General features: G+C 44.5%; 46 protein-coding genes and 1 tRNA gene. 41 read left to right on the plus strand and 6 right to left on the minus strand.

Annotated features, from left to right (window positions below; all coding sequences use genetic code 11):
* The first annotated feature begins 155 nt into the window (after positions 1-155).
* The 4 genes from A3G19_RS05870 to argS all read left to right on the plus strand — a co-directional run bounded on the left by A3G19_RS05870 (position 156) and on the right by argS (position 4,052).
* Positions 156-1,541, plus strand: a complete 1,386-nt coding sequence (locus tag A3G19_RS05870) for a hypothetical protein (RefSeq protein WP_294871169.1) — start codon at positions 156-158, stop codon at positions 1,539-1,541.
* Positions 1,538-2,158: a guanylate kinase gene (gene gmk / locus A3G19_RS05875; RefSeq protein ID WP_294871172.1), complete on the plus strand. Its 621-nt coding sequence runs from the start codon at positions 1,538-1,540 to the stop codon at positions 2,156-2,158. Before A3G19_RS05870 ends, gmk begins: the two co-directional genes overlap by 4 nt.
* Positions 2,159-2,231: 73 nt before the next feature.
* Positions 2,232-2,468 (plus strand): twin-arginine translocase TatA/TatE family subunit, encoded by a 237-nt coding sequence (locus A3G19_RS05880; protein WP_015652649.1) that lies wholly within the window; start codon positions 2,232-2,234, stop codon positions 2,466-2,468.
* Positions 2,469-2,471: 3 nt separating this feature from the next.
* Positions 2,472-4,052, plus strand: a complete 1,581-nt coding sequence (argS, locus tag A3G19_RS05885) for an arginine--tRNA ligase (protein ID WP_015652650.1) — start codon at positions 2,472-2,474, stop codon at positions 4,050-4,052.
* 8 nt (positions 4,053-4,060) lie between these two features.
* Here the strand turns inward: argS and A3G19_RS05890 are convergent, their stop codons facing one another.
* Entirely contained in the window at positions 4,061-4,807 is a 747-nt protein-coding gene (locus A3G19_RS05890) for a flagellin (RefSeq protein ID WP_015652651.1), read from the minus strand.
* A gap of 137 nt (positions 4,808-4,944) precedes the next feature.
* Here A3G19_RS05890 and aguB point away from each other — a divergent pair, with 137 nt between their 5' ends.
* Positions 4,945-5,799: an N-carbamoylputrescine amidase gene (aguB, locus tag A3G19_RS05895; RefSeq protein ID WP_363921830.1), complete on the plus strand. Its 855-nt coding sequence runs from the start codon at positions 4,945-4,947 to the stop codon at positions 5,797-5,799.
* Positions 5,800-5,853: 54 nt separating this feature from the next.
* Positions 5,854-6,642: a J domain-containing protein gene (locus A3G19_RS05900; RefSeq protein ID WP_015652653.1), complete on the plus strand. Its 789-nt coding sequence runs from the start codon at positions 5,854-5,856 to the stop codon at positions 6,640-6,642.
* Here A3G19_RS05900 and A3G19_RS05905 read toward each other — a convergent pair.
* Positions 6,625-7,530 carry a DUF234 domain-containing protein gene (locus A3G19_RS05905; RefSeq protein WP_015652654.1) on the minus strand — a complete coding sequence of 302 codons (906 nt, stop codon included), beginning with the start codon at positions 7,528-7,530 and terminating at the stop codon, positions 6,625-6,627. The genes A3G19_RS05900 and A3G19_RS05905 overlap by 18 nt on opposite strands.
* 61 nt (positions 7,531-7,591) lie before the next feature.
* Positions 7,592-7,921, minus strand: a complete 330-nt coding sequence (locus A3G19_RS05910; RefSeq protein WP_015652655.1) for a hypothetical protein — start codon at positions 7,919-7,921, stop codon at positions 7,592-7,594.
* A 91-nt stretch (positions 7,922-8,012) separates the two neighbouring features.
* Between A3G19_RS05910 and A3G19_RS05915 the strand changes: the two genes are divergently transcribed.
* The 27 genes from A3G19_RS05915 to A3G19_RS06045 all read left to right on the plus strand — a co-directional run bounded on the left by A3G19_RS05915 (position 8,013) and on the right by A3G19_RS06045 (position 39,174).
* On the plus strand, positions 8,013-9,029 hold the full coding sequence (locus tag A3G19_RS05915; protein ID WP_015652656.1) for an aldo/keto reductase: 1,017 nt from the start codon (positions 8,013-8,015) through the stop codon (positions 9,027-9,029).
* Positions 9,001-9,501, plus strand: coding sequence for a hypothetical protein (locus A3G19_RS05920; RefSeq protein WP_015652657.1), 501 nt, complete (start codon positions 9,001-9,003; stop codon positions 9,499-9,501). The genes A3G19_RS05915 and A3G19_RS05920 overlap by 29 nt, the downstream gene beginning before the upstream one ends.
* Positions 9,502-9,537: 36 nt before the next feature.
* On the plus strand, positions 9,538-10,770 hold the full coding sequence (locus tag A3G19_RS05925; RefSeq protein WP_294871178.1) for a hypothetical protein: 1,233 nt from the start codon (positions 9,538-9,540) through the stop codon (positions 10,768-10,770).
* Positions 10,771-10,798: 28 nt separating this feature from the next.
* Positions 10,799-11,944: an aminotransferase class I/II-fold pyridoxal phosphate-dependent enzyme gene (locus A3G19_RS05930; protein WP_294871179.1), complete on the plus strand. Its 1,146-nt coding sequence runs from the start codon at positions 10,799-10,801 to the stop codon at positions 11,942-11,944.
* A gap of 41 nt (positions 11,945-11,985) precedes the next feature.
* Complete coding sequence (locus tag A3G19_RS05935) at positions 11,986-12,192, plus strand: hypothetical protein (protein WP_015652661.1); 207 nt, start codon at positions 11,986-11,988, stop codon at positions 12,190-12,192.
* The gene (locus tag A3G19_RS05940; protein WP_294871181.1) at positions 12,182-12,445 is read left to right on the plus strand and encodes a type II toxin-antitoxin system RelE/ParE family toxin; all 264 of its coding nucleotides are present in this window, start codon (positions 12,182-12,184) and stop codon (positions 12,443-12,445) included. Before A3G19_RS05935 ends, A3G19_RS05940 begins: the two co-directional genes overlap by 11 nt.
* A 90-nt stretch (positions 12,446-12,535) precedes the next feature.
* On the plus strand, positions 12,536-13,384 hold the full coding sequence (gene nfo / locus A3G19_RS05945) for a deoxyribonuclease IV (protein WP_294871185.1): 849 nt from the start codon (positions 12,536-12,538) through the stop codon (positions 13,382-13,384).
* Positions 13,381-14,559: an outer membrane protein transport protein gene (locus A3G19_RS05950; protein WP_294871188.1), complete on the plus strand. Its 1,179-nt coding sequence runs from the start codon at positions 13,381-13,383 to the stop codon at positions 14,557-14,559. Before nfo ends, A3G19_RS05950 begins: the two co-directional genes overlap by 4 nt.
* Positions 14,556-16,100 (plus strand): long-chain-fatty-acid--CoA ligase, encoded by a 1,545-nt coding sequence (locus A3G19_RS05955; RefSeq protein WP_294871191.1) that lies wholly within the window; start codon positions 14,556-14,558, stop codon positions 16,098-16,100. Before A3G19_RS05950 ends, A3G19_RS05955 begins: the two co-directional genes overlap by 4 nt.
* Positions 16,097-17,833: an ATP-binding protein gene (locus A3G19_RS05960; RefSeq protein WP_015652666.1), complete on the plus strand. Its 1,737-nt coding sequence runs from the start codon at positions 16,097-16,099 to the stop codon at positions 17,831-17,833. The genes A3G19_RS05955 and A3G19_RS05960 overlap by 4 nt, the downstream gene beginning before the upstream one ends.
* 115 nt (positions 17,834-17,948) lie before the next feature.
* Complete coding sequence (locus tag A3G19_RS05965) at positions 17,949-19,043, plus strand: methyl-accepting chemotaxis protein (RefSeq protein ID WP_294871194.1); 1,095 nt, start codon at positions 17,949-17,951, stop codon at positions 19,041-19,043.
* 313 nt (positions 19,044-19,356) lie between these two features.
* A complete protein-coding gene (locus A3G19_RS05970) occupies positions 19,357-19,746 on the plus strand; it encodes an NAD(P)H-quinone oxidoreductase subunit 3 (RefSeq protein WP_015652668.1) in 390 nt (129 codons plus the stop codon).
* Positions 19,728-20,237, plus strand: a complete 510-nt coding sequence (locus A3G19_RS05975) for an NADH-quinone oxidoreductase subunit B (RefSeq protein WP_015652669.1) — start codon at positions 19,728-19,730, stop codon at positions 20,235-20,237. The genes A3G19_RS05970 and A3G19_RS05975 overlap by 19 nt, the downstream gene beginning before the upstream one ends.
* Positions 20,237-21,043: an NADH-quinone oxidoreductase subunit C gene (locus A3G19_RS05980; RefSeq protein ID WP_015652670.1), complete on the plus strand. Its 807-nt coding sequence runs from the start codon at positions 20,237-20,239 to the stop codon at positions 21,041-21,043. Before A3G19_RS05975 ends, A3G19_RS05980 begins: the two co-directional genes overlap by 1 nt.
* Before the next feature lie 9 nt (positions 21,044-21,052).
* The gene (gene nuoD / locus A3G19_RS05985; RefSeq protein ID WP_294871197.1) at positions 21,053-22,279 is read left to right on the plus strand and encodes an NADH dehydrogenase (quinone) subunit D; all 1,227 of its coding nucleotides are present in this window, start codon (positions 21,053-21,055) and stop codon (positions 22,277-22,279) included.
* Positions 22,280-22,291: 12 nt separating this feature from the next.
* Positions 22,292-22,516: an NADH-ubiquinone oxidoreductase subunit E family protein gene (locus tag A3G19_RS05990; RefSeq protein ID WP_015652672.1), complete on the plus strand. Its 225-nt coding sequence runs from the start codon at positions 22,292-22,294 to the stop codon at positions 22,514-22,516.
* Positions 22,517-22,525: 9 nt separating this feature from the next.
* A complete protein-coding gene (locus A3G19_RS05995) occupies positions 22,526-24,562 on the plus strand; it encodes an FAD-dependent oxidoreductase (RefSeq protein WP_294871200.1) in 2,037 nt (678 codons plus the stop codon).
* A 10-nt stretch (positions 24,563-24,572) separates the two neighbouring features.
* Entirely contained in the window at positions 24,573-26,828 is a 2,256-nt protein-coding gene (locus A3G19_RS06000) for a 2Fe-2S iron-sulfur cluster-binding protein (protein ID WP_015652674.1), read from the plus strand.
* Positions 26,825-29,311: an NADH-quinone oxidoreductase subunit G gene (locus A3G19_RS06005; protein ID WP_015652675.1), complete on the plus strand. Its 2,487-nt coding sequence runs from the start codon at positions 26,825-26,827 to the stop codon at positions 29,309-29,311. Before A3G19_RS06000 ends, A3G19_RS06005 begins: the two co-directional genes overlap by 4 nt.
* 3 nt (positions 29,312-29,314) lie before the next feature.
* Positions 29,315-30,304: an NADH-quinone oxidoreductase subunit NuoH gene (gene nuoH, locus A3G19_RS06010; RefSeq protein ID WP_015652676.1), complete on the plus strand. Its 990-nt coding sequence runs from the start codon at positions 29,315-29,317 to the stop codon at positions 30,302-30,304.
* Positions 30,305-30,316: 12 nt separating this feature from the next.
* Positions 30,317-30,940, plus strand: a complete 624-nt coding sequence (gene nuoI / locus A3G19_RS06015; RefSeq protein ID WP_015652677.1) for an NADH-quinone oxidoreductase subunit NuoI — start codon at positions 30,317-30,319, stop codon at positions 30,938-30,940.
* A gap of 11 nt (positions 30,941-30,951) precedes the next feature.
* On the plus strand, positions 30,952-31,536 hold the full coding sequence (locus A3G19_RS06020) for an NADH-quinone oxidoreductase subunit J (RefSeq protein ID WP_015652678.1): 585 nt from the start codon (positions 30,952-30,954) through the stop codon (positions 31,534-31,536).
* Positions 31,536-31,841 (plus strand): NADH-quinone oxidoreductase subunit NuoK, encoded by a 306-nt coding sequence (nuoK, locus tag A3G19_RS06025; protein WP_015652679.1) that lies wholly within the window; start codon positions 31,536-31,538, stop codon positions 31,839-31,841. Before A3G19_RS06020 ends, nuoK begins: the two co-directional genes overlap by 1 nt.
* Before the next feature lie 3 nt (positions 31,842-31,844).
* Positions 31,845-33,731, plus strand: coding sequence for an NADH-quinone oxidoreductase subunit L (gene nuoL, locus A3G19_RS06030; RefSeq protein ID WP_015652680.1), 1,887 nt, complete (start codon positions 31,845-31,847; stop codon positions 33,729-33,731).
* 9 nt (positions 33,732-33,740) lie between these two features.
* On the plus strand, positions 33,741-35,288 hold the full coding sequence (locus A3G19_RS06035; protein WP_015652681.1) for an NADH-quinone oxidoreductase subunit M: 1,548 nt from the start codon (positions 33,741-33,743) through the stop codon (positions 35,286-35,288).
* On the plus strand, positions 35,288-36,793 hold the full coding sequence (nuoN, locus tag A3G19_RS06040) for an NADH-quinone oxidoreductase subunit NuoN (protein ID WP_015652682.1): 1,506 nt from the start codon (positions 35,288-35,290) through the stop codon (positions 36,791-36,793). The genes A3G19_RS06035 and nuoN overlap by 1 nt, the downstream gene beginning before the upstream one ends.
* A 23-nt stretch (positions 36,794-36,816) precedes the next feature.
* Positions 36,817-39,174, plus strand: a complete 2,358-nt coding sequence (locus A3G19_RS06045; RefSeq protein WP_294871203.1) for a flagellar protein — start codon at positions 36,817-36,819, stop codon at positions 39,172-39,174.
* On the opposite strand, the gene miaA is transcribed toward A3G19_RS06045, so the two are convergent.
* Complete coding sequence (gene miaA, locus A3G19_RS06050) at positions 39,166-40,059, minus strand: tRNA (adenosine(37)-N6)-dimethylallyltransferase MiaA (protein ID WP_041192488.1); 894 nt, start codon at positions 40,057-40,059, stop codon at positions 39,166-39,168. The two genes, A3G19_RS06045 and miaA, sit on opposite strands and share 9 nt — an antisense overlap.
* A 186-nt stretch (positions 40,060-40,245) precedes the next feature.
* Between miaA and mqnP the strand changes: the two genes are divergently transcribed.
* The 4 genes from mqnP (at position 40,246) to A3G19_RS06070 (ending at position 42,269) form a co-directional block, all read left to right on the plus strand.
* Positions 40,246-41,109, plus strand: coding sequence for a menaquinone biosynthesis prenyltransferase MqnP (gene mqnP / locus A3G19_RS06055; RefSeq protein WP_041192366.1), 864 nt, complete (start codon positions 40,246-40,248; stop codon positions 41,107-41,109).
* Positions 41,106-41,624 carry a hypothetical protein gene (locus A3G19_RS06060; RefSeq protein ID WP_015652686.1) on the plus strand — a complete coding sequence of 173 codons (519 nt, stop codon included), beginning with the start codon at positions 41,106-41,108 and terminating at the stop codon, positions 41,622-41,624. Before mqnP ends, A3G19_RS06060 begins: the two co-directional genes overlap by 4 nt.
* Positions 41,621-42,136 carry a hypothetical protein gene (locus A3G19_RS06065; RefSeq protein WP_015652687.1) on the plus strand — a complete coding sequence of 172 codons (516 nt, stop codon included), beginning with the start codon at positions 41,621-41,623 and terminating at the stop codon, positions 42,134-42,136. Before A3G19_RS06060 ends, A3G19_RS06065 begins: the two co-directional genes overlap by 4 nt.
* A 56-nt stretch (positions 42,137-42,192) precedes the next feature.
* Positions 42,193-42,269: transfer RNA gene (locus tag A3G19_RS06070), tRNA-Arg, on the plus strand.
* Between the two features lie 167 nt (positions 42,270-42,436).
* Here A3G19_RS06070 and rsfS read toward each other — a convergent pair.
* Positions 42,437-42,766, minus strand: coding sequence for a ribosome silencing factor (gene rsfS, locus A3G19_RS06075; protein ID WP_015652688.1), 330 nt, complete (start codon positions 42,764-42,766; stop codon positions 42,437-42,439).
* Positions 42,763-43,296, minus strand: a complete 534-nt coding sequence (gene nadD, locus A3G19_RS06080; RefSeq protein WP_294871205.1) for a nicotinate (nicotinamide) nucleotide adenylyltransferase — start codon at positions 43,294-43,296, stop codon at positions 42,763-42,765. The genes rsfS and nadD overlap by 4 nt, the downstream gene beginning before the upstream one ends.
* 78 nt (positions 43,297-43,374) lie before the next feature.
* On the opposite strand from nadD, the gene gap reads away from it, so the two are divergent.
* The 4 genes from gap to fabI all read left to right on the plus strand — a co-directional run.
* Positions 43,375-44,379: a type I glyceraldehyde-3-phosphate dehydrogenase gene (gap, locus tag A3G19_RS06085; RefSeq protein ID WP_015652690.1), complete on the plus strand. Its 1,005-nt coding sequence runs from the start codon at positions 43,375-43,377 to the stop codon at positions 44,377-44,379.
* Positions 44,380-44,415: 36 nt separating this feature from the next.
* Positions 44,416-45,606, plus strand: coding sequence for a phosphoglycerate kinase (locus tag A3G19_RS06090; protein WP_015652691.1), 1,191 nt, complete (start codon positions 44,416-44,418; stop codon positions 45,604-45,606).
* Positions 45,607-45,722: 116 nt separating this feature from the next.
* Positions 45,723-46,445 (plus strand): triose-phosphate isomerase, encoded by a 723-nt coding sequence (locus A3G19_RS06095; RefSeq protein WP_294871206.1) that lies wholly within the window; start codon positions 45,723-45,725, stop codon positions 46,443-46,445.
* Positions 46,445-47,234 (plus strand): enoyl-ACP reductase FabI (fabI, locus tag A3G19_RS06100; protein WP_294871208.1); only part of this gene is annotated, 790 nt, incomplete at its 3' end. The genes A3G19_RS06095 and fabI, both read left to right, overlap by 1 nt.

The raw sequence follows: 47,234 nt of genomic DNA on the forward strand, positions 1-47,234 counted from the left end.
TGTGTGATGATCGGGGAGCTGATAAACTCTTTCTTCACCAAAAAGGGGGAGAAAGAGAGAAAGTAGGGTAAGAAGTTTTATCATTTAATTTTTTTTTAGTTACAATGATACCACGAAGCTTTTGATAGAACAAGGGCATTTAAAGAGGGGTAGCAATGAAAATCTTGCTTTTTAACGATAATCCGGTCGTTCGAAAACTGGTAGCTCTCAGCGCACAAAAAACCAAAGATGATTTGATTGTTATTTGGTCCGTGGATGAGATTCAAGAGAGCGATTACGATTTGTTGATTATCGATGATGCACTTTACAGTGACGAACTGTTTCAATCTCTGAAAGAGTTGGTTTCGTTTAAAGCTACTTTACTCATGGCAACCCGTGGAAAAGCGGTTCCGGCAGGATTTGACAATGTCATCAATAAGCCGTTTCTCCCTACAGACTTGGTTGATATGTTTATCAAAATCGATAAAAAAACCATGTCGGTTTCCATTGCTCCTGAGCGTGTCAGAAGTGAAGAACCTCTTGCTAAAACTGAAGTTCCATTTGCCATTCATCTCGATGAAGCATTGCCGGATATGAAAGAAGCGGGTGAGATGGATTCGTTTGATTTCGGTGATTTGGATGATGAGATCGATCTGGGAGAGACACTAAATATTAGTGATGAAATAGATTCTTTGGAAGATTTTGATGATACCGTCCTCCCAACCGCAATTTTGGATAAGGAAGAGGTTCAAGAGGTTCAAAATCTTTTAGATGATACCGAAAGTGATGATTGGAATGTGGAAGAGGAAATTATTATCAAAGGGATTGATGAACCTGATATCCATGAAGATGATCTTTTGAATTTAGCCGATGAACCGGTAGTAGAGAGTGCAGAAGAACTGAGCGATGAATTTTTGTTAGAAGAAGAGCCGTTTGGAGAGATAGAATCTTTTGAGGCTAAAACCGAAGAAGCTGTCGGTTCAGCGGAAGAAGAATCTGAACTCGGTGATTTGGATTTTGACCTCGATAATGAGATGCTTTTACCGAATTTGGACGATGAGATGCTTTTGGACGACGACGAATTAGGCGATTTGGAAACTCAGATCCAAGATGCGGTGAACGATCTAGAATCGGAAACTCTCGATAAAGAGTTAGATTTGGATGATTTTAAACTCGATTTTGACGATACCTTATCCGAAGAAATGGATTTGGATGAGAAAGAGATGATTGATCCCGATGATCTTGAAGGATTTGATGAGTTGGATATGCTTGATGAACGCGAACTAAAACTTGCCATCGGAGAAGAGGTGGAAGAAGAGTCTGAAGCAGATGATACGGAAGATGACTCTTTTGCGGATGTTGAATTATTGAGTGAAGATTTCGAAGAGCCGGTAGTGTATGAAGCAGAAAATGCGGAGGCATCGCAGCCGCATACACCCTCTCATGCCGAAGGGGTAGAAGCATTGCAAGCATTGCTAAAAGCACTTTCAAACGAAGAAGTAGCCAAGTCGCTAAAAGGTCTTAACATCAGTATTAATATTAATTTCGGGAATGAACAGTGAATCGTCGAAGTGGTGCAATTTTAATTTTATCCGGTCCCAGCGGTGCCGGTAAGAGTTCTTTGATTAATAAAATAACCGATCATATCGGTCCTACCTATTTTTCGATTTCAACAACAACGCGCCCCATACGCGAGGGAGAAGTGGATGGAGTTCATTACCATTTCGTCAGTGTTGATGAGTTTAAATGTGAAATCGAGCAAGAGATGTTTTTGGAATACGCAGTGGTGCACGGCAACTATTACGGAACGTCGTTGGGCCCGGTTAAAAAAGCGCTTAAAGAGGGAAAACTCGTTATTTTTGATATTGATGTTCAAGGACATGATGCGGTTCAAAATCGGCTTAGTGATATTACGACATCGGTGTTTATTACAACCCCTTCTCTCAAAGAGCTAAAACGGCGTTTGCATAACCGCTCTACCGATAGCGAAGAGGTGATCGTCGGACGCATTGAAATGGCAAAGAGAGAAGTTCAGAGGATCAGCGAATACGATTTTTTAGTAGTAAACGACAAACTGGAAGACGCATCTGAAATTTTAATTTCGATCGCTAAAGCGGCACGGATGAAAATACCGACGTTACAAATCAACGAATTTGTCCAAACTTGGGAAGCGTCGTAATAAAAACTTTTGGTGTATTCATCGAAATACGTTATACTTCCCCACTTAATTTTCTACAGAAGGGACTCTAATCATGAGTATGCCAAGCGGAACCGAATTATTATTGATTTTCGGGATTGTTATTTTGTTATTCGGTGCGAAAAAAATTCCTGACCTTGCAAAAGGGATTGGACAAGGTATCCGTAATTTCAAAAAAGAGATGAAAGACGATGAGACTGTAGCAACAACTACTCCGACAGAAGCTCCAAAACAAGTCGATGCAACAGCATCTACAACGGTAGAAGCTCCTAAAACTACTACACAAGCGTAATTCTTGAAACAGCGAGTCAGTGCGCTGTTGCGCGATAAATTCAATTGTGATGTTATCCTCGAAAAACCGAAAGATCGCTCTTTCGGACACTTCGCTACCCCTATCGCTTTTTCCCTTGCCAAAGAACTTCGAAAATCACCCATGGCGATTGCCGAAGAGATCGCAACATCGTTCAGCGATCACGATATGTTCGGTGCCGTTGAATCAGTCAAGGGGTATATCAACTTCCGCCTCTCCGAGTCGTTTTTAGATGAATACGCTTCGTGGGCATTGAGTCATGGCGAAGAGTTTGGCAGTGGCGATAAGCAAGGTTCTATCCTTTTGGAATTTGTCAGTGCCAACCCTACCGGACCGCTTCATATCGGACATGCGCGTGGAGCCGTTTACGGTGACACAATGCTCCGTCTAGGTCGTCATTTGGGCTACGATATTACGGCAGAATATTACGTCAACGACGCGGGCAATCAAATTGATCTTCTCGGGGTCTCTTTGCAGCTTGAAGGGCGTTCTAGTCTGCTCGGCGAAGAGGTAGAATGGCCGGAAAAATACTATCGAGGCGAATATCTCAGCGATTTGGCTAAAGAGGCGGTAGAGCTTTTCGGTCAAGAGGCACTTCGTGATGAGAGCGCTCAAAAAGAGCTGGCTCTTTGGGCAAAAGATAAAATTTTAGCCCTTATCGTGGAAGATTTGGCAGCGATTAACGTCCATTTTGACACCTTTGTCGGGGAAGCGTCTCTCTATAATGAGTGGGATCGTGTTATGGCAAAAATGGGTGAAGGTGTTTATCTCAACGAAGGCAAAACCTTTATCCGATCTTCCGAATTTGGCGATGATCATGACCGAGTAGTGGTTCGTGAAGACGGTCGTCCAACGTATCTTGCGGGTGATATCATCTACCATAACCAAAAGTTCGAGCGCGGATTCGAGGATTATATCAACATCTGGGGAGCGGATCATCACGGTTACATCGCCCGTGTCAAAGCGGCGATTACCTTTTTGGGTTACGATTCCTCTAAGCTCGAAGTACTCCTCTCTCAAATGGTAAGTCTGCTCAAAGAGGGTGAACCGTTCAAGATGTCCAAACGTGCCGGAACTGTCATCCTCATGAGCGATGTCGTCGAAGAGATCGGTGCGGAAGCACTGCGCTTTATGTTCGCCTCTAAAAAGTGTGATACCGCACTCGAATTTGATATCGAAGAGCTCAAGCGTCAAGACAGCTCTAACCCGATCTACTATATCCAATACGCTCATGCCCGTATTCAGACATTGATTGCCAAAAGCGAAAAAACGGTTGAAGAGATTATGCTCTCCCATTTACACGGGTTGAGTGCCGATGCGGACGGATTGTTGTTTGAAGCACTTTTGTTGCCGGAAATCATCGAGGATGCATTCGAATCGCGCCAAGCGCAAAAGCTTCCCGATTATCTAAAAGTATTAGCGGGACGTTTGCATAAATTTTATTACGATACCCGTATTATCGGCACCGAAGATGAGGCGAAACTACTCAAACTTCTACTTGTTGTTGCCCTCTCCATCAAAACAGGACTTTCATTACTCGGAATCCAAGCTAAAGATCGGATGTAAATCCGATCTTACCCCAACAATCTCGTAACATTTTGTTGAAGCATATCGTTTCGATGTGCCATCGCAATCTGAGCCACATCCAATTTTAAATTGCTTTGTTGAAAATCTTTGATTGCATTTGCCATGTCGGTATCGGCGATTTGACTTTTTGCCGCTGAGGTTGCTGTGATTTGATCGAGCAGAGTATTAGAAGCACTGATTAAGCCGTTGGTCGTGGAACCGACTGTCGAATTTGCTTGTATCAGTGAATTTCTGTAAGACTCGATGCTCTCTTGGCTGTCGATACTCAGTGAAACCGTGGATAGTTCAGGGAGTGATGCGCTGATCGTACTCTCTCCCAATGAGAGGGTTGAACTATTCCCAAACAGAGTTTTGCCGTTAAAGCTACTGCTCTCGATGCTTTGCTGCATCGATTCTACGGTACGGTTAAATTCACCTTGCAACTCTTGTTTTTGAGATGAATTCAATGATGCGCTGTTGTAGCGGACACTGAGATCATTCAAAGTTTGGGTTTGATCACTGAGAGAATTGAGTGTCCCTCCGGCAATTTGCATCATGGCAACGCCGTCATTGGCATTCATCAGCCCCTGTGACATGGTAGAAATCTCACTTTGCAGCATGTCTGAGATTGAGCGTGAAGCGCTATCTTGCATCCCTAACTCTACGGCTGCGGCTATTTTTTCGAGTGTTTTATCACGCTTATTCATCTCAGAAGTCATCTGAGGAAGCGGATTGAATTGGGTATCTAATTTCATTTTATCCCCTTTTTAATCTCTCATAGAGTCAGAATATCACTGAACAGATTAAAAGTTAATAATATTTTTGGGCTAGATTTGGTTAGAAGTGTAATGGAGCAATGCTATAATTTCGCCATTGTGAACGGTGTAAGGAAATGAGAATGGTTAAAGTAGCAGCAATACAGATGCAGATGAGTGAAGATAAAGCTTCTAATATTCTCAAAGCAGAATCGATGGTGCGTGAGGCGGCGCGTAATGGAGCTAATATCATTTTGATCCCTGAACTGTTTGAGGGGTACTATTTTTGCAAGGATATGGACAAAAAATATTTCGATTGGGCACAACCTCTCGAAGATAACCCCCTCATCGCGCACTTTAGCGCTTTGGCCAAAGAACTCGGTGTTGTATTGCCGATCAGCTATTTTGAGCGCTCGGGTGAGCGCTATTTTAATTCTCTTGTGATGATCGATGCGGACGGCACCGTAATGGAAAACTACCGAAAGACTCATATTCCTGACGGTCCCGGATACGAAGAGAAGTTTTATTTTGCTCCCGGTGACACGGGATTCAAAGTGTGGCAAACCAGATTCGGCAATGTCGGGGTCGGTATCTGCTGGGATCAGTGGTTCCCTGAAACGGCGCGTAGTCTGACCCTTATGGGTGCGGATATGATTTTTTATCCGACTGCGATCGGAAGCGAGCCGGAGATCGGTGTCGATTCGGCATCCCACTGGCAGCGGGTACAGATGGGGCACTCTGCCGCGAACATCATCCCTGTCATTGCCGCGAATCGTATCGGAGAGGAAGCAGGGGAGAGTTGTAGTCTCACGTTTTATGGAAGCTCGTTTATCACTGACCACACGGGTGCAAAAGTAGCTGAAGCTTCACGCGACCGTGAGGAGATCCTCTACAGCGAGTTCGATCCGGTATCTATCCGCGAACACCGCCACTACTGGGGACTGATCCGAGACCGCAGACCGGAGTGTTACGGAATAATCGTTAAAGAATAAATTGGAACCCATTTTGCTTTAGTGAATGTAATAATCGCTAAGCAGGGGGTATCTGTGAGAGTTGTTTTGCGCCATAACGCTATCTTCGTTCAAGGGAGCTCAAATACCCTCGAAGAGCCGTGGATGGAAGAGTTTTTCGACCATCATATTCAAAACACCCTTTTCCTCGATAATGGGGTGCTGGTACTCAATAATGAAAATTCATCGGATCAAAAAGAGGATTTTTTAGAAAATCTAAGTGTGCGGTATACAAAAATGAATGAGCTTTCCGGCTCATTTTACAGCCGATCATTGAAACGATGCAAAAGCGCTGCCGTTCGTATCGAAGTCCCCTATCGTAAAAGTGAAATCGTCAATGTTGCACTTTATGCGTATGGTCCGGATCGGGTTAAACTCTCTTTTGGAACACAAAATCGATGGGTGATGCGCTATCTTAAGCAACAGCTCTCTTCTTTGGTTGTTAGTGCAACCGCAACGGATTTGTACATCGATGTTACTACCTCTGTTGCCAAAGCACGGCTTGAAAAAACCCTCAATCGTCGTGAAGTACTCCATTTTCAAATCAATTATCGCTATGATGATGCGTTTATGAGCAGGTTGTACGGAAATTACTCTGGATGGGGGTACGGTAACGATGCGATCGATAAAATGATTCGCTACCATGCTATTTTCGAGATTCCGATGGGTTCACCCCTAGAAGATTTGAAAAAACGGTATCGCGCATTGGCAAAACGGTATCATCCCGACCGTGTACAAAAGAAAAGCCCTAATATTATCAACAAATATACCGAGAAATTCCAACTTCTCCAAGAAGCATACGGTGCATTACAAGCGGTTAGTTAAAGGTAATAGATCCTCGGCACAAAAACGGTAAAGCCGTTTGTCTTTCATATCCCGCAGTTCATTTGAAAAGCCCCGTTTGGTAAAGAATAAAATTTTATCGGGTGTGATGGAGAGTTTGGTACATTTTTCTTCGAGTTTATGAAACTCTTTTTTGTTCACTTTGTGGTTTGTCCATTTACACTCTCCGACCCAGATCTCCCCTTCCATCGTTTCACAAAACAGATCAATCTCTACTTCACGATTCCAATAGCTTCCCGAATCGAGAAGAGTGTTTTGAAATGAAGGAGCCAAAATTTCGCGAATATACAAATCGCATAATTCTTCAAAGGTAAAGCCGACAAAGGCATTGAAGTGTTCTTGAAAATGATCCAGAAAACGTTCAAAATTCCCTTCACGGATTGAGGGTGCGAAAGGTTCTACAAAAGCGAACCAAAAACGTAAAAACGGAGAAGTAAACCGGTATTTATGAGAAATCCGATGATGCTCGATCTCTTTTTTAAACCGCTGTTTCGGATGGGCGCGTTCCAGCGGCATTTCGCGTGAACGCTCCAGTGTGAGATAACCGCTATAGCGTAAAAATTCAAAGGCCTCGGCTCCTCGCTCTTTGCCGATACGGGCACGACGATAGGCTGATCCTTGACGTCGATCACCAACGGCTACCGCATGCAGAAGATTGAGATAGAGCGGATCGTCATGAAGCGGTGAGAGGAGATGCTCCCGATGGATTTCGAAGTGTTCGAGTATGTGGCGAGTGATGAGCGATTCAACCCTTTCATCGGTATCGATCGATACATCGTATCCCCCGAAAATAGAGAACAGTTCTATGCACTGTTCCATATCCTGAGGTAGATTGCGCTGAAAAAAATTGTGTAAAAGATTTCTATCCATTGGATAGATTATAACGCATAACTGACTCGTACGCTACTGTGGTAAATAGTAACAGAGTGGCTTATGAAGCGAGAACGGTTTTTATATTGGTTAAGATTTTGTTGATACGTTCTGCATATTGGGCAAATTTATCGGTATAGTTATTGGCAGCAGATGCGTTGACTTCAAGCTCACCCAGAACATCCAGCATTGAGCGGATAAAATCGCGGTGATCGGCACATTCATGGCATACGGAGGTATTGGCGCACATCCCTTCGTTCATCAGGACATAGGCCTCTTCGGTTGCAATACTGAGTTGTGTGAAATAATTCCCGTCTCGGACATTTTTTTCATCGAGCAGTTGATGAACCTGTTGAAATTGACCTTGTGCTTCACGAAGAATATCTACCATTGTTCTCTCCCGTTTGAATTGTATTGTCTTAATTGTATCGCAAAAAACGGTAGAATAGCGTAACAAATTGATTACACTAAAAAGAGAATTTATGGAGTATCGCTATATCGGGCGCAGTGGGCTGCGCGTATCGCCGATTACGTTGGGGACGATGACGTTCGGAAGTCAGTGTGATGAGAAAAATGCGTTTGCGATTATGGACAAAGCCTATGAAGCAGGGGTGAATTTTTTCGATACTGCAGAACTCTATCCTGTCCCTCCCGAAGAGAGCCTTGCCGGAGTGACCGAGGAGATGGTCGGGCGATGGCTCAAAACCAAACCTCGTGAAAGTATTATTTTGGCGACAAAAGTAGCGGGTGCGGCGTCAGGATGGTTTGTCCCCCCTATCCGTCACGGATTGACGGCGATTGACCGGTTTCACATCGAGCGGGCAGTTGAGGGTTCTTTGAAAAGGCTCGGTACCGATTATATCGATCTTTATCAGATGCATTGGCCCGATACGATTGTCCCCATAGAGGAATCGATGAGGGCGTTTGATGCGCTGGTGCAAAGCGGTAAAGTACGCTATATCGGAACCTCCAACGACAGTGCGCGGGGGACAATGAAATCGCTGATGGTTTCCAAATACGAAAAGTTAGCCCGTTTCGAGTCGATCCAAAACAACTTTTCGCTCCTAAACCGTCGTGATTTGACCGAGATTGGTGCCCTGTGCCGCGAAGAGAAAATATCACTGCTCCCCTATTCGCCGTTGGGCGGAGGGGTGCTGAGCGGAAAATACAACCAAGATATCAACGCACACGGACGGTTCAGTGATTACGTCAAATCGTCCAATAAGCGTCAACGTCTGATGGCAGCACGCTTTATGAACGATAAAACATTGGCGTCGACACAGAGATATCTTGGTATCGCAGCCGAAGCGGGGCTGAATCCGGTGACGATGGCAATTGCGTGGAGCAAACAGTTTGATTTTGTCGCCTCTACGATTATCGGTGCAACAACGCCAGAACAGCTCGATGCGAGCTTGGCGGCAATGGATATGACGCTGAGCAAAGAAATACTCCAAAAACTGGATGAGGTACATGCTGCAATTCTTTATCCTATGGGTTAGTATCCTTCTCTTCCTAATCACAGGGTGTTCAACCAAGCATTACACTCTCAGTGAACCCAAAATTATTACCCTTAAAACTCCGAAACTTAAATTTGCCGATACGGGTTATATTCGCCATGATGATACTTCGGTCGAAGTGGAGCTTTTTACTGCCGGAGTTGCGGTTGAGAAAATTGCGATTGACGATCAGGTATGTGTGAGTGTGGGATGTATGAGCGAAGAGGCGTTTGTCAAAGAGTATCTCAACCCTGATTATCCGCGTGACACGATGCGCAATGTTTTACTGGGCAAAGATATCTTTGCAGGGCGTGGGAAAGAGGAGATGTGCGACGGGAGGCTTTTGCAGTTTATCCGAAATGATGAAATGGATATTGTCTATCGGCGTGGCAAAGGGGAGATCTATTTTAAAGATCGACTCAATAGCCTGATTATCAAGATTGAGGATCTTGATAACAATCAATCTATCCCATGATGTTCTAAGTTACAATCGCTATTAAAAAGAGTTTCTATGAACGTCTCCCCCGATTTTTCCCTTCCGCTCAGATGGATTGCCCCCTATTTTATAGCGGCAGTGATTTTTTATATCGTCTCGATGAGTTTCTTATTTTTTTTGCCCTCTGATATTACACTGCGTGATTTCCGAGTGATCGGGTGGGTCCATCTTTACATGATCGGCTTTGTGATGATGGTGATTATCGGGGCGATGGGACAGCTTTCCGTGGTTGTCGGCGAGGTGCATCACCGCTACCCTAGAGTGTTCGGATGGATTTGGCCTCTTTTAATGATCGGGACGGCCCTTTTGGCCATGGGATTTATTCGTAATCCTTCTTTGCTCGGGGTAGGGGGAGGTTTTATCCTCGGTGCATTGAGTCTTTTTGTGTTTAATCTGTTTATGACGCTTCACCGCAGTCGTCGCCGAACCAGTGTTACCCTCTCTATGCAGTGGAGTACCCTTTTTTTAAGCGTAGGATTGGGAATCGGTCTGATGATGGCGTTAGGGTATGGTGGAATGATCCCTATCGATCCGACGCAGTGGCGGATGGGGCATATATTTGCCGTATTCGGCGGATACGTGATGCTCAATATTATGGGGGTGAGTACGGTATTGCTCCCCATGTTCGGCGCGTGCAACCGCCCTTCGGATCGAGAGCATACCATCAGTTTTACTACGATGATCGTTTCAGTTATCGGGATGATCCTCGCATCGGCATTACAGCTAGAGTGGCTAGAGAAGGTTGCTCTCCTTTTTGGGATGGGATCGGTTGGCTTTTATATGGTGCAGGTGTACCGGATATTCACCTCGAAAAAACGGGGCTATACCGATATTTGGGAACGTTCACTCGCAGTGGCGTTTATCGCTCTGGTTATCTCAATGGGGTTAGGTGTTTATGGGATTATAGTAGGAAGCGAAAAAGCGGTTCTCCTCTCCTTTTGGTTTTTGACGGCTGGATTTCTCGGTTTTTTAATCACGGCACATTTGTATAAAATTGTCCCTTTTTTGGTATGGTTTGAACGCTACGCCCCCTACATCGATGAGCGAGAAGTACCGATGCTTCATCAGCTTCTACCAACGCAATGGGCAAGTGTGCAGTGGGGGTTGGCCGTGAGCGGATTGGTTGCCATAGCGATTGCGATAGGATTAGCGAATGCAGTGCTATGGAAAATAGGAACTGCCCTTTTGGCAGGGTCGGGGATTGTTTTACTGGCAATTCTTATCAAGCTTTTGCGCGATAAGTTATAATTCCCTCTTTATTAGGGAGCTATAACATATGAAACTGAGCCAACGCAGCGGTACGATCGAACAATCCCATATCCGCTCTATGACGAGAGCGTGTAACGCAATAAACGGAATCAATATGGCGCAAGGGGTCTGTGATCTCGAAGTCCCACGTGCCGTGATCGAGGGGGCGTATGGGGCGATGAATGAGGGGATTAACATCTACACTCCTACCGAGGGATTGCCCCGCTTACGTCAAGCGATAGCCGATAAGATGAAACGGTTTTACGAGGTTGATATGGTTCCTGAACAGGTATTGGTCAGCGATGGTGCTACGGGGGCATTTTATACGGCGTGTATGGCACTCCTTAATCCGCTCGATGAGGTGATAGTGTTCGAGCCTTATTATGGATATCATCGCTCCACCCTCACATCACTAGGTGCCGTGCCGACGTTTGTTCGTCTCGAAGCACCGGAATGGAAACTGGATATTGAAGCACTCGAAGCGGTTGTGACCCCGAAAACGAGAGCGATGGTAATCTGTAATCCTGCCAATCCGAGCGGTAAAGTTTATACCCGTACGGAACTCGAAGCGATTGGTTCATTTGCCGAGAAACACGATTTGATCGTATTTGCCGATGAGATGTACGAGCACTTTTTGTACGGCGATGCGATCCATATCACGGCACTCAGCATTCCGAGTCTGCGTGATCGATGTGTCGTATTGAGCGGATTTTCAAAAGTGTTCAGCATCACCGGATGGCGATTGGGATACGCGATAGCTCCTGTAAGCGTTATCGAGGCGATGGCACAGCTCAACGATCTCATCTACGTCTGCGCCCCTGCACCACTTCAGATCGGTGCGGCGGTCGGGCTGGAGAGTTTGGGGGATGAGTATTACATAGAACTTGCCCGACTCCATCAGGTTAAGCGTGACCTTTTTTGCGATGCGCTACGCGATGCGGGATTGAACCCGAGTATCCCTAGCGGAGCGTATTACGTCATGACCGATGTGAGCAGTGTGGCGGGAAATGATGATTTTGAGAAAGCGATGGCGATACTGGAAAAAACAGGGATCGCTTCGGTTCCGGGACGGGCGTTTTATCACGACTATAGCGGAAAAAATATGGTCCGCTTTTGTTACTCTAAACCCATGGATGTACTCGAAGAGGCGGTGGAGAGAATTCGACGACTGTGATATAATACATAACTTATGAATTTCTATGGAAAGGGTACGAGATGCAAGCTACGTATCATTTGAATACCGATGATTTGACAATCGATTTTTTGGAATCTATTAAAACATTGTTTAAACAAAAAACTGTTGAGATTTCAATTATCGATGAAGATGAAGAAGATTTTGCGTTCGCTCATGCAATCGAGCAGGGACTAAAAAGTGAAAATGTCAGTAAAGAGGAGCTTTTAAAGGCGTTAAATGCGTCTTGAAATCAAAAAGCAATTTTTAAAAGACATTGAGAATGTTCCTAAAAATATAAAAATAGAGATAGTGCATATTATTGAACTGTTGGAAACTTCTGCTTCGTTACAAGAACTCTCAAATCTCAAAAAACTCAAAGGCTATAACAATTATTATCGAATTCGTATAGGGCAGTATCGTATGGGGATTGCATTGGTTGACGATGCGGTTGTATTGTCCCGATTTTTGCATCGCAAAGAAGTGTATCGCTTTTTTCCGTAAATCGAACTATTCGGAATTTCCCAATAATTGCCTGAGTTAGTTCCATTTTGGAAATAGTTCAAATATTAAAAAATACACAAGGAAATTAATATGTCTAAATTTGTAGGAGCCCACGTCTCCGCTTCGGGTGGTGTTTTTAACGCCCCATTAAACGCGATGAAAATCGGAGCTAAAGCATTTGCTCTTTTTACTAAAAATCAAAAACAGTGGGCGGCAAAGCCATTGGATGAGGAAACGATTGCTCTGTTTAAAGCGAATCTCGCCAAAAGCGGGATTCTCCCGAAACACATTCTACCGCACGATTCGTATCTGATTAATCTCGGTCATCCCGAAGAGGATAAACGGCAAAAATCGCTTGAAGCGTTTATCGATGAGGTGAATCGCTGCACTCAGCTCGGACTGGATCGTTTGAACTTTCATCCGGGGAGCCATTTGAAACAAATCAGCGAGGAAGAGTGTATCGACCGTATCGCCTCAAGCATGAATGAAGCGATAAGTGTTACCGAAGGTGTCACTCTTGTCATTGAAAATACAGCGGGGCAGGGGTCCAATCTGGGATGGAGATTTGAGCATTTGAGTGCCATCATAGAGCGTATAGAGGACAAATCGCGCGTCGGTGTCTGTATCGATACGTGCCATATGTTTACCGCAGGTTACGATATCCGAACCCGCGCGGCGTATGATGCAACTTGGGGAGAGTTTGATAGAATAGTCGGATTTAACTATCTTAAAGGGATGCACATCAACGATTCCAAACCCGATTTAGGGAGCCATGTCGACCGGCATGATTCACTGGGAAAAGGAAAAATCGGGCTGGATGCGTTTGGATTTATTATGAACGATCCACGGATGGATGATATCCCTCTGGTGCTTGAAACGATCGATGAGACGATTTGGGCTCAGGAGATTGAACTTTTGTATGGAATGGAGCAAAAATGAGAATTTTAACACTATCGATTATCGCATCAGCAACACTTATGGCAGGGGGATACAAAATCCCGGAGAGTTCGATTAATGGTATGGCGCTGAGTGCGGCGTATGTGGCTGCTTCTCATGGAGCCGATGCGGCGTATTACAATCCTGCGGCGATGGTCTATAACGATGATGCGAATTTGCTCGAAGTCGATGCGACGTATATCGGCCTTAGTGCGATAGATTTTGACGGAACGAGTGATTACAGTTCTAAAAAAGAGAATTTTTTGGTTCCGACTCTCCATTTTGCTTCTAAAAAATTGGGTGAAAATGGTGCGCGTGCCGGGCTGAGTATTGTAGTACCGGCTGGGCTTTCAAAACGATGGGAACATGCTACCCCTAAAGCGACTGCGGAAGAGTTTACGTTACAAACCGTAGAAATTAATCCTTCAATAGCCGTTCCATTAAGCGACCGTGTTAGTTTGGGTGTAGGATTTCGGATTATTTCGAGCAGCGGTGTTGTCAAAAGTAGTGCGGCCGTTTCACGAGATATGGAAGGGAATGCAATTGATTATGGTTATAACCTCGCACTCTTATATAAACCGGTTCCCGGAGTAAATTTAGCGGTCACGTATCGTTCTAATATTGATTTGTCGGTTGAAGGGAATGCCAAACTTTATTCTGGAGCTACATTAGCGTATAACGGTGATGTAAGTGTTAGTGTTCCGGTGCCTGCTGCATTAAATTTAGCAGCTTCCTATACTTTCGGTCACGGAACAACGGTAGAGGCAGTCTTTGAGCGGACCATGTGGTCGGCTTATGACTATTTGGACTTTAATTATCCTACATCCATTGGCGGATTGGCCCCTTACTTTGATGCTCCGGTACGTAAAAACTGGGAAAATACCAACAGCTACCGTCTAGGAGTGACCCAACAATATGATAAATGGACAGCCATGGCAGGCGCAGCGTACGATGAATCTCCGGTGCCGGAATCGACACTCGGATATGAACTTCCCGATTCGGATGCATGGATTATCTCACTGGGCGGACGTTATCAGTTCAATGATCAATGGAATATCGGTTTAGCCGGTTTGGTGGATATTAAAAAATCGCGTGAAGTACACAATGCATCGATTAACGGTGAGTTTTCCAACGCCCGTGCTTATTTAGTGACTGCCGGAATTGAGTATCGCTTTTGATTCACTACCCGTATGAGAATTTTTATGCGATGCTTGAGCGCGTTACAGAGGAAAATCCTTCGAAAAGAGTGATTTTTATCGATGACAAAAGTTTTAGCTATCAGAGTTTTTTAGAAAATGTTGACCGTTTCGCACGGGCATTGGAACTTATCGGAATCAGCAAGGGTGAGCGTATTGCGCTGATTTGTCCTAACGGTATCGAGTTTGTCCAAAGTGTTTTTGCGATCAGTAAACTCGGGGCCATTACGGTACCGCTCAATACGATGCTCAAAAATGAAGAGTATCGCTATATTCTCGGCGATTGCGGTGCAAAAATATTGATTACGGCTTCTAAGTTTGCCAAAGAGGTGCGTAATCTGAGTGAAACGGTAGAGACAATCGAACATACCATTTGGATCGATCAGGCTCCGATTGAGGATTCGCAACATTTGGTACTGGATGAGATTTTATCCGATCATTTGCATACGCATAGACCATCACCCGCAAAGCTGGACGATACCGCCGTTATTTTTTACACCTCCGGTACGACGGGACACCCCAAAGGGGCGATGATCAGTAACCGCAACCTTTTCTCTAACCTCGTTGGAGCCAAAGAGCGTTTTGATTTATGTTCGAGTGACCGTTTTATCGTCTATTTACCGATGTTTCACTCGTTTACTTTTTCCATTATGGTTATGTTGCCGTTTTTTACCCGTTCATCGTTTGTGATTATCCCCTCCATCTTACCCTTTAGCAATATCATCAAACAAACGCTTCTGAAACGGGTAACGATTTTTATGGGAGTTCCTGATATATATAACGCCTTGATTCGTGCCAAATTGCCGTGGTATTTTTTATGGTTTAACTCTATCCGCTGTTTTATTTCAGGCGGTTCTGCACTGAGCGAAGACACGTTGAATCGATTCCGCTCCACCTTCAAGCGTGCTACAATGCTAGAGGGGTATGGACTCAGTGAATGTTCCCCTGCCGTAGCAATCAATCCCCTTGAGAAACAAAAAACCCTTTCGGTCGGATTGCCGCTTTATGGGTATGAGGTAAAAATCGTTAATGATGAGATGCTGGAACTTCCGATCGGTGAAGCAGGTGAGTTGATCGTGCGAGGGGATTGTGTCATGCAGGGATATCTCAATAATCCAGACGCGACGGCAGAGACGATTCAAAATGGCTGGCTTCGCACCGGAGATATTGCCAAAGTCGATAAAGAGGGGTATATCTATATTGTCGATCGGATCAAAGATTTGATTATTTCCAAAGGGATTAACATTTATCCTCGTCAGATCGAAGAGCAGATGATGCTGTTGCCGCAGATTAAATTAGCTGCGGTAATTGGCATGAATGATCCGCACAGCGGGGAAGTTCCTATCGCTTTTGTTGAGCTGGAAGAGGGATATGAAGATACGACCCAAGCCTTTATCAAATCACAGCTCAAAGAGCATTTGGCTGCATTTAAAATCCCTAAAACCATAACCGTGGTAGAATCATTACCGAAAACCGCAACCGGCAAAGTTCTCAAGCGGGTTCTTAAACAAGGATTGAATTGAAATACTTAGTTGATTTTTTAGACAATAAAACGATAGAAACCACCCATATTTTTTCGCAGCTCAAATGTACGGTTGAAGAGGCGAAGATTTTACAGCTTCTCACCCGTAAATTTTTGCAGTCTCAAGAAGATGTGATTGTGGCAGAATTACTGCAAGAACTGTACGGAGCCGATGATTATACGTATCTCAGCCATTTCGGAGAAGTGAAGACATTACTGGAACTGGGATGGATGACCCATCACTCGTTTACCCCGCTTAAAATCAGTGAACTTTCTCATTTGGAACTGTATAACACGCCTGTGGCACTTACGTCGATTTTTATGAAGCTCCTCGAAGAGGGGTCGTTGGAGATGACTCTCCCCGACATTAAACCCTACGCCGATCATTTGGAATATCTTCAAGACCAATTTTTTCGTATCGAACTTTATCAAAAGATGTCGATTATCCGTCACAACGGCAATGAACACTCTTTGGGGATCAACCGTATCCAAAACAAACTCGATCTTCTCGAAAAGCGGATTGATGAGCGGATTGCCCAAACTTCGCTCGATGTCGTACTCGATCGTTTTTTCAAACAAAAGAAACTCGAACCCAAAGAGCAGGTCATTTTTCTCGCACTTCTCAAAGAAGAGTACAGTGCAACCGAGGGAAATCTGCGAGAGATGAATACCCTCATCGATCTGATCAGTTTCGATGATTATGAGCGGATCAAAAACCGTGCACTTCTTGAAGACGGTGCCCGTCTCATCAACGAAGAGGTGATCGATTATGAGGAGATGCTCAACCCGTTCGGCGGTATTTCCCGCGCTTTTTACATCGTCGATGAGGTGCTTCAGTCGATTATGCATCCGCAGAAAAAGAAAAAAGTACGCAAGCTCAAACTCGATATGCTAATCAAAGAGCAGGAGATTTTTGAGCTGATTGAGCCGACAACGTCGTTAGAGAATGTTGTCCTCAACCCATCGACCGAACAGACGCTTCAAAACCTGATGCGTCAGCTCGATCGTGAAGTGATCGCGCGCCTCCATGAGTGGGGAGTCAAAGATAAAAAAGCGGGGATCGATGCACGGATTATTTTCTATGGCCCTCCGGGTACGGGGAAAACCCTTACGGCACACTCGCTGTCACGCTCATTGAAGCGGCAGGTTTTGAGTTTTGACTGCTCCAAAATCCTCTCGATGTACGTCGGTGAGTCGGAAAAAAATGTGAGAAAGATTTTTGATACCTATGCGGATCTCACGAAGCAAACGAAAACAGAACCGATTTTGCTCCTGAATGAAGCCGATCAGTTTCTTTCATCACGTTCGCAAGGTGCGGGGACATCCGCCGATCAGATGCACAATCAGATGCAAAATATCTTTTTGGAGCAAATCGAAAAGTTTCAGGGGATTTTGATCGCGACGACCAACCTCCTCGAAAACATCGATCAGGCCTTTTCGCGCCGATTCAATTATAAAATCGAATTTAAAAAACCGGATCAGAAACAGCGTGTCACACTGTGGAAGATGATGCTTCCGAAAAATGCACCGTATGAGGAAGGGTTTGATGTGGAGAAACTCGCCTCTTATCCTCTTACGGGCGGGCAGATCAATCTGATCGTCAAAAATACCGCCTATCAGGTTGCTGCACGCAAAGAGGGGAGCTTTAAACTTGAAGATTTCATTGGCGAAATTAAGAAAGAGCGTTCCGGCAGTTTCGAAGGGGAAAAATCGATGGGATTCATCAATCATTAAAATTATCAAAAAATAATCACTATCATTGTTAATTTTTAAATAAATGTTGTATTTTTGCATCACTCAGAGTATAATCAACGACTAGTAAAAAAAAGCGTGATTACGGGAGCATACTGTGGGTTGGTTTGGTGAAGATACTGCATTAAAAAATGAGTTAGAACGTGTTAAACAAGACAATACTGCTCTTCAGGAGGAGAACCGACGCTTAGAAGAGCGTTTACGCGAACAAGAACTCCTTTTCCAACAACAAAATGATCAAAACAAATGTGAGAATGCATCGATAATGATGACCTATCAAAACGAACAGCTCAAAAGAAATCTGATCGATGTTCAGGGAAATATGGCCACATCGGTCTCTTCATCCAAAGATAATATTGCCCAATCTACTGCATTGTTGGAAAATATCGTTGATCTAGGGCATAAAGCATCAAGCATATCCAATACGTTAGAGGGATTAAACCATCTAGCCCTTGAATCGATGGAAACAGTAGGGGCGTTATCAGAACGGGCGCAGGATGTTGCCAGCATTTTGGTACTGATAAAAGATATCTCCGATCAAACCAACTTACTTGCCCTTAATGCGGCTATTGAAGCGGCTCGTGCCGGCGAGCACGGACGAGGGTTCGCCGTAGTTGCCGATGAAGTGCGTAAACTTGCTGATAGAACGGACAAAGCGATCAGTGAGATCAATATCTCATTGCAGTCGATGAAGCAGGATGTTACCACGATCGGTGAGAAGTTTGAGCAGGTTCAAGAAAGCATTCAAGAATCGAATGAATCGATTACAAGTTTCAATGCCAATATGGATCGCAACGCACAGATGATGCGTGAAACTTTTAGCAGTACCGAGCATACGGCGGAACGCGTATTTATGAGTTTGGCAAAGCTTGATCATATTATCTGGAAAGTAAATACGTATCTCTCCGCTATTACGCATAAAGAGCAGTTTGCGTTCGTCGATCATCATAACTGTCGTTTGGGTAAATGGTATTATGAAGGAGAAGGTGCCAATTTTTTCAAAAAAACTGCCAGCTATTCGTCACTGGAGAGCCCGCATGCGATTGTGCATAATTCAACCCATAAGATTTTTGATTTGATGAAAACAGAGGGGATCGGCTCAGAACACTTTGTAAAAGTGTTTGAAGAGATGGAACACGCCAGTGATGGCGTATTTGCGACATTGGATCGTATGCTTCAAGAGAAAAATTAACATTGCTTCAATAAGTAGCACAAAAAGTTTTAGGAAAAATGCAAATTTTTTGACTTGCATTCGTTAGATTGTTCCGATTTGACACGAAATTAGAATAATCTCCTAAAAGTGTTACGTAATTTAACATTTATCTCCAAAACCCAATATGCTAATGTTTCTTATAGTGACAGACCCATATAAATGTGGGATTGATAAGGGTTTGTTTAATTCTCTTTTTGTTATAGTGCAATAACTGTTTTTATAAAAACCGTATAGCGTGGCGGAGAATTCCTCTGCTGCGGGATATGCCATCAACCACAAGAAGGTCGGAACTATGGAGCATTACAACGTAGCAAATCCCTATTTTGGGGTATTTGTACTGTTTGTGTTAACGTTTGGTGCATTTTATGCCACAACAGTCATTGCACGCTTAGCGAGTCGCGCGCTAGCGGCTAAAGATACTGAAAAGATTAAACTCTCGGTTTACGAATGTGGACCTGAAGTGACAAAGCAGCCGAACCGTATTTCAACGCAGTTTTATCTGTTTGCGTTGTTGTTTTTATTGTTTGATGTGGAAATCGTTTTCATGTTTCCATGGGCAATTGATTTTAAACTTTTAGGGTGGTTCGGATTCGTTGAGATGATGATGTTCATCTTATTACTGGCTATCGGTTTTGTTTATGCGTGGAAGAAAGGGGCTCTCGAATGGCACAACATCAAGTAAATTATCTCAAAGACGGTGGACTTCCCGTCGCATTGACGACAATCGACAAAGTAGTCAACTGGGGTCGATCAAATTCTATCTGGGCATTGACCTACGGTTTGGCCTGTTGCGGTATCGAGATGATGGCTTCAGGGGCATCACGCTATGACTTCGACCGTTTCGGTACGATTTTCCGTGCTTCTCCGCGTCAAGCAGAGCTGATGGTCGTTGCAGGAACATTGACGAAAAAACATGCGGAGTTTATTCGCCGTTTGTACGATCAAATGACGGAACCTAAATGGGTTATCTCAATGGGTTCATGCGCCAACACGGGCGGTATGTTTAATACCTATGCAACGGTTCAAGGGGTTGATCGTGTTATTCCGGTCGATTTGTATCTTCCCGGCTGTGCGCCTCGTCCTGAGACATTGCAATATGCCGTATTGCTGTTACAGCAAAAAATCCGACGTGAGAGTGCATCTCGCGCTCAAAAACCAAAAAGGTTGATGTAATGAGAGCTTACACCCCTAAAGACGACGTACAGAAAAAACCTTATTACACCGACCGTTACTGGGTTGCCCCTCAAGTAGCGAAAAGTGATGTCAGTGAAGATGCGGTATTTGCTCACGATCTCGAAGCGATTAAAGCTTCGTTCGACGTTTTGGATGCGTATATCCAAGTCAAACAAATGGTTGTCGTGATTAATGCAGCAGACAACCATAGTGTAATTGAACTACTTAAAAATGAGTTGGGTTACAATCAACTCTCGGAGATGTCTGCGATCGACTGGTTGGCGCAAGAGGGGAAATTTGAGATTTTCTATCAAATGCTCAGTATGTCAAAACGCAAACGTATTCGTATCAAATGTAAAATTTCTGAAAAAGAATCGATTCAAAGTGTTTCATCCCTTTTCCGTTCAGCTGACTGGTCAGAGCGTGAGATGTACGACATGTTTGGCGTAGTGGTCAATAACCATCCGTTTATGAAACGTATCTTGATGCCGGATGACTGGGAAGGATTCCCGCTTCGTAAAACCTATCCGCTCCAAGGGGATGAGTTTGCTCAATGGTATGAAGTCGATAAAATTTTCGGTAAAGAAGCACGAGAGATTATCGGGCCTGAAAACCGTGATCCTGCCCGTGTGGATCGCTACGACACCGAACGTTTTTCCCGTTTGGGTCACGAAGTACCGCACGGTGCCGACATCAGCCAAGGTGAACCGGATACGCCGTTATGTTACCAAGAGAATGAGGGAGTATTCCTCATCCAAAAATTTGACGCAGAAAAAAGTGTCGTGATCTCTGATCGCGACCGTTAAGGATCATGTATGCAGCAATCCAATAGACTTAGACCCTTTTTCGAAAACATTACGTTTGACCGGCACGATAATGAACTGATCCTAAACTTCGGGCCTCAGCATCCTTCCGCTCACGGACAGCTTCGTTTGATGCTCCATTTACAGCAAGAGCAGATCACAAAAGCGCATCCGGATATCGGATACCTCCACCGTGGTATGGAAAAAATGGCGGAGAACATGATCTACAATGAGTTCATGCCGACAACGGACCGTATGGACTATATCGCTTCAAGTTCAAACAACTACGGATTTGCATTGGCAGTGGAAGAGCTAATCGGGCTTGATGTTCCGCGCCGTGCAAAAGTGATCCGTATGATGCTTCTTGAGACGAACCGTTTGATGTCTCACCTTTTCTGGTTGGCGACGACAGCGCTCGATATCGGGGCGATGACGGTGTTTTTATTTGCGTTCCGTGAGCGTGAGTATTTGATGGACTTGATCGAGGATTACTGTGGTGCGCGATTAACCCATGCGGCGATCCGTATCGGTGGTGTACCGCTTGATTTGCCGGATAACTTTATCGCCGATTTGCGTAAATTCCTCGATAAATTGCCGGAAAACATCAAAGACTACGAAGACCTTCTCGACAGCAACCGTATCTGGTTGATGCGTATGGAAAATGTCGGGGTTATCTCTAAAGAGATGGCTCAGAGTTGGGGATGTTCAGGGGTAATGCTCCGTGCGTCTGGCGTCGAGTGGGATATCCGTAAAGAAGAGCCGTATGAGCTGTATGACGAAGTTGAGTTCAACGTTCCGGTTTCCGATAAAGGGGACAACTATGCCCGTTATAAACTCTACATGGCAGAGATGCGTGAATCGGCGAAAATCCTGTACCAAGTGATCGATATGTACGCTGAGACTGGGCCTGAGCTTATGGCACATGCCCCTCAATATATCTCGGCACCGAAAATCGACATTATGACCCAAAACTACTCGTTGATGCAGCACTTTGTCCTTGTGACACAGGGGATGCGTCCTCCGGTAGGAGAAGTTTATGTTGCGACCGAATCGCCTAAAGGTGAGCTTGGGTATTACATCAATTCTCAAGGCGGAGCTTATCCGTACCGTCTAAAACTTCGTGCGCCGTCATTCTGGCACACCGGAATTTTGACCGACTTATTGCCGGGTCACTATATCCCGGACGTTGTATCTATCATCGGGACGACTAACATCGTCTTCGGTGAAGTTGACCGCTAAAAGGAGCATGCAGTGAAACGTTACGATTTACGTCATTTGAAAGAGAACTTTGCAGGCCGCATGTCCGAAATTATCAAAAATGAAGCAGCACAGGGTGAAGTGTTGATTTTCTTATTTGAAATCGGTGATTTTACACCCGTACAGCAGTCCGCTGATTTGGTTAAAGAACTTGGGTGTGAGCTCATGAACTCGTTGAAATTCAACGAAGCTGACTGGACCATTGTGGTCAAAAAATAAGGAATGCTTGTGAGTAAAGTCTATTTCTCCACGTGGCGGGGTGAGCAGATCAATAACATCGGCAAAGCTGACGATGCTTGGGAAAATTCTGCTTATAACCTTCCGTTGGAATACAACGAACATGCCCATTCCAAAGCGTTTATCGGTTGGGACGGTGTGGCGCTTTTCAATCCTGATGTCGATGTCGTTCGTTTAGCAACGGAATACGCGGCGCAGTATCAGGTCTATTCTGAAGCGTGCGGACGCTGTGCACCGGGACGATGGGGTGGACGTATTTTATACGATTTGCTCGATAAAATCGCTCGCGGTGAGGGCTCAATCGCCGATATGGAGCATCTCAAAGAAGTTTCTCGCACAATGCAGGAGACTTCCAAATGTGAGATCGGTAAAACCGTTCCGAATCCGCTGCTTGATCTTATGACTCACTTCGAGTCGGAGTTTATGGCGTGTATCGAGAACCAAAAACCTTCCAAACATTATCATTTGGAAGATACCAGCTATATCGCGAAAATCACCGCTCCGTGTATGGATGCCTGTCCGGCACATGTCGATATTCCGGCATACATCGAGGGTGTTCGCGATTTGCGTTTTGATGATTCACTGATGGCGACCCGTCAAACGATGCCGCTTGCCCATACCTGTGGACGTGTTTGTCCACATCCGTGTGAGACCGAGTGCCGCCGCAGCAATCTGGATGAGCCGATTTCGATCATGGAGCTTAAACGTCTGGGTGCCGATTATGAGACTGATCACGGTTTCGGGTTCTTCCATCCGAGCGAGCAAAAAGCCTCAATTGGTAAAAAAGTAGCCATCATCGGTGCTGGTCCTGCTGGGCTTACCGGTGCGTATTACCTTGCACTGGACGGAATCGATGTCGATGTCTACGAAGAACTTCCGGTTCTCGGCGGTGAGGTAGCAGTCGGGGTTCCTGAATACCGTATGCCGATTGATAAATACAATCAAGATATCGAAGCGGTTCGCTCTTTGGGGGTGAACTTTATCACGAATAGCAAAGTCACCGCTGACATGATGCGTTCATTTGAAAACGAGTACGACGCAACATTGGTAGCTACCGGAACCCGTATTTCGAAAAAAGTTTATTGTGATAACGAACGTGCCGAGATTCAAGGATACTGGGGAGCGATCGACTTTTTGGATAAGGTCAACCTCCAAGTTAAATACGACATTATGGTTCCTGAAGCCGATCAAAAACGTCATATGTTATCGACAGACTTTGTTGATTTGACCGGCAAAACGCTGGTGTGCGTCGGGGGCGGATTTACCTCAATGGACGTTGTCCGCTGTGCAATCCGTGCAAACGCTAAAAAAGTAGTGATGTTGTATCGCCGTGATGAGAAAACAATCATTAAAAATACAACCTATGAAGAGTATCACGAAGCGGTCGAAGAGGGTGTAGAGTTTATTTTCCACTCGGCGGTTGCGGAGATGAAAGATGAAAACGATGTTTTAAAATCGTTGATCATCGATCGTTATGAGCTGGTCCCTGATCCAAACGGCGGACGTCCGAATTTGGAGAAAATCGAAGGGGCAAGTTTTGAGATGGAGTGTGATTATCTTATCCCTGCCGTTTCCCAAAGCGCCGATTTGAAACTTCTTCCGCAAGAGTGGGAGATTGAGCGTACCTCATGGGCGACGATCAAAACCAACGGAAAAGATTACATGACCTCACGCAAAGGGATTTTTGCCGCAGGGGACTGCGAATACGGTCCGATGACGATCGTCAATGCAGTCGGTCAAGCTAAACGTGCCGCATCGGTGATGTCACGCTATGTGGTAAATGGTGAGATTAGCCTCACCGATGATGAGATTATGGAAGATCACCTCCGTAAACTCAAAGTCTATGATAAAAAAGAGAAGATCCAAGGATGGCTTCCGGGCTTGCCGCGTCAACACAGTGAAGTTCTGACCGTGGATGAGCGACGCGATAATAACCGTGAAGTGAAATACGGCTTTACACAAGAAGAGGCACTCGCAGAGGCGGAGCGCTGTATGCGCTGTTACTACATTGCGATGGTCGCACATTAAGGGGGGATGGATGATTAACTTTACGATTAACAATCAACCCGTTACGGCGCAAAAAGGGGAGAGTATCCTCCAAGCGGCACGTAAAGCGGGATTTTATATCCCGACGATGTGTTACTTGGAAAAAACGACTCCGTGCGCATCATGTCGTTTGTGTGTGGTTGAAACGGACAAAACGGATGGATTGATTCTTAGCTGTCAAACCCCTCCTACCGAAGGGCTCGCCGTTACGGTCGATTCGGATCGTTTGAAGCAGGAACGGACCAATATCATGCGTCTGTATGATGTCAACCATCCGTTAGAGTGCGGTGTGTGCGACAAATCAGGTGCATGTGATCTCCAAAATAAAACGTTGGAATTTGGGGTTTCTGCACAACATTTCAGCGCCAAAGATCAGCACCGCAAGATCGAGCATTGGGGATTGATCAATTATGATCCTTCCCTTTGTATCTTGTGCGAAAAATGTGTTCATGTTTGTAATGAGATTATCGGAGACGATGCGATTGAACTCCAATTTGGCGGATACAAATCGGCGGTAATCCCAAAAAATTCTGAACAACTCGATTGTACGTTCTGCGGTGAGTGTATTGCGGTATGTCCGGTTGGTGCACTGGTGAGTCGTGATTTTCAATACAGTGCAAATGCTTGGGAACTTACACAAATTCCCGCTACATGTGCTCATTGCTCGGCAGGATGTTCATTGATGTATGAAGTGCGTCACACGTCAAATTCGATTGGTGCTGCGCCGAAGATTTATCGTGTAACAAACGATTTTGAACACACGACTCTCTGCGGAGCAGGGCGATTTGGATTTGACTTTGCGGTTCAAGCAACTAAAGACGAATCCGAATTTGCTAAAGCAATCGGTGCATTATCAAATGGCAGTGCGATTCGTTTTAATTCACTGATTACCAACGAAGAGGCCCTGATTCTTCAGCAACTCAAAGAAAAAATGGGGCTAAAACTCTACAACGAAGAAGCACGTGCATATCAGAATTTTATGGCGGCTTACAGTTCGATCAGCGGCAAAACAGCGTTTGGTGGAAGCCTCGATGCAATTGCTCAAAGTGATGGGATCATTGTACTTGGCGGACGCATTACGACTGACAATCCCTCTGTTCGTTATGCTATGACAACGGCAGCTCGTCATAAAGGGGCAAAAGTTGTTTATATGCACCCGATCGAAGATGAATTGCTTCAAAATGTTGTAACTCAGTTTGTGAAATACGAAGTGGGAACGGAAGAGGGAGTTGTGGCAATGCTCGCAAAAACCCTTCTTGAGAGTGCTGATGTGAGTGATGAAACCCGCAACTTCTTTGATGGATTGGATGAGGGGTATTTGTGCGCCGAAAGCAATGTAGGCGATGAAGAGTATGCGCGCATCGCAAAATCATTTGCCAGAGCGAAACGAAAAACACTCGTAATCGGAAGCGATGTCCTGAATCATAAGCGCGCAGAGAACATCGCCCGCTTGTGCGCGATGATTGAGACTTATACTGAGTTCTCGGTTGTGGTTGTTGCTTCAAGTGTTAATACAATCGGAGTTTCTTTGATCTGTGATCTGGATGTTGATAACGGCGGTGAGAGTGTTGTCGGTTACAATGCTTCGGGTTCATACACGATGGGTTCTCTTGGAGATGTTAATCTTACACTGCCGTCTCTCAACAGCCAAGAGGGGACATTTGTCAGTATCAATCATCAAGTATTGCCAACCAATGTTGCGGTAGCGTTTGGGGGATATACCCTGAATGATTTAGCGAATGCTCTTGGATTACGTGCAGAAAATACCATTGATTATACGGCTAAACTCCCTGCTTCAAAGGGATTTGCCGAAAAATCATTCGATGATTTAGGAAACTTTTTCGGCGCGTTGGGTGAAGATTATCGCGGCTATATGCTTGAAACCTGTGATGTTGAAGCTGACGGTACTTTGGAAGAGATTGAGGATTTGCCGGAATTTAACGGCACGGTTGTCTATCGCTGTAATCCGGTAAACCAGTTTAACGCTTACACGGCCCGTACATCACAGCTCGAAAAAGAGGCAGCATTGCGCGGTTCAGCACAGTTTGCCGCTGCTGCAAAAATCGGTGATGGTGATAAAATTCGCATTGAATTTGCCGGTGAGACACAAGAGCGCATCTTTAAACTTGATTCGCTTCTCAAAGGGACCATTGCTTTGGTTCCGGCGTATGATACGGCATTTGGTGCATTGAATGAACAATATCGTTTTGAAAAGGTGAAAATTATGAAGATGGGGAGTGGATCATGAATGAAATCACGATAACCATAGACGGTAGAGCGGTCCAAACGCAAGAGGGTGAATACATCCTCAATGCGGCACGTGCTAATGGGATCTTTATTCCGGCTATTTGTTATCTTACACGATGTTCGCCGACATTGGCGTGCCGTATCTGTTTGGTTGAAGCCGACGGCAAACAAGTTTATGCGTGCAATGCAAAAGCTAAGAGCGGGATGGAGATTACCACTACCACTCCGAATATTTTGGCAGAGCGCAGAGCCATTATGGAAGTTTACGATGTGAATCATCCGTTAGAGTGCGGCGTGTGTGACCAATCGGGTGAGTGCGAGCTTCAAAATTATACATTGGAAGTGGGTGTCGATTCACAAACGTATTCGATCAAAGATACCCATAAGCCGGCACAGAATTGGGGATTGATTCACTATGACCCGGCATTGTGTATTATGTGTGAGCGTTGTATTACCGTTTGTAAAGACATGATCGGGGATGCGGCACTCTCCACGGTAGCTCGCGGAAGTGATGCGATTGAGGCTGAATTCAAAGAATCGATGCCGAAAGACGCGTATGCGATGTGGAACAAACTCAACAAATCGTTGATCGCTCCAAACGGCGGTGACACCCTTGATTGTACCGATTGCGGTGAGTGTTCATCGGTATGTCCGGTCGGTGCACTTGTGAGCAGTGATTATCAGTATACCTCAAACGCATGGGAACATAAGCAGATTCCGGCGACGTGTGCACACTGTTCGGCGGGATGTCAGCTCAGCTATGATATTAAACACACCTCTATCGAAAACCCGGAGGCTAAAATTTACCGTGTCAAAAATGAGTGGAACTATGTCTCTCTCTGCGGTGCGGGACGCTACGGGTACGATTTTGAAAATCGTGATGTTGTGAAAAATAAACCAGCCTTTGATGCCGCAATCGAAGCATTCAAAAAAGCGGACACCATTGCCTTTACGTCGACGATCACGAACGAAGAGGCGATGATCCTTCAACGTTTGAGCGAGAAGTACGGCTATCGCTTGGTGAATAACGAAGCGTTAGCGCTCAAAAACTTTTTGACTAGCTACAGCGGTGTGAGCGGTAAATCGCTTTACGGCGGAGATTTAAAACAAGTTCATGAATCCGATTTTGTCGTTTCGATCGGAAGTGCGCTCAAAACCGATAATCCGAATGCCCGTTTCGCGATGAACAACGCATTGTCGATGAACAAAGGGGCGGGATTGTATTTCCACCCGATCAACGATCCTGTTATCGCCGATATGTCCAAAAACGTCACGCAGTTCAACCACGCACCGATGATGGAAGAGGCGGCACTGTATTTGATGCTCGATCTTTTCGGAGATAAAGACTCATTACCCGCAGCCATTACGAAGTATTTGGCAAGTTTCCATTCGACGAAAACTATTACAGTGGAAGAGACAGTCGATGAAAAAGTGACCGAAACCGTTGTGAAAAAAGTGCTTAACGAAGAGAGTGGAATCGAAGAAGAGGTGAGCGAAGAGGTCACCAAAACGATCAAGAAAAAAGTCTCGAAAGAGGTGGAAGTGGATGAGAATGCCCTCTTTGCTCTTTTGAATGCCCCGGCAGGATTTAGTGATACTTTGACCAAATATTTGGCAAAAAAAGAGACGTTCAGCCTGATGGTAGGACCTGACCTTTATACCCATCCACACAGTGATAATTGTGCTCGTCTTGTTGCGTTGATTGAAAAATACACAGCTTTCAGTGTAACGATGATCCCGAATCTCTCCAATACCCTCGGGGCAGCGCTGATTTGTGATCTTGACAGTACACGCGGTAGTTTTACTATCGGTTATAACACAGCGGGTGATTTTATCTTGAGTGCATTAGGTAACGGTGATTTGGATATGCCATCACTGAATCAGCAAGAGGGGACATTGACCGGCATCGACAAACGGGTCAATCCAACCAATGCGGCTCTCGGATACGGTGGATACGTTCTTAATGATATTGCCTCTTCTTTAGGCGTTAGTGCAAAATTGACGGTCGATTACACGGCTCAGCTTCCGGTTACTGCTGGTTTTAAAGGAATCGATTTCGATACCCTTCCGAATCACTATACCAATAGCGGTGAAGAGGTTCGAGGTTATTGCCTTGATGTTCAAAATAGTGCGACAAGCGGTGATGAAAGTGTTAAAGGATTTGATTCGAATGCAGCGATCACCGATAAAGTGGTCTATTTGGCGAATCCGGTACTTCAATTTTCACCGTTCACGGCAGTATCGCATCAACTTCAAGCAAGCGGAGGTTTATATGTATCCGCTTCGGCAATGGAAGCCAATGGCTGGAATGAAGGGGACTCGGTGAGCGTTAAAACCGCGCGCGGTGAATTAAGCGTTAGCATCATTAAAGACGGTAAAATCGAGGGAGATATCGCTTATCTTCCGACATTTGATGCCGCTATCAATTCTGAGGCACTGTTTGACGGTTACCGTTTTACGTGCGTATCAATTCAAAAGGTGTAAAGCATGGATGTAGCATTTATCATCGAAACGATTGTTAAAATCGTCGTAATCTTGTTGATCTTCTCAGCGCTCGCAGGTCTTGGGACCTATTTTGAGCGTAAAGTGCTGGCGTTCATGCAACGCCGACTTGGACCGATGCACGTCGGACCGTTCGGATTGCTTCAAGTTGCAGCGGATGGGATCAAACTCTTTACCAAAGAGGATATTATCCCTCAAAATGTCGTTAAGCCGATTTTTAAAATCGCTCCGGTTATTACGGCGGCAACGGCATTTATGGCTTCTGCGGCAATTCCGTTTTGGCCGCAGTTTACGGTATTTGGATACACAGTGCATCCGATCGTTGCCGATATCAATGTCGGTATTCTTTACGTTTTAGGGGTTATGGCCATCGGATTGTACGGACCGCTCCTTGGGGGGATGGCATCAGCGAACAAATGGTCATTGATCTCTGCAGCACGTAGTGCCGCGATCTTCATTTCGTATGAGGTTATTTCGGGATTATCGTTATTGGCACCGTTGATGATGGTGGGTTCATTGTCATTAATCGACATCAATAACTATCAAGCAGGAGGGATCACCCACTGGATCGTATGGTCGCAGCCGGTCGCGTTTATCCTTTTTTGGATTGCCGCATTTGCTGAGACAGGACGTACTCCGTTTCACCTTGTTGCAAACGACCATGAAATTATCGACGGTTTCGGTACGGAGTATTCGGGTATGCGTTGGGGTCTTTTCTTCATCGGTGAATATGCGAATATGTTCTTTATCTCGTTTGTAATTGCAATCATCTTCTTGGGCGGTTTTGGTGATGGGACTATCGCAGGGGCAATTCAGCTCTTGATGAAAGTAGCGTTTTTCTTTTTCTTTTTCCTTTGGACCCGTGCTGCATGGCCGGATGTTCGACCTGACCAATTGATGTGGTTGTGTTGGAAAGTATTAATGCCGATCGCGGTGCTCAACATTGTTGTCACCGGTATCGTGATGATGTTCTAAGGAGGTTGGGTTATGCATCATGAAGAACCATTTACGAATCGTAATGTGAGCGAGTCATCGGCTTATTATTATGTTGATATCGAAACCTATCCGACTTCAGGATGGGATAAATTTAAACAAGTAGTCAAACGTACGTTTAACGGAGAGCTTTTCGTAGGTCTTTGGGTAGTACTGCGCGAGATGATCAAATTTGACATCCATACGCTCCAATATCCACTTGAAAAGCTCCCTATCGGACCGCGTTACCGTGCGGTTCATAAACTGTTACGTTTGTGGGAATCTGGATATGAGCGTTGTATCGGATGCGGATTGTGTGAAAAAATCTGTATCTCCGATTGTATCCGTATGGACACCCGTATCGATGAGAACAGCCGTAAAGAGGTAACCGAATACAGCATCAACCTCGGTCGTTGTATTTTCTGCGGTTATTGCGCTGAAGTGTGTCCTGAGCTGGCTATCGTTCATGGCGGGCGTTATGAGAATGCCTCTGAACAACGCGCCCATTTCGTTATCAAAGACGATATGTTAACCCCGCTTGATTTGCTAAAAGCAGGTGAACAAGCAGAATACCCAGGCTTCGGAGCCATCATCCCAGGAAGCGACGCGTCGGTCAAAAAGACCCCGTTGGCGTATTAAGGAGTCAATGTATGTTTGAAGCAATCGCTTTTTATCTGTTTGCGGCCCTCACGATCGTGATGTTTACCATCACGGTTATGACGAGCCAAGCGCTTTATGCGATTACCGCAATGGCGGCGGGGATGATTTTCATCTCGGCATTTTTCTTTATTTTGGGTGCCGACTTTTTGGGTGCGATCCAAATTATTGTTTATACCGGAGCGGTTATGGCGTTGTATGCATTTGGTATGATGTTTTTTGACACTACTCGTAATGTGGTTGAAAAACGGACTAATCCGCAAATCGTATTTGTTTTGGGTACGTTAGCGGCAGTCATGGTGGTAGCGATTTTCGTAGCACCGATCGTTTCCAATAATATTCAAGCCCTTTACCCGATCCAAGAAGGTGTCGGTAATTCTCAAGCCGTCGGTATGATTCTCTTTACGAAATATCTTGTTCCGTTTGAACTTGCAGCGGTTATGTTGTTGGTTTCAATGATCGGCGGGATTGTTTTGGCCGGTAAAAAAATGGATAAATCATTAACGTTGATGAAAGAAGAAGATATCGGTTCAATTGACGATGGTTTTGAAGAAATACAAGCAGGGGGACACCACTAATGGAAGTTACACTCACCCATTATCTTGTTTTATCCACTATTTTGTTTGCAATCGGTTTGATCGGGGTCATGCGCCGTAAAAATCTTTTGATGCTCTTTTTTGCAACCGAGATTTTACTTAATGCAACCAACATCGCATTTGCGGCGATTTCTCACTATATCGGTGATTTGAGCGGGCAAATGTTTGCATTTTTCATTATCGCGATTGCGGCATCGGAAGTAGCGATCGGGCTTGGTCTGCTCATCGTATGGTACAAACGTACCGGTAAGATCGACCTAGATCAAATGAATTCAATGCGAGGATAGGCTATGGAACTTTATTTATATATTGCACTCTTTGCTCCACTGGTAGGGTCGCTTTATGCGGCTCTTTTCAGTGCATCACCTAAATCGCAGCATGTCGGTATCGTGGCATCGGGATTACTCTTTACCTCTTTTGTGAGTAGTGCGATTTTGCTCTCTTACGTTTTGAGCGGACATATTGTTCATACCGAAATGATGACATGGATGGCGACAGGTGATCTTTATATCCCGTTTGGATTTGTGGTCGATCAAGTAAGTGTTGTTATGATGATGGTTGTTACCATCGTTTCAACCGTTGTTCATATCTACTCTATTGGATATATGGATCACGATAAAGGGTTTAACCGCTTCTTCTCATGGCTTTCAGCATTCGTTTTCTCGATGATGGTACTGGTTATGAGTGATAACTTTGCAGGTCTCTTTATCGGATGGGAAGGTGTTGGTCTTTGCTCATGGGGACTCATCGGCTTTTGGTACCACAAAGAGTCGGCTACGTGGGCAGCGAATGAAGCGTTTATTATGAACCGTATCGCTGACCTTGGGATGTTAATCGGTATTTTCTTGTTGTACTGGAATACCGGCTCACTCCAATACGATGTCGTATTTGCTGAAATTGGAAACCTTCCATTAGTGGTTACAACATGGATCGGTATTTTCCTCTTTATCGGGGCGATGGGTAAATCGGCGCAGTTTCCACTCCATACATGGCTTGCCGATGCGATGGAAGGTCCTACTCCGGTTTCTGCGCTGATTCACGCGGCAACCATGGTTACCGCAGGGGTTTATCTCGTTGTTCGTGCCAATCCGATTTATGATTTGATCCCGAATGTCGGGATCTTCATTGCAAGCCTCGGGGCTTTTGTTGCCCTTTTTGCGGCATCGATGGCACTGGTTAACCGCGATATGAAACGTATCATCGCGTATTCAACCCTATCACAGCTCGGATACATGTTCGTAGCCGCAGGTTTGGGCGCATACTGGGTTGCATTGTTCCACCTTATGGCACATGCCTTTTTCAAAGCGTTGTTGTTCCTCGGTGCGGGTAATGTTATGCACGCCATGCACGATGAACTCGATCCGTTTAAGATGGGTGGATTGCGCAAAGTGATGAAAGGGACATTTATTATGATGACCCTCGCTTCCGTCGCATTGGCCGGTATCTATCCGTTTGCCGGATTCTTCTCGAAAGATTTGATTTTGGAAGTTGGATTTGTTGAACACCATTATGTTATCTATACGGTATTGTTATTGACTGCAGGACTAACAGCGTTTTACTCATTCCGTCTTGTAGCGTTGATCTTCCATGGGGAAGAGCGTTATAAGCTTTTCGGTATCCACCCGCATGAAGCGTACAAATTTATGTTGGTGGGAATGTCACCATTGCTTATTTTGGCAATCATTGCAGGTTCATTTAAAATGACCTATTATCAATTGGTGATTAACATTCTCCCCGATACCCAATATCATGTACACAGTGAAATGACCTATTGGATTATGACGATCGGAACACAACTGTTTGTAATCGCGGCAATTGCATTCGCTTACAAAAAATACAGCAATTGGAACAGCGTACCGGACGGTACCTCTAAAATGGAAAATAGTTTTGGCTACAAATTACTCTGGAATCAGTATTACATTCCGAAGTTTTATGAAGAGGTGTTTTCTAAACCGTATGCAGAACTCTCTAAAATCGCGTGGAAACAAATCGATCTTAAAATCGTTGATGCAACGGTTGATGGGATCGCAAATATCATCTACAAAACGGGTGAAAATACACGCGATATTCAAAATGGAAATCTCTCCACGATGCTTCGTTGGATGGTCGTCGGTTTAGTTGTTTTAATAACACTGGCCTTCGCCTTTACCGTCGGATACAACGCGGTTGGCGCTTAAGGAGTAATGATGATAGATCATATTTTAACACTTTTAATTTTCTTCCCTGCATTGGCTGCAATGCTCGGGTTTGTCGTCACAAAGGATAGCATGCGTGCGTACGGTATTGCCGTTGCATTCATCGAATTTGTCCTCTCTTTGTGGTTGTGGTATGCGTACGATCCGATGATCTCGGGGATGCAGTTTATGGAGTCAATGCCGTTGATTCCGCAGTTTGGTATTAATTACCTCTTAGGTGTCGATGGAATTTCACTGTTCATCATTATCCTTTCAACATTTTTCACGTTGATCGGTATTGCATCATTAACCGAAACACGCCGTTTAAAAGATTTGATTATCACCTTGCTGTTTCTTGAAATGACAATGGTGGGTGTATTTGCCGCTCTTGATGCGATCGTGTTTTATGTATTTTGGGAACTTTCTCTTGTTCCGATGCTCTATATCATCGGAGCATGGGGCGGACCGTTGCGTATTTACGCGTCGATCAAATTTTTTCTTTATACTTTTACCGGTTCATTGGTGATGCTCGTCGGTATGCTCTTTATGGCGTACTTCTATTACCAAGCAACAGGACAATGGAGTTTCTCAATCCTTGAGTGGTACCGTTTGATTTTGCCGGAGAACTTCCAGTTGTGGTTGTTTGCCGCATTCTTTTTGGGCTTTGCGATCAAAGTTCCGATGTTTCCGTTCCACACCTGGCTTCCGTATGCCCACGGTCAAGCACCAACCATCGGTTCGGTTATTTTGGCAGCAATCTTGCTCAAAATGGGTACGTACGCATTTGTACGTTTCTCATTGCCATTGTTCCCGGACGCATCCGTATTCTTTATGTTCCCGATTGCTATTATCGCGATCATTATGATTATCTATACGGCGATGGTAGCGTATGCGCAAGAAGACATTAAACAAGTGGTTGCCTACAGCTCGGTTTCTCACATGGGGGTTATTATCCTCGGAACGTTTGCGCTCAATGTTGAAGGGGTCAGCGGTTCGGTATTTTTAATGCTGGCACACGGTGTTGTTTCAGGGGCGCTGTTCTTGCTGGTCGGCGTTATTTACGATCGCCGCCATACGAAATTGATGTCAGAATTTGGTGGTCTTGCAACCGTTATGCCGCGTTATGCAACCATTTTCGGAATCATGATGATGGCTTCTGTCGGTTTGCCTTTGACCATTAACTTCGTAGGGGAATTCTTGAGTTTACTCGGTTTTTACAAACAGTCTCATATGTTAACCCTCACCGCCGGTGTCGCGATTATCGTTGGAGCTATCTATATGCTTGCGGCGTACAAAAAAATGTTCTTTGGAACCGTTACCAATGAGGCAAATCGTAACTTGAAAGACGTTAACCGTACCGAGATGCTTGGGTTGATACCTTTGGTTATCGTGGCAATTTGGTTGGGTATCTATCCAAAACCGGTATTAGAGCCGATCAATAACAGTGTTGAGTCCGTCATTCAGTTGATGCACGATAAAGCACAAAGTCCTGAAGCAAAAGCACGTATTCCTGATTTAACAGGTAAGAATGATACTATCTCACTGCAGGAGGCGCACTAATGTTGGAGCCGATTAATGTTTCACTAGCGTCGCTTAATTTAGCGACCTTAGCTCCGATGGTTGTCGCAATCGTTGGTGCACTGACTATTTTAGTGATCGATATGATAAAGGGGGGGTTAAACAAATCATTATACGTAATGATCAGCCTTCTTTTCTTACTCCTTGATTTGGGTGCATTGGTCGATTTTGCCGGTGTTTTTCTTAAAAACGGAACGATTTTAGGGTTCTTTGACGTCATGCTGATGGATGGGATTGCGATCCTTTCACAAATTATTATTGTTGTCGGGTCCATGCTATTTATCCCATTGGCACTAACCTCAAAACGTTTTCATGAGTATGATTATCCTGAGTATTTTGCCCTCTTCTTGTTTATGATTGCGGGCTTCCAGTTTATGGTAGCTACCGATAATCTTATTTTGATTTTTGTCGGTTTAGAGACAGCATCGTTGGCACTTTATACCTTGATCGCCTTACACAACCGTTCTAAATCGTTTGAAGCGGCAGTGAAGTATTTTACGATGGGCGCACTGGCAGCCGGTTTCTTTGCATTCGGTTCGATGATTTTATACGCCATCAGCGGTTCGGTTGAAATTAACCAAATTGCTACCGTATTGGCAGAAGATCATTACAGCAATATCGGATATGTACTTGTCGCAATGGCATTTATGATCGCGGCATTTGGATTCAAACTCTCAATGGTGCCGTTTCATACGTGGACACCGGACGTATATGAGGGTTCATCAGCGGCACTTGCCGGTTATATGTCTATCGTTCCGAAAATCGCAGGATTCGTCGTCGCAATGCGTTTGTTCGAATTCTTGGTACACAGCGGTGTCGTATGGCTTCAAGTGATTCTCTACATCGGAGTGGTTGTGACGATGACCGCTTCGAATATCTGGGCATTGGTTCAGAGCGATGTTAAACGTATGTTGGCGTACAGCTCTATCAGTCATGCCGGTTTTGTAATGGCGGCAATTTTGATCGGTACGACACAATCAAATACGGGTTTATTCTTGTATTGGGCATTGTTTAGCTTTACCAATCTTGGTGCGTTTACCATGCTATGGGTAAACCGTCAGAAAAATCTCCTTCCGGGACAAAGTTCGGATCATCCGTACGAAAAATTCTCAGGTATGGTAAAAACCATGCCGATGGGTGCGGTGATGATGGCGTTGTTTATGCTCTCTCTCGCCGGTATTCCACCGTTTGGTCTGTTTTGGGGTAAAATATACATGATTGGTTCAGCGGTAAGCGCAGGATATACCGTTCTGGCTCTTATTATGGCGCTTAACTCGGCAATCGCAGGGTATTATTACCTCAAATTGATTGTTTTCATGTTTATGAAAGAGCCGATGGTAGGGTATGAAAAGTTCTATTTTATGAATGCTTCACTCTCTCTCAAAACCATTATCGGGATAGCAGTTGTCGGGACTATTTTTGCAGTCTTTGCCGTGAATCCTTTGTTGAAAGTTATTACGCTATTCGTGTATAATAGCGGCTATTAAAAGGAAGATAAAAGGGGGATAGATTGAGATACTGGATCATTCTATCTCTTTGGTTCCCCCTTTTGGCATTAGAACTTACCCTTCAGAGCGGTAAAGAGAGTGGGGAAAAATACAGCGTTCTCCATCTTCGCGAATCTTCCCCCTTTACGTGTCAAGCCACACAAGATGATTTTGGTGAGACAAAGCGTATTGACTGCCGTTTTCCCAAATCCCCTAAACAAAAATTTCCTCCGATTGACAATGAAAGGTTTAGCGTTAGTGCAGCCACATCACCCCAAGGATACATCCTAACGATTCTTCCTAAGTCTAAAATGAAATTAATGCCGGTAGTGTTTAATCTCACGAAAGAGTCCGATACCTATCAATCGGATGTGAAAAAGTCGAGCCACTGGAGTGTAGTCGGGTATGCGAAAAAACTCCCTTTGCTCAGTATCTCGGCACCTTCTGCCGATGGGATTAATTTTCCGGTAAAAATTAAAAAAAATAACCGCCCATATATTGGAGGATTGGATCTCAAGGGAAATCCGATCAAAATATCACGAGTGCAAGATGTAACCGATTATATGAATATGAAAAAGGCGTATGAGGCTAAAGATTACGATAAAGTTCTTGAACTCTCCGAATATACTCTAAAAAATTATCCGAAAACCGTCTTTAAAAATGAATTGATGCTCTATCAAATTCGAGCGCTTCATTATGAAGATGAATCCGAAAAGCTCTTGGAAATCGGTAAGCAGTTTTTGAGACTTTATTCTTCGGACCCTAATCTTGCCGAGGTATTGGCATATATGGGGAACGCCTATGGAAAAGTGGGTCAGAGTACGGATGCCGATTACTTTTTTGATCGTTTGTTTAATGAACAATCAGAAAGCCCATTTGCGTCACTCGGGATGATTTACAAAGCAGAACAGCTGGAAAATTCCGGTAGTTCAAAACAAGCGATGATTTATTATCAACGTTCACTTGCAACAAGCAGTGATGTCGGTATAGCGTCTAAAGCGGCATTTAGACTCGCACAGATTGAACTGGCTAATGGTAATACCAAACAAGCCGCACACTACATTGAAAAAATCACCTCTGCAAATTCCAAGTATTTAAAAGAAGTACTTGAAGATGCGATGCTAATGGCAGAAACATTTTATGACCGAAACGATCCTAAAACAGCTTTACGCATTACCGAGGCACTTTTAAGTGTGATCGATCCGAAATCGTCCGTGCATCCGCAATTGTTGAAAAATCTTGGATTTCAGTATGCTAAAGCGGGAAAACAAAATGAAGCGCTGAAACGGTTTAATGAATATCTGGAAACGTATAAATACGGTGAATTCGTTGAAGAGGTACGACGGGCAAAAGACGGATTGTTTTTTGAAGATGGGGAGAAAAACACCACTGAAGAGATCAAAAAATACGATGATCTGATTGGACGTTACGGAGATGACAGTGTCGGTCGAAAAGCATTGTATAAAAAAGCGCAGTTATTATTAAAAGAGAAAAAATACCAAGAGGTATTGGATTTAGAAGATGAGCTGTACCGTTTGGATTCGACCGAGTATCCGCAGACCAATACGTTGATTTCAAAAAGTGCCATTGGATTGGAAAAATCGTTTTTGAAAGAGGGCAAATGCGCTGAGGCGATGAAATTTCAGAAAATGTACAAAATAAAACTTCTTCCGGAATGGGATGAGGCCCTTTTTAACTGTGCACTGAAAACGACACAATATGCTACCGCTAAAAAAATAGCGCAAAGACATCTAAAAGCCCCATCGGTAGCTGAACGTCAAGTGTGGCTATCGCGTATGGTAAAAACGCAGTTTGGTTTAGGGGAGTATAAAGAAGCGATTAAAGGGGGCGAAGAACTGATAACCCTTTTGGGTGTTGAGAAAAACCCTCCGCTTAATGATATCTATCGCACGATGTATGATGCGGCACAGCGTGTCGGAGATGCCGAGGGGATGATACGTCATGTCAAATTGATCGAAGCTGCCTACCAGAATGATTTTAAAGATATCGAGCGTTATACCCAAATGGTGAGTTTAGGGCTGAAACGCAAAGATGAAGCGATGACGCAAACCTATGCTCGTAAGGTGATGGCGTTGCAAGAGCGGACGAAAACCTATACGCAAAGCCCTTATATTGAATTTACGTTGGCTCAATCGTACCAAAATATCGGAAAAGACACCGATGCGTTAAAAGTATTGAGAACACTAAATCCGCGTAAGCTGGTGAATGAAAAACGCTCACGTCAGCAGTATTTGATCGGAGCAATTGAGCAAAAATTGGGGAATAAACGTCAATCCAGAGAGGCGTTTAATGCGAGTATCAAAGCCGATAAAAACTCCGCATGGGGAAAACTGGCCAAAGACGCACTGTCACTATTTTAAAATTATTTCGGCGATACCCATGAGTTCTTCGGATAAACCGCTGGCACTCAAAGTAAACTGATGAGTATTAAAAGTCTGTTGCCGCTTCGCTAATTGTCCTGTATGGATGCTGATCTGATCGATAAGCTCATTTTTTGTCAGTTTTCCGTCTAAATACTCCAATGTTTCAACTATCCCGATCGATTTCATACTGTTGGGGATTCTTCCGTAGAGACGTTCGAGCTCGGCAACTTCATCAATCAGTCCCGAATGAATCATTTTGTCGGTACGCAGAGCAATTCGATTGCGCAGTATCTCCCGATCAACCTGCAAATTGAGTACGGGACACTCGGTGATGATCGGCTGCGGCGGATGAGCGTGAAACCATTCTGAGGGAGCCAACCCCGATTCGAGATAGATGAGGAGCATTTTTTCGATCCGATAGGTATCACTTGGAGTGATTTTATCCATTGTGAGAGGATCGATATCGCTCAATAGACGATGACATTCACTCAGATCACTGAGCATAGCTTTTGTTTTTTGCAGAGTCTCAGGAGAATAATCGGGAATTTTAGATAAACCATCGATCATGCTTTTGAGGTAAAAACTGCTTCCGCCGACAATGATGATGTTTCGGTTTTCCCTCAACGCTTTATTTCGTATGGAGTGATATTCATCGATAAAAGTGATGACGCTGGCTGTTTCATCCGGTTTGAGCCGATCAATGCCGAAATGCTCTACCATTGAGAGCTCAGATTTGGAAGGTTTAGCCGAGGCGATATCGATCTCTTTATAGATACTGAGAGAATCGATGGAGAGGATTAGGGCATTATACTGCTGTGCAAGAGAGAGTGCCAAATCACTCTTGCCTGATGCCGTGGAACCGATAATCGCTAAGGTTTTCATAAATGACATTATATAACTTTTAGTTAAAGCGTTCGCCCTGAGCTCAAGGAAACATCGCTTCGCGTGCGGTATCCTTGTTTTGTCGAAGGGTAATTTTATGGTTCGACGAGCTCAGCACGAACGGATTTTATGATGACAAAGAGAATTTACGATAAAATAAAGTCATTATGATTGAAAAGGGTTATTGTGAAACGATTAGTGAAAAGATTACAAGACTTTAATGAGCTGGTGATGTTTCAGCACAGTGTCTTTTCGCTCCCTTTTATTTTTATTGCGATGATCGTAGCGGCGGATGGCTGGTTTGGCTTTAAACTTCTCATTTTGGGTGCATTGGCAGCGATCAGTGCCCGTAATGCAGCCATGGGATTTAACCGCTATGTCGATCGCGTTTACGATCAATATAATCCCCGCACAGCAGGACGTCCCAGTGTGGATGGCCGTCTGGACGGGGCATCCATTGCTATTTTTACCGCTGTCAACGCTTTAGTCTTTATGGCGGTAGCCTATTTTGTCAACGATTTAGCATTTTATGTGAGTCTGCCGGTACTTCTGGTACTGTTTAGTTATTCGTATTTCAAACGCTTTAGTTCGATGGCTCATATCGTCTTAGGGATATCATTGGGCCTTGCACCGATGGCAGGGGCAATAGCGGTTTTGGGAACGGTACCTCTGTGGTCCGTTTATTTGAGTATTGGCGTCGTTTTTTGGGTGGCAGGGTTTGATTTGCTGTATTCATTGCAGGATATGGAATTTGATAAAACAAATGGCCTTCACTCTATCCCATCACGTTATGGGAGCAGTGCTACCCTTAAAATTTCCGTTACCTTTCATCTTTTGAGTGTTCTGTTCTGGGGGCTCTTTGTCAGTACCGCAGAGTTAGGATTCTTTGCTGTTGCCGCTATTGTTTTTAGTGCCTTGATGCTTACGTATGAGCATTACCTCGTACGTAAAGATTTTACTCAGATCGATCGGGCTTTTTTTACGGTGAACGGCTATTTGGGCTTTGTGTTTATCGGATTGATTATTTTAGATAAGGTGGTAAATCTATGAGTGATGTACGTTTGATTGAAGCTCCGCTAGAGATCATATTTAGTGTTGAGAGCAGCAACAAAGTTGAATTTGATCGTGAATATATACAGCTGAGCGAAGTAGAAAATGATGCAATAGGCCAATGGCTCCGTAACGCAAGAAGTAAAGGTGAATCGGTGGATGATACGGTAGTGATACAGCTGTTGGTTGAACTGTATCGAAAAATAGATCACTTAGAACAGGTATTGCTCCTGAGTGCACCGAAGAGGACTGTGTTATCGTATGAGGGCAAGATTAGTAGAATCGGGTATGAGCATTTTGAACTGCTTGAGCCGCAGCTTGAAATCGGCCAAAATTATTACGCGCGACTCGAAATGCCGGTCCATCCTAAGAGGGAAGTCAGTTTTTATTTTGAGGCTCTTTCTCCTACTCTGGCGAAAATTGTTCGGATGCACCAAAAAGATACCAGCGACTGGGCAAGTTACATGATGGCACGTGAGCGAGCTATAATTCGCCATTTAAAAGGATATGAATGAATTACACCATCGAGATAGCTCTTGTCGCGTTGGCAATATTACTCATGGGGCTTATTTATTATGTCATCAGCAAAGAGGGGGAAGTCGCTTCACAAATTCGTTCGATTGCCAAGGCGGTCGATGATCTGCATCGTGAACTCTTTATGATGGACAAACGGCTTAAGCAAGAGCTGGAGATTATTGCCTCGCTTCAAGAGAGTACTCCTATGAGTCAGAGTTCTCTTCATGCTGAGCTTGGGCGTGAGGTGAATGAAATCTCGGTTCCGATCCTGGAGTCATTGGCTCATATCGAAGGGAGTTTGAGTGCTTATAAAGAGAAGACGGAGAACCGATTACGTTACCTCGAAGAGCGAATCCGAAATCTCTCTCTTCCTACGTCGATCAGCGGGTTAGATGATGAAAAAGTGATTAGCCGCTACAATCAAGGATTGGAAGTCGATGCTATCGCCAAAGAACTTCGCCTTTCAAAAGCGGAAGTAGAATTTGTTCTAAAAATCAATCAGCTTCGCTGATGGTGTATTAATTACTTTTTAAGCTTATCTAGCTATAATTTCGTTCTCTTTAAAATGCGTCCGTAGCTCAGCTGGATAGAGCACCGGTTTGCGGTACCGGCGGTCAGGGATTCGAATTCCTTCGGGCGCACCACTTACAAACACCGTAATTATCAACCCTTCAACTCCTAAAACCAAACACCTAAGAATCCAATCATTCGCATCATTGATCCCACTTTTTTTTGATAACTCTATTTTTCGTCATCTTGTACTTGATACAGGAGATGGATAGATTCCGTGTCGTGGCACGGAATGACGATATTATTGTTTATTTTTTCGTGCAGTAATTTCGCCCAAAAAGCTTTCCAGGTCGTATTTAACGCGGTATTGCGGAGTGAGGATATGGATGAGGATGTCACCCAGATCAATTGCAACCCAGTCTCCGCTTTCATCAACGTACAAAAACTGCTCTTCGGGTTTGAGCCCTTTTTTGAGGTGATCGAGCAACGCTATGGTGTGACGCTCTCCTAATGATGATGCGAGAATAACGTAGTCGGCGAAATAATCGCTACCATGAAGGTCGAATACTTCGATTGCTTCGGCTTTATTTTGATCGAGAATAGCACTGATCTTTTCAATTCGTGGGTTCACAGATGTTCCTTGTAGTAGGTTGTAATTTTTTGTTCGATATTCGCCTCCAACCCCAAAGGGCTTCCCGAGGCACGAAAATCGCTTGAACTGATCGGTGCGTTGATAGTGAGCCGAATCATATTTTCCGGGATTGGGATGTCGGAGCGTGCTGCAACGACCCAGTGCACCATAGTATTAAGTTCATCAAAAGAGTGCCAAGTCGGCAGTTTTTCGAGATTATCGGCTCCGATAATGAGGTAAATCTCATCGCATTGAGTCGTATAATGTTTTACCGTTTCGATGGTATACACACTTTTTTCTTGGGTGATCTCAAAATCGCTGATTTCTACCTTTTCCAAAGGGGCAAAAATTTCTTTCAACCACTCGTAACGGAATGCTCCATCAGCGACAACGGAGGGCTTGAACGGATTGCGCCATGCAGGGACAATAATAACCTTATCGACACTCAAAACTTCCAGCGCTTTGGTAACGACAGCGACATGTCCGGCATGCGGCGGATCGAAACTGCCGCCGTAGAGTGCAAGCTTCATGAGCCTCAACTTCTTTTAATCGAAATTATAACCGATTTTTGGTAAAATAACCCCCTATTTTGTGTTTAGGATAAGGTGATGGCGCTGAAGATAGCTATAAACGGATTTGGCCGCATCGGCCGCTGTGTTACCCGTCTAATCGCCGCACGTAATGATGTGGAGCTTGTCGCGATCAACGACATGGCTTCAATCGATATGGTGCTCTATCTATTGCAAAATGATTCCGTTCACGGACAGTTTGAAATTGATGTGAAAAAAGTGGAGGATGGGTACCTTCAAATCGGAAAAAATACGGTTCGTATTCTGTGTGAAAAGAATCCTGAAAATCTTGATTTCGGTGCACTGGGCGCGGATGTTGTTTTCGAGTGCAGCGGTCTATTTTTGAGTGGAGCATCAACGTCGCATCATTTGGCAAAAGGGGTTAAAAAAGTGATTCTCTCCGCCCCAACCCAAGACAGTGCAATTCCGACATTCGTCTTAGGGGTTAATGAACATTTGTATGCGGGGCAAGATATTATCTCGAACGCTTCGTGCACAACGAATTGTTTGGGGCCGATTGCCAAAATCATTGATGAGACATTTGGGATCGAAAAAGGGTTGATGACGACGATCCATGCGTATACGAACGGTCAAGCGATTATTGATTCGGCGCATGGGAGCGATATGCGCCGTTCACGTGCGGCAGCACTCAATATGATCCCTACCACCACCGGTGCGGCAAAAGCGATCAGTATCGTCCTCCCGAATCTGGAAGGGAAGCTTCATGGGCAAAGTGTTCGTGTCCCTACTCCGGATGTCTCGATGGTCGATTTGAATGTTCTGGTAGGTAAGTCAACTACCAAAGAGGAACTAAGCGCTCTTTTTAAGTCGTATGCAAATGGAAAGATGCAGGGGATTTTAGAAGTGGATGAACGTTATCGTGTTTCGCAGGATTTTGTCGGGTCGTCTTACAGTGCCACAGTGGCAGATGACTTGATTCAAGTTATTGACGGAAATCTGATTAAAATCATGGCATGGTACGATAACGAATGGGGCTATTCAAACCGCCTTATCGAAATGGCATTGTTTATTAATAAACAATAAAATATAATAAATTTAATCTTACAGTAAGAGGAAATAATGGAATTATTGAACATCAAAGAGTGTGACATCTACGGTAAAAAAGTATTTATCCGATGTGATTTTAATGTCCCAATGGATGATTATGGCAATATTACCGATGATCGCCGTATCCGTTCAGCCCTTTCAACGATCAATTATTGTCTTGATCAAAAATGTGCAATTATTTTGGCTTCTCACTTTGGTCGTCCAAAAGGGGAACGTGATGATAAATATACTCTTGCTCCGGTAGCTCGACGATTGCATCAGTTATTAAAAATAGACGTACAGATGGCGGAAGATGTTGTCGGAGAGAGTGCGATGAAACTCTCAGCGCTTTTGAAAGGGGGAGAGATTTTATTGCTGGAAAATCTTCGTTTTGAAAAAGGGGAGACGAAAAACAACCCTGAATTCAGTGCTTCTTTGGCGTCGATGGCTGAAGTATACATCAATGATGCATTTGGTGTGAGCCATCGTGCCCATGCTTCGGTTGAGGGTATTACACAACATTTTGATAATGCCCATAAAGCAGCGGGTTTTTTACTCCAAAAAGAGATTCAATTTTTCGGTGTTTTGTTAGAGCGTCCGGTCAGACCGTTTGCGGCGATCGTCGGAGGATCGAAGGTTTCAGGAAAACTCGAAGCACTCATTAACCTTTTACCGAAAGTGGATAAAGTTCTTATCGGTGGCGGTATGGCGTTTACATTTCTCAAAGCCTTGGGGTATGATGTCGGTAATTCATTGGTTGAAGATGATTTGTTGGATGAAGCGATCAACATTATGAATGAAGCCAAACGTCTCGGTGTCAAATTTTACCTTCCGGTGGACGTTGTTGCCGCTGAGAAATTTGCTCCTGACGCGATGAGCCGTTTATGCAGTGTCCAAGAGATCCCTGCCGGATGGATGGGACTGGATATCGGACCGGCAACGGTACGGCTTTATCGTCAAGTACTTGCGGATGTTCAAACAATTTTGTGGAATGGACCGATGGGTGTGTATGAAATGGATCGCTTTTCGCGAGGATCCAATAAAATTGCCCATTTTGTTGCGGATTCGTATGCAACGACGGTAGTCGGCGGCGGTGACACGGCTGATTTGGTTCAACGCATCGGATTGGACGAGGAGATGACGTTTATCTCTACGGGCGGCGGAGCATCGTTGGAACTACTCGAAGGAAAAATTCTTCCGGGCGTTAAACCCTTAATGAAATAAATATGACTAAATTCCGTTCGTGGTGAGCTCGTCGAACCATGAACAAACCGCTTACCCTTCGACAGGCTCAGGGCGAACGGATAATGTCTCAAGAAGCCTAAGATAAAGGAGTTACCATGATTTTATGCGCTAATTTCAAAGCGAACAAAACACGTCAAGAGACACGTGCTTATATGGCGGTAGTGGAGTCATTTGTAAGTGCAAACGATATCAGTGATACGATTATCGTATTTCCTCCCTTTACGGCGCTAGATCATGACCCCCGTAATGTTTTGATTGGTGTTCAAAACGCTTACCCTGTCCAAAATGGTGCGTATACCGGAGAGATTGCACTCGAGCAGCTGGAGGAATTCGGGATTAAGACGATCCTCATCGGTCACTCTGAGCGTCGTCACGTTATCGGTGAGACACAAGAACAGATTGCGGCAAAATTCCGTTTTTTCGCGGATCAGGGATTTGCAATCGTCTACTGTGTCGGTGAACCTCTCGAAGTACGTGAAGAGGGTGATGCTGCCCTGCTGTCGTATATTGAGAAACAGTTTGAAGGGATCGATCTCTCTTACGCTGATTTGATTTTGGCGTATGAGCCGGTATGGGCAATCGGAACGGGGCTGACTCCATCCAATCGTGATATTGAACTGCTTCACGGAGTACTTCGGGGGAAAACGCATGCGCCATTGCTTTATGGCGGAAGTGTAAAAGTGGAAAATGCGGGTGAAATCATGGCTTTAGAGAATGTGGACGGTGTTCTTGTCGGATCAGCCTCTCTCAGTGCCAATGATTTTTGCGAAATGATTGCTCAAGCAGCGGAATTAAATACAGAAGAGGAGAATAATTAATGTTAATGCAAGGGAAAAAAGGTCTGATCGTAGGTTTAGCCAACGATAAATCAATCGCATACGGGATCGCACAGGCATTGCACGCTCAAGGGGCGCAAATGGCGTTCACCTATCTCAATGAAGCGTTGCAAAAACGGGTAGAACCGATCGCAGCGAGTTTTAATAACTCCCCGGTTTACAAACTTGATGTTTCCGATGAGAACGATATGGAAGCGATTGCGGCAAAAGTGGCGGCGGATTTCGGTCAAATTGACTTTTTGGTTCACTCAGTTGCATTTGCTCCGAAAGAAGCACTTACCGAAGGTTTTATGAAAACGTCTAAAAGCGCATTTCAAATCGCAATGGATGTTTCGGTCTATTCTTTGATCGATTTGACCAATCGTCTTGAGTCTGTTTTAGCTCCGGGTGCATCGATTATCACCCTCAGTTACCTCGGCGGACCGAAATACATCCCGAACTATAATGTTATGGGAGTTGCTAAAGCAGCGCTCGAATCAACGGTGCGTTATATGGCGGTAGAGCTTGGCGCATCAAAAGGACAACGGGTAAATGCGATCAGTGCAGGGCCTATCCGTACCCTTGCAGCCAGCGGTATCGGTGATTTCAAACAAATTCTGAATTGGAATGAGGCCAATGCGCCACTTCGTAAAAACGTTACGATCGAAGAGGTCGGAAACTCCGCGATGTATTTGCTCAGTGATCTCTCAAGCGGTGTAAGTGGTGAAGTTCATTACGTTGATGCGGGTTATAATATTATGGGAATGGCAGCTGTTGAGAAAAATGCAGAAG

Source organism: Sulfuricurvum sp. RIFCSPLOWO2_12_FULL_43_24, assembly GCF_001829605.1.
Classification (GTDB): Bacteria; Campylobacterota; Campylobacteria; order Campylobacterales; family Sulfurimonadaceae; genus Sulfuricurvum.

Bases quoted from the DNA above. Each gene is read 5' to 3' on its own strand.
- A3G19_RS05975 (WP_015652669.1), top strand. From the start codon at position 19,728: ATGGCACAACATCAAGTAAATTATCTCAAAGACGGTGGACTTCCCGTC.
- A3G19_RS06000 (WP_015652674.1), top strand. From the start codon at position 24,573: ATGATTAACTTTACGATTAACAATCAACCCGTTACGGCGCAAAAAGGG.
- A3G19_RS05970 (WP_015652668.1), top strand. From the start codon at position 19,357: ATGGAGCATTACAACGTAGCAAATCCCTATTTTGGGGTATTTGTACTG.
- A3G19_RS06035 (WP_015652681.1), top strand. From the start codon at position 33,741: ATGATAGATCATATTTTAACACTTTTAATTTTCTTCCCTGCATTGGCT.
- A3G19_RS06090 (WP_015652691.1), top strand. From the start codon at position 44,416: ATGGAATTATTGAACATCAAAGAGTGTGACATCTACGGTAAAAAAGTA.
- A3G19_RS05980 (WP_015652670.1), top strand. From the start codon at position 20,237: ATGAGAGCTTACACCCCTAAAGACGACGTACAGAAAAAACCTTATTAC.
- gap (WP_015652690.1), top strand. From the start codon at position 43,375: ATGGCGCTGAAGATAGCTATAAACGGATTTGGCCGCATCGGCCGCTGT.
- nuoK (WP_015652679.1), top strand. From the start codon at position 31,536: ATGGAAGTTACACTCACCCATTATCTTGTTTTATCCACTATTTTGTTT.
- A3G19_RS05905 (WP_015652654.1), bottom strand. From the start codon at position 7,530: ATGGATAGAAATCTTTTACACAATTTTTTTCAGCGCAATCTACCTCAG.
- miaA (WP_041192488.1), bottom strand. From the start codon at position 40,059: ATGAAAACCTTAGCGATTATCGGTTCCACGGCATCAGGCAAGAGTGAT.
- A3G19_RS06020 (WP_015652678.1), top strand. From the start codon at position 30,952: ATGTTTGAAGCAATCGCTTTTTATCTGTTTGCGGCCCTCACGATCGTG.
- nadD (WP_294871205.1), bottom strand. From the start codon at position 43,296: ATGAAGCTTGCACTCTACGGCGGCAGTTTCGATCCGCCGCATGCCGGA.
- nuoD (WP_294871197.1), top strand. From the start codon at position 21,053: ATGCAGCAATCCAATAGACTTAGACCCTTTTTCGAAAACATTACGTTT.
- A3G19_RS05925 (WP_294871178.1), top strand. From the start codon at position 9,538: ATGAACGTCTCCCCCGATTTTTCCCTTCCGCTCAGATGGATTGCCCCC.
- A3G19_RS05890 (WP_015652651.1), bottom strand. From the start codon at position 4,807: ATGAAATTAGATACCCAATTCAATCCGCTTCCTCAGATGACTTCTGAG.
- aguB (WP_363921830.1), top strand. From the start codon at position 4,945: ATGAGAATGGTTAAAGTAGCAGCAATACAGATGCAGATGAGTGAAGAT.
- A3G19_RS05930 (WP_294871179.1), top strand. From the start codon at position 10,799: ATGAAACTGAGCCAACGCAGCGGTACGATCGAACAATCCCATATCCGC.
- A3G19_RS05935 (WP_015652661.1), top strand. From the start codon at position 11,986: ATGCAAGCTACGTATCATTTGAATACCGATGATTTGACAATCGATTTT.
- A3G19_RS05940 (WP_294871181.1), top strand. From the start codon at position 12,182: ATGCGTCTTGAAATCAAAAAGCAATTTTTAAAAGACATTGAGAATGTT.
- nuoI (WP_015652677.1), top strand. From the start codon at position 30,317: ATGCATCATGAAGAACCATTTACGAATCGTAATGTGAGCGAGTCATCG.
- A3G19_RS05950 (WP_294871188.1), top strand. From the start codon at position 13,381: ATGAGAATTTTAACACTATCGATTATCGCATCAGCAACACTTATGGCA.
- A3G19_RS05920 (WP_015652657.1), top strand. From the start codon at position 9,001: ATGCTGCAATTCTTTATCCTATGGGTTAGTATCCTTCTCTTCCTAATC.
- A3G19_RS05910 (WP_015652655.1), bottom strand. From the start codon at position 7,921: ATGGTAGATATTCTTCGTGAAGCACAAGGTCAATTTCAACAGGTTCAT.
- nfo (WP_294871185.1), top strand. From the start codon at position 12,536: ATGTCTAAATTTGTAGGAGCCCACGTCTCCGCTTCGGGTGGTGTTTTT.
- A3G19_RS05880 (WP_015652649.1), top strand. From the start codon at position 2,232: ATGAGTATGCCAAGCGGAACCGAATTATTATTGATTTTCGGGATTGTT.
- A3G19_RS05870 (WP_294871169.1), top strand. From the start codon at position 156: ATGAAAATCTTGCTTTTTAACGATAATCCGGTCGTTCGAAAACTGGTA.
- nuoH (WP_015652676.1), top strand. From the start codon at position 29,315: ATGGATGTAGCATTTATCATCGAAACGATTGTTAAAATCGTCGTAATC.
- A3G19_RS06095 (WP_294871206.1), top strand. From the start codon at position 45,723: ATGATTTTATGCGCTAATTTCAAAGCGAACAAAACACGTCAAGAGACA.
- nuoN (WP_015652682.1), top strand. From the start codon at position 35,288: ATGTTGGAGCCGATTAATGTTTCACTAGCGTCGCTTAATTTAGCGACC.
- A3G19_RS06005 (WP_015652675.1), top strand. From the start codon at position 26,825: ATGAATGAAATCACGATAACCATAGACGGTAGAGCGGTCCAAACGCAA.
- A3G19_RS05915 (WP_015652656.1), top strand. From the start codon at position 8,013: ATGGAGTATCGCTATATCGGGCGCAGTGGGCTGCGCGTATCGCCGATT.
- nuoL (WP_015652680.1), top strand. From the start codon at position 31,845: ATGGAACTTTATTTATATATTGCACTCTTTGCTCCACTGGTAGGGTCG.
- A3G19_RS06065 (WP_015652687.1), top strand. From the start codon at position 41,621: ATGAATTACACCATCGAGATAGCTCTTGTCGCGTTGGCAATATTACTC.
- A3G19_RS06060 (WP_015652686.1), top strand. From the start codon at position 41,106: ATGAGTGATGTACGTTTGATTGAAGCTCCGCTAGAGATCATATTTAGT.